This is a genomic window from Janthinobacterium sp. EB271-G4-3-2, from assembly GCF_020858035.1.
GTDB lineage: Bacteria > Pseudomonadota > Gammaproteobacteria > Burkholderiales > Burkholderiaceae_D > Janthinobacterium > Janthinobacterium aestuarii.
Window position 1 is genome coordinate 115,344 of record NZ_JACYMG010000014.1, and the last position, 55,670, is coordinate 171,013.

Annotated in this window: 54 protein-coding genes and 1 tRNA gene (2 of these 55 cut by a window edge); 39 read left to right on the forward strand and 16 right to left on the reverse strand. The window is 63.7% G+C overall.

The annotated features are described in order from the left end of the window. The 7 genes in view from IGS55_RS24240 to IGS55_RS24270 are tightly spaced (at most 57 nt apart) and all read left to right on the forward strand, a layout consistent with a single transcriptional unit that may run on beyond the window. Positions 1-4, forward strand: partial view of a porin gene (locus IGS55_RS24240; protein WP_230518219.1) — the 3' portion only. 1,112 nt of this gene lie to the left of the window's left edge; 4 of the gene's 1,116 nt are visible here — the last part of the coding sequence; its start codon lies off the left edge, out of view; its stop codon occupies positions 2-4. 57 nt (positions 5-61) lie between these two features. Continuing rightward, on the forward strand, positions 62-1,084 hold the full coding sequence (locus IGS55_RS24245; protein ID WP_230518218.1) for an ABC transporter substrate-binding protein: 1,023 nt from the start codon (positions 62-64) through the stop codon (positions 1,082-1,084). A gap of 21 nt (positions 1,085-1,105) precedes the next feature. Continuing rightward, positions 1,106-1,945 carry an ABC transporter permease gene (locus IGS55_RS24250; protein WP_034745679.1) on the forward strand — a complete coding sequence of 280 codons (840 nt, stop codon included), beginning with the start codon at positions 1,106-1,108 and terminating at the stop codon, positions 1,943-1,945. Continuing rightward, positions 1,942-2,721, forward strand: coding sequence for an ABC transporter permease (locus IGS55_RS24255; protein WP_230518217.1), 780 nt, complete (start codon positions 1,942-1,944; stop codon positions 2,719-2,721). Before IGS55_RS24250 ends, IGS55_RS24255 begins: the two co-directional genes overlap by 4 nt. A 13-nt stretch (positions 2,722-2,734) precedes the next feature. Next, a complete protein-coding gene (locus IGS55_RS24260) occupies positions 2,735-3,766 on the forward strand; it encodes an ABC transporter ATP-binding protein (protein ID WP_230518216.1) in 1,032 nt (343 codons plus the stop codon). 18 nt (positions 3,767-3,784) lie between these two features. Further along, complete coding sequence (locus tag IGS55_RS24265) at positions 3,785-4,729, forward strand: nucleoside hydrolase (protein WP_230518215.1); 945 nt, start codon at positions 3,785-3,787, stop codon at positions 4,727-4,729. A gap of 25 nt (positions 4,730-4,754) precedes the next feature. Continuing rightward, on the forward strand, positions 4,755-5,813 hold the full coding sequence (locus IGS55_RS24270; RefSeq protein WP_230518214.1) for an adenosine deaminase family protein: 1,059 nt from the start codon (positions 4,755-4,757) through the stop codon (positions 5,811-5,813). Here IGS55_RS24270 and IGS55_RS24275 read toward each other — a convergent pair. Continuing rightward, complete coding sequence (locus tag IGS55_RS24275; protein WP_230518213.1) at positions 5,810-7,192, reverse strand: short-chain fatty acyl-CoA regulator family protein; 1,383 nt, start codon at positions 7,190-7,192, stop codon at positions 5,810-5,812. The genes IGS55_RS24270 and IGS55_RS24275 overlap by 4 nt on opposite strands. 157 nt (positions 7,193-7,349) lie before the next feature. Between IGS55_RS24275 and IGS55_RS24280 the strand changes: the two genes are divergently transcribed. The 5 genes from IGS55_RS24280 to mmsB are packed head-to-tail and all read left to right on the forward strand — an operon-like array spanning position 7,350 to position 12,841. Further along, positions 7,350-8,858 carry a CoA-acylating methylmalonate-semialdehyde dehydrogenase gene (locus IGS55_RS24280; protein ID WP_152282137.1) on the forward strand — a complete coding sequence of 503 codons (1,509 nt, stop codon included), beginning with the start codon at positions 7,350-7,352 and terminating at the stop codon, positions 8,856-8,858. Positions 8,859-8,867: 9 nt separating this feature from the next. Beyond that, positions 8,868-10,028 carry an acyl-CoA dehydrogenase family protein gene (locus IGS55_RS24285; protein ID WP_230518212.1) on the forward strand — a complete coding sequence of 387 codons (1,161 nt, stop codon included), beginning with the start codon at positions 8,868-8,870 and terminating at the stop codon, positions 10,026-10,028. Further along, positions 10,025-10,810 (forward strand): enoyl-CoA hydratase, encoded by a 786-nt coding sequence (locus IGS55_RS24290; RefSeq protein ID WP_046684480.1) that lies wholly within the window; start codon positions 10,025-10,027, stop codon positions 10,808-10,810. Before IGS55_RS24285 ends, IGS55_RS24290 begins: the two co-directional genes overlap by 4 nt. Then, on the forward strand, positions 10,803-11,918 hold the full coding sequence (locus tag IGS55_RS24295; protein ID WP_230518211.1) for an enoyl-CoA hydratase/isomerase family protein: 1,116 nt from the start codon (positions 10,803-10,805) through the stop codon (positions 11,916-11,918). The genes IGS55_RS24290 and IGS55_RS24295 overlap by 8 nt, the downstream gene beginning before the upstream one ends. A gap of 20 nt (positions 11,919-11,938) precedes the next feature. After that, positions 11,939-12,841 (forward strand): 3-hydroxyisobutyrate dehydrogenase, encoded by a 903-nt coding sequence (gene mmsB, locus IGS55_RS24300; RefSeq protein ID WP_034778800.1) that lies wholly within the window; start codon positions 11,939-11,941, stop codon positions 12,839-12,841. Between the two features lie 187 nt (positions 12,842-13,028). Here mmsB and IGS55_RS24305 read toward each other — a convergent pair whose 3' ends face one another. Both IGS55_RS24305 and IGS55_RS24310 read right to left on the reverse strand, forming a co-directional pair. Continuing rightward, positions 13,029-13,610 carry a hypothetical protein gene (locus IGS55_RS24305; RefSeq protein WP_230518210.1) on the reverse strand — a complete coding sequence of 194 codons (582 nt, stop codon included), beginning with the start codon at positions 13,608-13,610 and terminating at the stop codon, positions 13,029-13,031. 41 nt (positions 13,611-13,651) lie between these two features. Continuing rightward, positions 13,652-14,251, reverse strand: a complete 600-nt coding sequence (locus tag IGS55_RS24310) for a hypothetical protein (RefSeq protein WP_230518209.1) — start codon at positions 14,249-14,251, stop codon at positions 13,652-13,654. 244 nt (positions 14,252-14,495) lie between these two features. Between IGS55_RS24310 and IGS55_RS24315 the strand changes: the two genes are divergently transcribed. Further along, entirely contained in the window at positions 14,496-15,221 is a 726-nt protein-coding gene (locus tag IGS55_RS24315; protein ID WP_230518208.1) for an HAD family hydrolase, read from the forward strand. A gap of 102 nt (positions 15,222-15,323) precedes the next feature. Beyond that, positions 15,324-16,340, forward strand: coding sequence for a heat-inducible transcriptional repressor HrcA (gene hrcA, locus IGS55_RS24320; RefSeq protein ID WP_035822689.1), 1,017 nt, complete (start codon positions 15,324-15,326; stop codon positions 16,338-16,340). Positions 16,341-16,388: 48 nt separating this feature from the next. Here hrcA and fur read toward each other — a convergent pair whose 3' ends face one another. Then, positions 16,389-16,820: a ferric iron uptake transcriptional regulator gene (gene fur, locus IGS55_RS24325; protein WP_034745717.1), complete on the reverse strand. Its 432-nt coding sequence runs from the start codon at positions 16,818-16,820 to the stop codon at positions 16,389-16,391. A 195-nt stretch (positions 16,821-17,015) separates the two neighbouring features. Here fur and IGS55_RS24330 point away from each other — a divergent pair, with 195 nt between their 5' ends. Genes IGS55_RS24330 through IGS55_RS24340 form a run of 3 tightly spaced genes read left to right on the forward strand, consistent with a single transcriptional unit; the run spans position 17,016 to position 18,821 of the window. Next, a complete protein-coding gene (locus IGS55_RS24330; protein ID WP_230518282.1) occupies positions 17,016-17,657 on the forward strand; it encodes an outer membrane protein assembly factor BamE in 642 nt (213 codons plus the stop codon). Positions 17,658-17,676: 19 nt separating this feature from the next. Next, positions 17,677-18,486, forward strand: a complete 810-nt coding sequence (gene dapB, locus IGS55_RS24335) for a 4-hydroxy-tetrahydrodipicolinate reductase (RefSeq protein ID WP_230518207.1) — start codon at positions 17,677-17,679, stop codon at positions 18,484-18,486. Positions 18,487-18,494: 8 nt separating this feature from the next. Next, positions 18,495-18,821, forward strand: a complete 327-nt coding sequence (locus tag IGS55_RS24340) for a barstar family protein (RefSeq protein ID WP_100428423.1) — start codon at positions 18,495-18,497, stop codon at positions 18,819-18,821. Between the two features lie 102 nt (positions 18,822-18,923). Here IGS55_RS24340 and IGS55_RS24345 read toward each other — a convergent pair whose 3' ends face one another. Both IGS55_RS24345 and IGS55_RS24350 read right to left on the reverse strand, forming a co-directional pair. Further along, positions 18,924-20,171, reverse strand: coding sequence for a CaiB/BaiF CoA transferase family protein (locus tag IGS55_RS24345; RefSeq protein ID WP_230518206.1), 1,248 nt, complete (start codon positions 20,169-20,171; stop codon positions 18,924-18,926). Beyond that, entirely contained in the window at positions 20,171-21,349 is a 1,179-nt protein-coding gene (locus IGS55_RS24350) for an acyl-CoA dehydrogenase (RefSeq protein ID WP_230518205.1), read from the reverse strand. The genes IGS55_RS24345 and IGS55_RS24350 overlap by 1 nt, the downstream gene beginning before the upstream one ends. A gap of 161 nt (positions 21,350-21,510) precedes the next feature. Here IGS55_RS24350 and IGS55_RS24355 point away from each other — a divergent pair, with 161 nt between their 5' ends. Continuing rightward, positions 21,511-22,407, forward strand: coding sequence for a LysR substrate-binding domain-containing protein (locus IGS55_RS24355; protein ID WP_230518204.1), 897 nt, complete (start codon positions 21,511-21,513; stop codon positions 22,405-22,407). On the opposite strand, the gene IGS55_RS24360 is transcribed toward IGS55_RS24355, so the two are convergent. Both IGS55_RS24360 and IGS55_RS24365 read right to left on the reverse strand, forming a co-directional pair. Then, complete coding sequence (locus tag IGS55_RS24360; protein ID WP_230518203.1) at positions 22,404-22,769, reverse strand: VOC family protein; 366 nt, start codon at positions 22,767-22,769, stop codon at positions 22,404-22,406. The two genes, IGS55_RS24355 and IGS55_RS24360, sit on opposite strands and share 4 nt — an antisense overlap. Before the next feature lie 77 nt (positions 22,770-22,846). Further along, on the reverse strand, positions 22,847-23,635 hold the full coding sequence (locus IGS55_RS24365; RefSeq protein ID WP_230518202.1) for a DUF6597 domain-containing transcriptional factor: 789 nt from the start codon (positions 23,633-23,635) through the stop codon (positions 22,847-22,849). 150 nt (positions 23,636-23,785) lie between these two features. Between IGS55_RS24365 and leuS the strand changes: the two genes are divergently transcribed. The 15 genes from leuS (at position 23,786) to galE (ending at position 42,545) form a co-directional block, all read left to right on the forward strand. After that, the gene (leuS, locus tag IGS55_RS24370; RefSeq protein ID WP_230518201.1) at positions 23,786-26,425 is read left to right on the forward strand and encodes a leucine--tRNA ligase; all 2,640 of its coding nucleotides are present in this window, start codon (positions 23,786-23,788) and stop codon (positions 26,423-26,425) included. A gap of 2 nt (positions 26,426-26,427) precedes the next feature. Continuing rightward, positions 26,428-27,018: an LPS-assembly lipoprotein LptE gene (locus tag IGS55_RS24375; RefSeq protein ID WP_230518200.1), complete on the forward strand. Its 591-nt coding sequence runs from the start codon at positions 26,428-26,430 to the stop codon at positions 27,016-27,018. 10 nt (positions 27,019-27,028) lie between these two features. Continuing rightward, the gene (gene holA / locus IGS55_RS24380) at positions 27,029-28,045 is read left to right on the forward strand and encodes a DNA polymerase III subunit delta (RefSeq protein WP_058048018.1); all 1,017 of its coding nucleotides are present in this window, start codon (positions 27,029-27,031) and stop codon (positions 28,043-28,045) included. Positions 28,046-28,062: 17 nt separating this feature from the next. After that, positions 28,063-29,334, forward strand: a complete 1,272-nt coding sequence (locus IGS55_RS24385) for a glutamate-5-semialdehyde dehydrogenase (RefSeq protein WP_230518199.1) — start codon at positions 28,063-28,065, stop codon at positions 29,332-29,334. 68 nt (positions 29,335-29,402) lie between these two features. Then, complete coding sequence (locus tag IGS55_RS24390; protein WP_034745744.1) at positions 29,403-29,840, forward strand: CopD family protein; 438 nt, start codon at positions 29,403-29,405, stop codon at positions 29,838-29,840. 10 nt (positions 29,841-29,850) lie between these two features. After that, the gene (locus tag IGS55_RS24395) at positions 29,851-30,468 is read left to right on the forward strand and encodes a 2-hydroxychromene-2-carboxylate isomerase (RefSeq protein ID WP_034745748.1); all 618 of its coding nucleotides are present in this window, start codon (positions 29,851-29,853) and stop codon (positions 30,466-30,468) included. Between the two features lie 409 nt (positions 30,469-30,877). Further along, positions 30,878-32,083, forward strand: a complete 1,206-nt coding sequence (locus tag IGS55_RS24400) for a THUMP domain-containing class I SAM-dependent RNA methyltransferase (RefSeq protein ID WP_442908209.1) — start codon at positions 30,878-30,880, stop codon at positions 32,081-32,083. A gap of 74 nt (positions 32,084-32,157) precedes the next feature. Next, on the forward strand, positions 32,158-33,438 hold the full coding sequence (locus IGS55_RS24405) for a multidrug effflux MFS transporter (protein ID WP_230518198.1): 1,281 nt from the start codon (positions 32,158-32,160) through the stop codon (positions 33,436-33,438). Between the two features lie 203 nt (positions 33,439-33,641). Beyond that, positions 33,642-35,804, forward strand: coding sequence for an HDOD domain-containing protein (locus tag IGS55_RS24410; protein ID WP_230518197.1), 2,163 nt, complete (start codon positions 33,642-33,644; stop codon positions 35,802-35,804). A 5-nt stretch (positions 35,805-35,809) separates the two neighbouring features. After that, a complete protein-coding gene (locus IGS55_RS24415; protein WP_230518196.1) occupies positions 35,810-38,014 on the forward strand; it encodes an EAL domain-containing response regulator in 2,205 nt (734 codons plus the stop codon). Positions 38,015-38,016: 2 nt separating this feature from the next. Continuing rightward, positions 38,017-39,606, forward strand: coding sequence for an SEL1-like repeat protein (locus IGS55_RS24420; protein WP_230518195.1), 1,590 nt, complete (start codon positions 38,017-38,019; stop codon positions 39,604-39,606). 154 nt (positions 39,607-39,760) lie between these two features. Then, positions 39,761-40,465 (forward strand): DUF4197 domain-containing protein, encoded by a 705-nt coding sequence (locus tag IGS55_RS24425; RefSeq protein WP_230518194.1) that lies wholly within the window; start codon positions 39,761-39,763, stop codon positions 40,463-40,465. 58 nt (positions 40,466-40,523) lie between these two features. Further along, positions 40,524-40,597: transfer RNA gene (locus tag IGS55_RS24430), tRNA-Gly, on the forward strand. A 92-nt stretch (positions 40,598-40,689) separates the two neighbouring features. Then, on the forward strand, positions 40,690-41,370 hold the full coding sequence (gene trmB / locus IGS55_RS24435) for a tRNA (guanosine(46)-N7)-methyltransferase TrmB (protein WP_230518193.1): 681 nt from the start codon (positions 40,690-40,692) through the stop codon (positions 41,368-41,370). 155 nt (positions 41,371-41,525) lie between these two features. Further along, the gene (gene galE / locus IGS55_RS24440) at positions 41,526-42,545 is read left to right on the forward strand and encodes a UDP-glucose 4-epimerase GalE (protein WP_230518192.1); all 1,020 of its coding nucleotides are present in this window, start codon (positions 41,526-41,528) and stop codon (positions 42,543-42,545) included. 177 nt (positions 42,546-42,722) lie between these two features. On the opposite strand, the gene IGS55_RS24445 is transcribed toward galE, so the two are convergent. The 8 genes from IGS55_RS24445 to gcvA all read right to left on the reverse strand — a co-directional run bounded on the left by IGS55_RS24445 (position 42,723) and on the right by gcvA (position 51,545). After that, positions 42,723-44,009 (reverse strand): Glu/Leu/Phe/Val family dehydrogenase, encoded by a 1,287-nt coding sequence (locus IGS55_RS24445; protein WP_070220497.1) that lies wholly within the window; start codon positions 44,007-44,009, stop codon positions 42,723-42,725. A gap of 203 nt (positions 44,010-44,212) precedes the next feature. Beyond that, the gene (locus tag IGS55_RS24450; RefSeq protein ID WP_230518191.1) at positions 44,213-45,193 is read right to left on the reverse strand and encodes a LysR family transcriptional regulator; all 981 of its coding nucleotides are present in this window, start codon (positions 45,191-45,193) and stop codon (positions 44,213-44,215) included. A 44-nt stretch (positions 45,194-45,237) separates the two neighbouring features. Next, positions 45,238-45,720 carry a hypothetical protein gene (locus IGS55_RS24455; RefSeq protein ID WP_230518190.1) on the reverse strand — a complete coding sequence of 161 codons (483 nt, stop codon included), beginning with the start codon at positions 45,718-45,720 and terminating at the stop codon, positions 45,238-45,240. Further along, a complete protein-coding gene (recQ, locus tag IGS55_RS24460; RefSeq protein ID WP_070220494.1) occupies positions 45,720-47,543 on the reverse strand; it encodes a DNA helicase RecQ in 1,824 nt (607 codons plus the stop codon). The genes IGS55_RS24455 and recQ overlap by 1 nt, the downstream gene beginning before the upstream one ends. A 6-nt stretch (positions 47,544-47,549) precedes the next feature. After that, positions 47,550-48,395, reverse strand: coding sequence for an undecaprenyl-diphosphate phosphatase (locus tag IGS55_RS24465; RefSeq protein ID WP_128141745.1), 846 nt, complete (start codon positions 48,393-48,395; stop codon positions 47,550-47,552). 168 nt (positions 48,396-48,563) lie between these two features. Beyond that, positions 48,564-49,712 (reverse strand): MFS transporter, encoded by a 1,149-nt coding sequence (locus tag IGS55_RS24470; protein ID WP_230518189.1) that lies wholly within the window; start codon positions 49,710-49,712, stop codon positions 48,564-48,566. Positions 49,713-49,745: 33 nt separating this feature from the next. Continuing rightward, positions 49,746-50,516 (reverse strand): DeoR/GlpR family DNA-binding transcription regulator, encoded by a 771-nt coding sequence (locus IGS55_RS24475; protein WP_230518188.1) that lies wholly within the window; start codon positions 50,514-50,516, stop codon positions 49,746-49,748. Positions 50,517-50,612: 96 nt separating this feature from the next. After that, the gene (gcvA, locus tag IGS55_RS24480; RefSeq protein WP_230518187.1) at positions 50,613-51,545 is read right to left on the reverse strand and encodes a transcriptional regulator GcvA; all 933 of its coding nucleotides are present in this window, start codon (positions 51,543-51,545) and stop codon (positions 50,613-50,615) included. Between the two features lie 224 nt (positions 51,546-51,769). Between gcvA and IGS55_RS24485 the strand changes: the two genes are divergently transcribed. The 6 genes in view from IGS55_RS24485 to IGS55_RS24510 are tightly spaced (at most 60 nt apart) and all read left to right on the forward strand, a layout consistent with a single transcriptional unit that may run on beyond the window. Beyond that, complete coding sequence (locus IGS55_RS24485) at positions 51,770-52,543, forward strand: SDR family NAD(P)-dependent oxidoreductase (RefSeq protein ID WP_230518186.1); 774 nt, start codon at positions 51,770-51,772, stop codon at positions 52,541-52,543. Positions 52,544-52,603: 60 nt separating this feature from the next. After that, positions 52,604-52,885 (forward strand): hypothetical protein, encoded by a 282-nt coding sequence (locus tag IGS55_RS24490; protein WP_070220486.1) that lies wholly within the window; start codon positions 52,604-52,606, stop codon positions 52,883-52,885. Between the two features lie 51 nt (positions 52,886-52,936). Beyond that, positions 52,937-53,281: a carboxymuconolactone decarboxylase family protein gene (locus IGS55_RS24495; RefSeq protein ID WP_070220483.1), complete on the forward strand. Its 345-nt coding sequence runs from the start codon at positions 52,937-52,939 to the stop codon at positions 53,279-53,281. 35 nt (positions 53,282-53,316) lie between these two features. Then, positions 53,317-54,027: a cupin domain-containing protein gene (locus tag IGS55_RS24500; protein WP_230518185.1), complete on the forward strand. Its 711-nt coding sequence runs from the start codon at positions 53,317-53,319 to the stop codon at positions 54,025-54,027. Then, entirely contained in the window at positions 53,988-55,100 is a 1,113-nt protein-coding gene (locus IGS55_RS24505; protein WP_230518184.1) for a flavin monoamine oxidase family protein, read from the forward strand. Before IGS55_RS24500 ends, IGS55_RS24505 begins: the two co-directional genes overlap by 40 nt. A 26-nt stretch (positions 55,101-55,126) precedes the next feature. Further along, positions 55,127-55,670, forward strand: partial view of an alcohol dehydrogenase gene (locus IGS55_RS24510; RefSeq protein WP_230518183.1) — the 5' portion only. The gene runs 485 nt beyond the window's last position; the window shows 544 of its 1,029 coding nt (coding positions 1-544); the start codon lies at positions 55,127-55,129; its stop codon lies beyond the right edge, outside the window.

A 55,670-nucleotide genomic window follows, 5' to 3' on the forward strand; every position in this document is an offset into this window, starting at 1 on the left:
CTGACTCTGATTCATCTTTACAGGCGCTGTCCCGCAGCGCCTTCCCCTGAAAGGAAGCATCTTGAAAAAGCACCTCATGTTGGCGTTGAGCCTAGGCTTGCTGGTCAACGCCGCCCACGCGGAAAAACGCGAGCTGGTCATTTCGGCCTATCCGATTGCCCAGCCCTTGTTCATGAAGTATGTGTACGAGCCGTTCAAGGCCAAATGCGGGTGCGATATCAAGGTGGAAACGGGGAATAACGCGGACCGCATCGCCAAGCTGGTGGTGCACGCCAAGAATCCGGTGATCGACCTGGTGCTGCTGTCCGATTCCGGCATGCTGGAAGCGGCGCAAAAGGGCGTCATCCAGCCCATGGATTACTCCAAGCTGAGCAATTACAAAGCCCTGTACGACGTGGCGAAAAACCCGATCGGCGGCAACTACGCCGTCGGCTACACCCTGTATTCCGTGGGTCTGGTGTACCGCAGCGACAAGATCGCCCCGCTGACGTCCTGGAAGGACCTGTGGCGCCCCGAACTGAAGGGCCGCGTGGCCTTCCCCGACGTGAGCACGACGCAGGGCCCGCTGATGCTGCGCATGGCCGATGCGGCCTGGGGCGGCAAGACGGACGATTACGCGACCGGCTTTGCGAAGATCGTCGGCATGAAGGGCAACGTCGTCACGTTCTCGAAAAACAGCGCGCAGCTGGCGGCATTGTTCGCACAGGATGAAATCTGGGCCGCGCCCGTGGCGCGCTTTACGTGGTCGCAAATGCTCAAGACGGGCCTGCCCCTGAAATGGAGCATCCCTGCCGAAGGCCAGGCGGCCGGCATGAACGTGATGGGCATCGTCGCCGGTTCGAAGAACGCGGACCTGGCCTACCAGCTGATGGATTTCTGGCTGTCCAAGGAAGTGCAGACGCAGCTGGCCACCAATCTGGTCGACTCGCCCGTCAACAAGGACGTGCGCCTGTCGGTGGCGGCCGCGCAATTCAATACCTATGGCGCCGATCAAATCAGTTCGCTGAAATTCGTCAAGCCGGAAACCATCATCAAACAGCGCAGCAACTGGATGACGCAGTGGAACAAGGCCATGAGCAAATAGTGGTGACGAGGAGAGAACACCATGTTTGCTGATCCAAAAAAGCGCCTGGGACTGCTGCTGGTCCTGCCGGCGCTGATCTTTATCGTCGTCTGCTTCCTGCTGCCCGTGCTGGCCTTGCTGGTCGACGCCTTCCGCGTCGGCGACGGCATGCAGTGGGGCGTCGACCGTTTCATCGACTTCTTCTCGCAGGAGTTCAACCGCACCATCTTCTGGCGCACCTTGCGCATCGCCGCGCTAGTGACCCTGGCGGCCATCATCCTCGGCTACCCGGCCGCGCAAGCCGTGGCGCGCGTGTCGCCGAAGTGGCGCGGGCTGGTGGTGGGCATGATGATCTTGCCGCTGATGGTCTCGCCGATCGCGCGCACCTACGCCTGGATCGTGCTGCTGGGGCGCAACGGCGCCGTCAATGCGGCGCTCGTCAACATGGGTTTTACGGAAGAGCCGCTGCGTTTGCTGTTCAGCGAGTTCGCCGTGTTTGTCGGCCTGCTGCAATTGCTGCTGCCGCTGATGCTGATGTCCTTGGCGGGCGCGCTGGAAAACCTGCCGCGCGACGTGGAACCGGCTGCCGCCACCCTGGGCGCCAATCCATGGCAAGTCTTTTGCAAGGTCACCCTGCCGCTGACGCAGGAAGGCCTGGTCGTCGGCGGCACGCTGGTATTTACGGGCTGCGTGACGGCCTATGTGACGCCGGCCCTGCTGGGCGGCACCAAGGTGCTGATGCTCGAAACGCTGCTGTACCAGAAGGTCAGCGTGGAAAGCGATTTCGGCGCCGCGAACGTGATCGCCGTCATCCTCGTCTGCATGACCCTGCTGGTCAACGCCGGCCTTAAACGTATTTCCTCGAGCCGGAGTTCCGTATGAAAGAAAGCCTCTTTTCGCGTGCCGTTTTATGGCTGGTATTCCTGTTCCTGCTGGGGCCTTTCGCCATCGTCGTGCTGGCGGGCTTTTCCGGCGGCGAGACGCTGGCCTTCCCGCCCGAGTCCTACTCGCTGCGCTGGATCATCGAAGTGTGGTCGGCGCCCGAGTTCCGCCGCGCCTTCCAGACCAGCCTGGAAATCGGCCTGATCGCTACAGTCATCGCGCTGCTGCTGGGCATACCCGTCGCGTATGCGTTTTCGCGCATGCCGCCACCGGGCATCGGCGCCATCCGCCAGGTGCTGACGTCGCCGCTGATCATTCCCGCCATCCTCGTGGGCCTGGGCTTGCTGCACCACCTGGTGCTGACCATCAATGCGCCCGTCTACGTGGGACTGCTGATCGGCCATATCGCGCTCTTGATTCCGTATTCGGTGCGTGTCGTGTACGCCAGCCTGGTCAATCTGCGCGTGGATATCGAGGATGCCGCCATCACGCTGGGCGCGTCGCGCCTGCGCGCCTTCTTCATGATCGTGCTGCCGAATATCCGCAACGCCGTGATCGCCGCCTTCTTCCTCGCCTTCGTCACCTCGTTCAACCAGGTGCCCGTGTCGCTGTTCCTCACGGGACCCGGCATCAGCACCTTGCCGATCGAGATGCTGGGCCATATGGAAAACAGCTTCGATCCGTCGATCGCTGCCCTGTCGACCTTGCTGGTCTTGTTCACCATGGCCTTCGTAATGGTGACCGAGAAGTTGCTGGGCATTTCTAAATACATGTAAGAGGCAACACACGATGAGTTATCTGGAACTGCACAAGCTGAACCTCGGCTACGCCAAGAACACGACGTCCGTGAAAGACCTGGACCTGCACGTCGAGCAGGGCGAACTGATCTCCCTGCTGGGCCCCAGCGGCTGCGGCAAGACCACCACCATGCGCGCGATTGCCGGCCTGATGCCGCTGCAGTCGGGCCGCATCGTTCTGGACGGCCGCGAGATCGGCAAGCTGGCGCCGAACAAGCGCAATATCGGCATGGTGTTCCAGTCGTATGCGCTGTTCCCGCACCTGAACGTGTACGACAACATCGCCTTTGGCCTGCGCCTGCGCAAGGTGGCGCCGGCCCTGCTGAAAACCAAAGTGGAAGCCGTGATCGCCGCCGTGGGCCTGGCCGGTTTTGAAACGCGCTTGCCGGCGCAGATGTCCGGCGGCCAGCAGCAGCGCGTGGCGCTGGCGCGCGCCATCGTCGTCGAACCGGCCCTGCTGCTGTTAGACGAACCGCTGTCGAACCTGGACGCCAAGCTGCGCGTGCAGATGCGCGCCGAGCTGCGCCGCATCCAGCGCGAACTGGGCATCACCATGCTGTACGTGACGCATGACCAGGAAGAAGCGCTGGCCCTGTCCGACCGCATCGTCGTCATGAACGGCGGGCGCATCGAGCAGCTGGCCGCGCCGGAAGCCGTCTTCAACACGCCGTCGACGCGCTTCGTCGCCAATTTCATGGGCTTTGAAAACCTGTTCGACTACCGCGACGGCGCGCTGCACCACGCGGGCGCCAGCCTGCCGTACACGTCCCCCGTCGCCGCCGGCACCACGGTGCTGGGCTGGCGTCCGGACAAGGTGCGCGTCTGCGCCGCCGACGACGCGGCGGGCCAATACCCGGGCACCGTGCTGGCGCGGGGCTTCCTGGGCGACACCGTCGAGTACCTGCTGCAAACGCCGCTGGGCCAGGTCAAGGGCATCTGCGCGGCCGGTGGCGCCGCCTGGCGCGAAGGCACGGCCGTCTCGTTCGTGCTGCCGGCCGACAGCGCCCTGTGGCTGGGTGCCTAACTTCGACTGGAAACCATCATGGACAAACCCTTGAAAAAGATCTGGCTCGATACCGATCCCGGTTTCGACGACTGGCTGACGATGCTGCTGTTGGGCAGCAATCCCGACATCGAGTGGCTGGGCGTGAGCGTGGTGGCGGGCAATGCGCCCGTCGACATCACCTACGACAACGCCTTGCGCATCAAGGCCCATGACGGCTTGACGGTGCCCATCTACCGCGGCTGCGACCAGCCGCTGGCCGGCGTCATCGAAACGGCGCAGCGCATCCTCGGCGACAGCGGCATGCCCACGACGGGCGAGATCCTGCCGCCCGGCGCCGCTATGGACGCTGCCGGCCACGCCGTCGACGCGCTGATCGCCGCCGTGCGCGCCCACCCTGGCCGGATCACCATCATGGCGATTGCGCCGATGACGAATATCGCAACCGCGCTGGCCAAGGCGCCCGACCTCGCGGAAAAAATCGTCGAGATCATTTTGATGGGCGGCTCCACCGACCAGGGCAACCACACGGCGGCGGCCGAATTCAATATCTATGCGGACCCGGAAGCGGCCGCCCAGGTGTTCCAGGCCGGCATCCCGCTGCGCATGTTCGGCTTGAACCTGTGCCGCCAGTTGCTGGTGACGAATGGGGAAGTGCGGCAGCTGCGCGCCATCGGCACGCCGCGCGCGCAGCTTTTGTCCGGCTATCTGGAGGCGTATGTGCGCATCCGCAGCGCCGATGGTTCCGTGCCCATGCCCATGTACGACCCCGTGGTGGCCCTGTATCTGGAAGCGCCGCAGCTGTTCCAGTTCCAGAGCGCCCACGTGGCCATCGAATTGACGGGCGAACTGACGCGCGGCATGACGGTGTGCGAGTTCCGCGTACCGCGCCGCGCCCCCATCAACACGCAGGTGGCGATGCTGGCCGACGGCCCGGCCGCCATCGCACTGCTGATGCAGCGCCTGGCCGGCATTCTCGCCTGATCCACTCCATTACGAAACGAGCTTCATGTCTAATTCCCCCCTGAGCATCGAACAGTTTTTACGCGCCATGCCGAAAGTGGAGCTGCATTGCCATTTGTTCGGCACGGTGCGCCAGGCAACCTTCCGCGCGCTGGCCGCCAAGACGCGCAATGTCGTCACGCCCGAGGAAATCGACGCGTTCTACACGCGCGGCGACAAGCCCGTCGGCGTGCTGCGCGTGCTGCGCGCGCTCGACGCGCACCTGATCGTCTCGCCGACGGACCTGTATTGCCTGGCCTACGAATACCTGGAAGACGCGCATGGCCACGGCGTGCGCTATGCGGAGTTCTTCTGGAACCCCACCGGCACCGTGCGCGTGTCGGGCATCCGCTATGAATCGGCGCAAGACGCCATCGTGGCCGCCATCCGCGACGCGCAGCGCGACTTCGGCGTGATCGGCCGTTTGATCCCCAGCATCGACCGTGAAGCGGCTCCCGCGGAAGCTGTGCAGATGGTGGAATGGATGAAGGCTTACCGCGCACCGGAAGTCATCGGCATCGGCATCGACTACCGCGAAAACGACCGCCCGCCAGAGTTGTTCATCGAAGCCTACCGCGCCGCGCGCGCCGCCGGCTTCAAATGCACGGCGCATGCGGGCGAATTCGGCATGCCGTGGATGAACGTGGCGACGGCCATCGAACAGCTGCAGGTGGACCGGGTCGACCATGGCTACACGATTGTCGACAATCCGGAACTGGCGCAGCGCTGCGTGGAGCGGGGACTTGTCTTCACCGTGGTGCCGACCAATTCGTATTATTTGCGCACCCTGGTCCCCGAGCGCTGGGCCCTCGATCACCCGATCCGCGCCATGGCCAAGCTGGGCCTGAAACTGCATCCGAATACGGACGATCCGACCCTGCACCACGTGACGCCGACGGGCGCCTGGATGATGATGCGCGAATTCGGCTTTGGCCTGGATGACATGCGCGGCTTCATGTTGAATGGCCTGGACGCGGCCTGGATAGACGAGTCCACGCGGCGCGACTGGCGCGCGGAATTTACGCGCGAATTCGACGCGCTGCGCGCCCGGGTCGTCGATTCCTAAGCCGACACGGGCGCCACGGCCAGCAGCGATGGAAACGCCCGCTGCGGGCAGCTTTGGCGCTCGCACACCTTGCAGCCCGTGCCGATCGGCGTGGCGCTGGAAGGGTCGTGCAAATCGAGTCCCTTCGAGTAAATCAGCCGGTGCGCCTGCGAGATGTCGCAGCCCAGCGCCACGGCAAACGTCTTGCCGGGAGCACGGAAGCCAGGCGACGCCGTGCTGACCTGGCGCGCGATCCACAGATACGTGCAGCCATCGGGCATGCTGGCTACTTGCGTCAGCACCTGGCCCGGATGGCTGAAGGCGTCGTAGACGATCCACAGCGGGCAGGTGCCACCCACTCTTGAGAAATGAAAGTCCGTGGCCGACTGGCGCTTCGAGACATTGCCCGCGCGGTCGACGCGCACGAAGAAGAAGGGCAATCCAGCTGCCTCGGGGCGCTGCATGGTGCTCAAACGGTGGCAGACGGCTTCGAAACCCACGCCGAACTGGTGCGCCAGGCGCTCGATATCGTAGGCGCGTGTTTCCGCCGCCTGCAGGAAGCGCTGGTAGGGCATCAGCAGGGCGCCCGCGAAATAATTGGAAAACGCCAGGCGCGCGCTCGTTTGCGCGGCCGCGCCGGACAATCCCGCCGCCAGCACGAGAGCGTCGATCAGGTCGCTGTGCTCGAGCAGGCTGATTTGCGCCGCCATCTGGAAGGCGCGCTGGCCGCCCGTCAGGGTGTCGGGCAGCCATAAAATCTGTTGCTGGGCGTCGTAGCGGTGCTTGCGCACCATGCCCGCGTCGCCATCGGACAAGCGCACTTCGATGCCGTGGCGTTCCAGCAGCCGGCCTTGCAGCGCGTCGAGCGTGCGCAGGGCGGGATCGAATTCGCCGGCCACGAGCTCCGCCGCCCGGTCCAGCTCGTCGATGTAATTTTGCCGCCGGTTCAGGTATTCGCGCACTTCCTCGTCCGTGGACGGGGCCGCCGAACTGGCGCCGCGGCTGCCGTCGTCGAGGCGCGCGGCCAGCGTATCGGCCCGCTCCGCCATCACGCGGTAGCGCCGCTGCAGCAGCAAGATCGAGCGGGCCAGCTCCGGCATGTTTTCCACCAGCATCTTGAGTTCCGCCATCGAGGTGGGCGGCGCGTCGGGCAATTCGCCAAACACGTCGCGCACGTCGGCCACGAGGCTGGCGCTGTCGTGTTCGGAAAAGATTTGCGGATCAACTCCCAGCACCGTGCCGATGCGCAGCAAAATCGGCACCGTCAGCGGACGCTGGTTGCGTTCCATCTGGTTCAGGTAGCTGGGCGAAATACCCAGGGACTTGGCCAGCGCCACCTGCGTCATGCGCCGTTCCTCGCGCAGCCGCTGCAGGCGCACGCCCATGAAAACCTTTGCCATCGCGTTTCCTCTTCCCCGGTTTGTGGAATCTGCAAATTTACAATCTTTGCAGATTAACAGATTCAGCTTTGCATTATCTCGCATTTTCACGCCTTGTTCGCGGCGGCGATTGTGCGAATAATGCAAACAGACTTATACCCACACAAGGAGACACCGAGTGACCACGCAAAACGCTATTCCGACCGTTCCCCTCTTGATCAACGGCGAGTGGGTTGAATCCCAAACCACCGTCTGGCGCGACGTCGTCAACCCGGCCACGCAGGAAGTCCTGGCCAAGGTGCCGTTCGCTACCCCGGACGAAGTCAACGCGGCCATCGCCTCGGCCCAGCGCGCCTTCAAAACCTGGCGCAAGACGCCGATCGGCGCCCGCGCCCGTATCTTTTTGAAGCTGCAACAGCTGATCCGTGAAAACATGGCCGATCTGGCCGCCACCTTGACGATGGAACAGGGCAAGACCCTGCTGGACGCGGAAGGCGACGTTTTCCGTGGCCTGGAAGTGGTCGAGCATGCGGCCAATATCGGTACCCTGCAAATGGGTGAATATGCGCAAAACGTGGCCGGCGGCGTCGATACCTACAGCGTGATGCAGCCGCTGGGCGTGTGCGCCGGCATTACCCCGTTCAATTTCCCCGCCATGATCCCCTTGTGGATGTTCCCGATGGCAATTGCCTGCGGCAATACCTTCGTGCTGAAACCATCGGAGCAAGACCCGCTCGTGACGGAAAAGCTCGTGCGCCTGGCCTTGCAGGCGGGCATCCCGGCTGGCGTGCTGAACGTCATCCACGGCGGCGAAGACGTGGTCAACGCCCTGTGCGACCATCCGGACATCAAGGCGATCTCGTTCGTTGGCTCCAGCAAGGTGGGCACGCATGTGTACCAGCGCGCCAGCCTGAACGGCAAGCGCGCGCAATGCATGATGGGCGCCAAGAACCACGCCGTCGTCTTGCCGGATGCAAATAAAGAACAGACCTTGAACCAGTTGCTGGGCGCGGGCTTCGGCGCGGCCGGCCAGCGCTGCATGGCCGCCTCCGTCGCCGTGCTGGTGGGTGAAGCGCGCGAGTGGCTGCCGGAATTGGCCGCCAAGGCGCAAACCCTGACGGTAGGCGCGGGCAAGGACAATCCTGACCTGGGTCCCGTGATTTCCTGCGCGGCAAAAGAGCGCGTCTTCAGTCTGGTCGCCAAGGGCATCGAACAGGGCGCCGTGCTGACCCTTGATGGCCGCGACGTGAAAGTCGATGGCTATCCGAACGGCAACTTCGTCGGCCCGACGATTCTGTCCGGCGTGAAACCCGGCATGGTCGTGTATGACCAGGAAATCTTTGGCCCCGTGCTGATCGTCGTCGAAGTCGACACGCTCGATGAAGCGATCGCCCTGGTCAACGCGAATCCGAACGGCAACGGCACGGCGCTGTTTACGCAAAGCGGCGCGGCCGCGCGTTACTTCCAGGAAGAAATCGACGTGGGCCAGGTCGGCATCAACGTGCCCATTCCCGTGCCCGTTCCCCTGTTCAGCTTTACGGGTTCGCGCGGTTCCAAGCTGGGCGACCTGGGCCCGTTCGGCAAGCAGGTTGTGCTGTTCTACACGCAGACGCAAACGATTACCCAGCGCTGGTTCACGGATGCGGCCTCGGTGGGTAAGGTCAACACGACCATCAGCCTCAAATAAGGAGCTGGCATGGACTTTGAACTGAGCGACGAGCAGCGCGAGTTCCAGCAGGCGGCGCGTGCGTTTGCCGAAGGCGAACTGGCGCCGCACGCGGCCCATTGGGATGCGGAATCGATCTTTCCCGTGGACACCATCGCCAAGGCGGGCGAGATGGGCTTTTGCGGCCTGTACACGCCGCAGCGCTGGGGCGGCCTGGGCCTCACTCGCCAGGATGCGGCCATCGTTTTCGAGGAGCTGGCCGGTGGCTGCACCTCGACCACGGCCTACATCACGATACACAACATGGCAACGTGGATGCTGTCGCGCTGGGGGCAGGAAGCCCTGTGCGACGAGTGGGTGCCTGCCCTGGCCGCCGGCCAGAAGCTGGCCAGCTATTGCCTGACGGAACCGCAATCGGGCTCCGACGCGGCGTCCTTGCGCACGAAAGCCGTGAAGGATGGCGACTTTTATGTGCTCGACGGTACGAAAGCGTTTATCTCGGGCGCAGGCCAGACGGACATGCTGATCGTCATGGCGAGAACCGGCGGCGAGGGCGCAGCCGGTATTTCCGCGTTTGCCGTGCCGGCGAATTTGCCCGGCATCGTGTATGGCAAGAAGGAAGAAAAGATGGGCTGGAACAGCCAGCCCACGCGCATCATCAGTTTTGACCAGGTGAAAGTTCCTGCCGGTAATTTGCTGGGCGCGGAAGGTGAAGGCTTTGCCATTGCCATGAAGGGCATCGACGGCGGGCGCATCAATATCGCCGTATGCTCGGTGGGCACGGCGCAGGCGGCCTTGACGCGGGCGCAAGCGTACATGAAGGAGCGCACGCAGTTCGGCCGCGAGCTGGCGCAATTCCAGGCCTTGCAATTCAAGCTGGCCGACATGCTGACGGAACTGGTGGCGGCGCGCCAGATGGTGCGCCTGGCTGCCTGGAAGCTGGACCAGGAAAGCCCGGACGCCACGGCGTATTGCGCCATGGCAAAGCGTTTCGCCACGGACGTGGGCTTCAATGTGGCCAACGATGCGCTGCAATTGCATGGCGGCTACGGCTACATCCGCGAGTACCCGCTCGAGCGCCACGTGCGCGACACGCGGGTGCACCAGATCCTGGAAGGGACGAATGAAATCATGCGCCTGATCGTCGCGCGAGCGATTTTGAAAGACGGCGCCACGGAGACCTTACGATGAGCAAAGTGTATACAAATTTACTGCTGGAACGCCGTGGCCACACGGCCCTGGTGACCCTCGACAACCCGCCCGCCCACACGTGGACCCTGGCCAGCCTGAACGGGCTGACGCAGCTGGTGGCCGACCTGAACGCCGATCCCGACGTGTACGCGCTCGTGATCACGGGCGGCGGCGCCAAGTTCTTCTCGGCCGGCGCCGACCTGAACGTGTTTGCCGACGGTAACAAGGACACGGCGTTTGCCATGGCCGCCGCGTTTGGCGAGGCGTTCGAGGCATTGTCCGCGTTTCGCGGCGTCAGCATCGCCGCCATCAATGGCTATGCCATGGGCGGCGGGCTCGAATGCGCGCTGGCGTGCGACATCCGCATCGCGGAAGAACACGCGCAGATGGCTTTGCCGGAAGCTTCGGTCGGCCTGCTGCCGTGCGCGGGCGGCACGCAGCACTTGCCATGGCTGGTGGGCGAAGGCTGGGCCAAGCGCATGATTTTATGCGGCGAGCGCGTCGATGCGGCCAAGGCCCTGGCCATCGGCCTCGTCGAGGAAGTCGTGCCAACCGGCAAGGCTGCCGCCACGGCGCTGGCCCTGGCCGCCAAGGTGGCGCGCCAAAGCCCCAGCAGCGTGACGGCGTGCAAGACCCTGATCCAGGGCGCGCGCAGCCATCCGCTCGTCAATTCTCTGCCCGATGAGCGCACCCTGTTCCTCGGCCTGTTCGATACGCAAGACCAGAAAGAGGGCGTGCAAGCGTTCCTGGAAAAACGTCCGGCGGAGTGGAAGAATGGTTGAAACAGTGAAACTGGAAGAGCGCGACTGTCCCGGCGGCATGAAGCTGGGCATCATCACCCTCGATGCGCCGAAGTCGCTGCATGCGCTGACCCTGGACATGATACGCGCCATCGATGGCGCTCTCGTGCGCTGGGCCAGTGACGACGCCATCGCCTGCGTGGTGCTGCACTCGTCGACCGACAAGGCCTTTTGCGCGGGCGGCGACGTGCGCAGCCTGCGCTCGGCAGTTGCCGAGCAGCCAGGTATCGTGCCGAACCCGCAGGCGCTGGCCTTCTTTGCCGAGGAATACCGGCTCGACCACCGCATCCATACGTACGTGAAACCACTGCTGGTGTGGGGCGGCGGCATCGTCATGGGCGGCGGCCTGGGTCTGATGGCGGGCGCCAGCCACCGCGTCGTGACGGAAAGCACGCGCATCGCCATGCCGGAAATCACCATCGGCTTGTTCCCGGACGTGGGCGGCAGCTGGTTCCTGGGCCGCATGCCGGGCCGTAGCGGCCTGTTCCTGGGGCTGACGGGTGCGCCGATGAACGCGGCCGACGCCCTGTTCACAGGTCTCGGTGACTATTTCCTGCGCCAGGAAGAGCGCGCCATGGTGCTCGACTCTCTGGCGCTGGCGCAATGGCAAGCCAGCCCGCAGGAAAACAGCGAGCAGCTGGACCGCTTGCTGCGCGGTTTCTCGGCGCCCGCATCCATGCTGCCCGTCTCGGAAGTGCGCGCCAACTTCGACGCCATCGCTGCGCTGACGCAAGCGCCCACCTTGCCCGAAGTGGTGGCCGCCATTGCCGCATATGACGGCGATTCGGCCTGGCTGCAAAAGGCGGCCCACTCGCTGGCCAAGGGCGCGCCCAGCTCGGCCGCTTTGGTCTGGGCCATGCGCGACCGCACACGCCACATGAGTTTGGCGCAAGTGTTTCAGCTGGAATTGATCGTGGCCGTGCAATGCTGCGCCCATGCGGACTTCAGCGAAGGCGTGCGCGCCTTGCTGATCGACAAGGACAACGCGCCGCAGTGGCAGCCGGCCAGTCTGGCCGACGTCAGCGCAACGCATCTGGACGAATATTTTGCCGCGCCGTGGACACAGCATCCATTGGCCGATTTACATTAAAAGAATTGGGAGACAAGAACATGCAACATATTGCATTTATCGGCCTGGGCAACATGGGCGCGCCGATGGCCCGCAACTTGGTGGCCGCCGGCTTCCACGTGTCCGTGTTCGACCTGGCGCCGGCAGCCGTCGCATCCCTTGTTGAAGCGGGCGCCACGGCGGCTGCTTCCGCCAGCGCGGCCGTGCAGACGGCCGACGCCGTCATCACCATGCTGCCAGCCAACAAGCATGTGCAGGAACTGTACCTGGCGGCCGGCGGCGTGCTCGATTCGGCCAAGCCCGGTGCCCTGTTCATCGATTGCAGCACCATCGCCGCCGATGTGGCGCGCCAGGTGGCGCAGGCGGCCAGTGAACGCGGTTTTGCCATGATCGATGCGCCCGTCTCGGGCGGCACGGCGGGCGCGGCGGCCGGCACACTGACCTTCATCGTCGGCGGCAGCGAAGCGGCCTTGCAGCAGGCACGTCCATTGCTGGAAAAGATGGGCAAGAATATTTTTCATGCGGGCGAGGCGGGGGCAGGCCAGGTAGCGAAGATTTGCAACAACATGCTGCTGGGTATCTTGATGGCCGGTACGGCCGAGGCGCTGAACCTCGGTGTGGCGCATGGCCTGGACCCGAAAGTGTTGTCCGACATCATGGCCAAGAGTTCGGGCCGCAACTGGACCCTGGAAGTGTACAACCCGTGGCCCGGCGTCATGGACGGCACGCCCGCGTCGCGCAATTACACGGGCGGCTTCGGCACGGCGCTGATGCTCAAAGACCTGGGCCTGGCGCAGCAGTCCGCCCTGTCGGCGAACGCGCCCACGCCTTTGGGCGGGCTGGTGCGCCAGTTGTACCAGATGCATGCGCAAGCCGGTTATGCGCAACAGGATTTCTCCAGCATCGTGCAAATGCTGCAGCCGGGCTTGAATAAACCCGCCTGAGGAATTTTGGGCAAAAAAAAGCCCGCTGGTAAAAGCGGGCTAAATCCAATTCTTGGAAGAGTTGGAGGAGACAGATGCATTATGCTGCATCGCCACATATAACTCCAATTTATCTTTGTAATATCAATTATATATTTCAGTGATATCTCTTCCTGGCAGCCGCGTGGCGGCTGCCAGCGTCACAGCGTTAGCCCGGATTGCAGGCGATCTGCACGGTGGTCACGTTCGCTTCGCCCATGGTACCCACGCCGGTGCCCGGCGCTACGGCGCATACCAGGCCGGTCGGCTGGGTGAATACGCTGATGCCATACTTGTCGCCATCGGCGACAGGCGCCGCCAGGGTAAAGGTCGTGCTGCCTTTGGCCACCGTGGTTTGCGCATTGCCGTTGATCAAGACCAATCCATCCGCCGTCAGGCCGCTAACCGTGCCACCCACCGTATACCTGTTTTGCGAACAGGAAACCGATGCCTGGATACTGACGTAGTGGCCAGCCGAACCGGTGCCGCCACTGATGGTGCAATTCATGTGGGCAGGGTTTTGCTTGACCGTGATGTTGTAGTCGGTGCCGTAGTCGATGCGTTTGCCAAAGGTGAACGTGGTGGTGCCGGCGGCAGGTGAGACGCTGTCGCCGCCGTTGACCAGGATCAGGCCGTTGGTGTTCAAATTGCTGATGGTGCCGCTGACATCATACGAGGCCTTGCCGCCGCAAGCGGCCAGTCCCAGGGTCAGCAACAGCGCGGCGAGTGGGCGCAGGCAGGATAACTTCATGTATTTCTCCAATCCAATATAGTGGTGACGAATCGCGTGGCTTACAGCGCCGTGCAGTTCAGTGTGGCGCCGGTCGTGGCGGCGGAACCCATGGTGCCGACGACATCGCGGCCGTCGGCACTGGCCGAACCCACGAACTTGCAGGTCTGGCCCGCTGGGTAGGTCGTTATCACCATGCCGTACTTAATACCGTCATCGACCGTCGCAAACGTATAGGTGGTGCTGCCTGCCAGCGGGCTGGTGCTGTTGTTGCCAATGGACAGGGTCAGGCCGTTCGCGGTCAGGCCCGTGATCGTGCCGCTCAGCGGGTAGCTGTTGGTCTGGCAGGTAACCACGGCCGGCGATGCGGAGTAGCTCGACGCCTTGCCGCTGCCGTTGACCATTTTGCAGACGGCGCCTTTCGGCTGCTGCTTGATGGTAATGTCATAGCGGTCATCATTGTTGAGCAGCTTGGTGAACGTAAAGAAGGTCGCGCCGGCCGCGACGGGCAAGCTTTCGTCGCCATTCTGGAGGATCAGGCCATCTTTTGCCAGGTTGGACACTTGGCCTTGCAGATACAGATTGCCGCCGCTGCCGCCGCAGGCCGCCAGTGTGACGGCGCAAGCCGCCGCCAGCATCGAGCGCAGGTACAAATTTTTCATACATTCTCCAAAACGAATTAGGTTGGGTAGCGCAACGCGGACGCTGGCGCCGCATTGGAATGGCGCCTATTTTAGTCTATCTGGCAAGCTGAATGATCTTGCCTTGTATCACCCTGTAACAATTTTTCGCCGGGAAGCGCTGGCCCGGCCCCATTTCACGGGGGCGCAGCCATGCCGGAGCCGGCGATCGGTGCGACAATAGACGCAGGCTGCGCACCGTGACGCGGCATCCACCGTGAATCCCATGTCCCTTGCTACTGTAAAACCTGCCGTGCCGCCCAAGGCCATCCTGTTCGATCTTGACGATACCTTGTGGCCCATCGCGCCCGTGATTGCCGCCGCCGAAACCCTGCTGCACGACTGGCTGGCCACGCATGCGCCCAAGGTGGCGCAGCAGTTTTCCATCGAGGTGCTGCGCCAGCACCGCCTGGCCATGCTCAATGAACAACCGCATTTTCATGGCAACCTGATCGAGTTGCGCCGCGCGGGCCTGCTGACCGCCTTCGAAGCTGCCGGCGAGGATCCCGCCCTGGTCGACGGCGCCATCGCGCAGTTCCTGGCGGCGCGCCATCGCGTCCAGCCGTATGACGATGTCTTGCCGGGCCTGGCCTGGATGGGCCAGCGCATGCTGGTCGGCTCCATCTCGAACGGCAATGCGGACCTTGACATTATCGGCCTGGCGCAGCATTTCAAGGTATCGATCGCCGCCAGCGACTTTGGCGTCGCCAAGCCCGACGCCAGCATCTTCCTGGCCGCTTGCGCCGCGCTGGGCGTGGCGCCGCATGAGGCCGTGTATGTCGGCGACGATCTGTATTTCGATGTGACGGGGGCGCAAGGGGCGGGCATGCGTGCCGTGTGGATGAACCGCAAGGGTAGCGACGCCCACCTGGCCGCCGGCGTGCAGCCCGACGCCATCTGCGCCAACTTTGATGAATTGCTGCTGTGGCTGCAGGGGCAACTGGAAGATTGATCGCCGCCGGGCGGACGAACGTGCATAATAGGCGCTGTTGATGCACGTTCGGCCGCTTTCGTTGCCGCTTGCCTAACAAAATACTTGCTTAAATAAAACACCATGCAACTCGATACACGTGCCCAAACACTGCTGAAAGCCCTGGTCGAGCGATATATCGCCGACGGCCTGCCGGTCGGTTCGCGCGCCTTGTCGAAAATTTCCGGCCTCGACCTGTCGCCGGCCACGATCCGCAACATCATGGCCGATCTGGAAGAGCTCGGTTATGTGTCCAGTCCGCATACCTCGGCCGGACGCATCCCCACGCCGCGCGGCTACCGCATCTTTGTCGACACCTTGCTGACCGTCCGGCATCTGGACGAGCACATGGTGGAGTCGCGCATGCGCCTGCAGACGCCGCAGCCGCAAAAAACCATCGCCAACGCGGCGCAGATGCTGTCGTCGCTGTCGCAGTTTGCCGGCGTCGTGCTCAGCCCGCGCCGCGAATCCGTGTTCCAGCAAATCGAATTCCTGCGCCTGTCCGAAAAACGCATCCTGCTCGTCATCGTCGCGCCCGGCGGCGACGTGCAGAACCGTTTATTGCTGACGGAGGCCGACTATACGCCGGCGCAACTGGTGCAATCGGCCAATTACATCAACCAGAACTATGGCGGCCTGTCATTCGACGCCGTGCGCGTGCGCCTGCAAGGCGAATTGCGCCAGTTGCGCGACGACATGGGCAGCCTGATGCAGGCGGCCGTGGAGGCGGGCAGCGAAGCGATGGCCGACCATAGCGACGACATGGTGATTTCCGGCGAGCGCAACTTGCTCAGCGTGAGCGACCTGTCATCGAATATGCATTCGCTGCGCCAGATGTTCGACATGTTCGAGCAAAAGACGGGCTTGATGCAGCTGCTCGACGTGTCGAGCAAGGCGACGGGCGTGCAGATTTTCATCGGCGGCGAATCGAACCTGGTGCCGATGGATGAGATGAGCGTGGTGACGGCGCCGTATGAAGTCAACGGCAAGATTGTGGGAACGTTGGGAGTGATCGGACCGACGCGCATGGCTTACGAGCGCGTCATTCCGATTGTCGATATCACGGCCAAGTTGCTGTCAAGCGCGCTCAGCCATCATTGATCGTACTGCCTGACGCGCCAGCCGCTCCATGGGAACGGCCGGAACGAATCAGGCGGTTTTGTGCGGGCAAGCCGTCTTGGTGCAGTTGCCGTAGATGGCCAGCGCGTGTTCGGCGATCTTGAAGCCGCGCTCTTCAGCCACTTTTTGCTGGCGGATTTCGATTTCTTCGTCAAAGAATTCTTCGACCCGGCCACAGTCGAGGCACACCAGGTGGTCGTGGTGGGAGCCTTCGTTGAGTTCGAAAATCGCCTTGCCGGTTTCAAAATGGTTGCGGTTGAGCAAGCCTGCCTGTTCGAATTGGGTCAGGACGCGGTAGACAGTTGCCAAACCGACATCCATATTGTCGGCCAGCAGAATCTTGTAGACGTCTTCCGCGGTCAGGTGGCGTACCGGGCTACTCTGGAAGATATCGAGTATCTTCAGCCGTGGCAGGGTGGCTTTCAGGCCGCTTGCCTTGAGATCACTAGGATTGTTACTCATGTTTGTTGCTCGTATGTGGGTCAGGTGCTTTATCATATAGCGTTTTAGCGGGGAGTGCCAAAATATGCATTTTTTGGCAGGCCGGCCACTCCTGGCGTTTTGTTCATCAAATTGAGGTCATTTATGCGCGTAACACCGGCTGTATTGCCATCTCTCTGGCACCGTATTTCATTCCGAGCACCAGTCGTGGCAGGCATGGTCTGTGTCGCGCTGGCCATGTCCGGCTGCGCCAGCCGTGGCATCCTGGGCGAAAAGCCGGCAGCTGCTCAAAAAGAAGGCAAGGAAGTGGTTCCTGAACAGGGCGCACAAACGACCACCATTACGCCGCTGCAAAAATTCATGTGGTTTTTCTCGCCCTACCGTCCTGACATTCAACAAGGCAACTTTGTCTCCGAAGAGATGCTGGCCCAGCTGAAAGTGGGCATGACGCGCGACCAGGTGCGTTTCGTCCTCGGCACCTCGCTGCTGACCGATATCTTCCATGCCGACCGCTGGGATTATCCATTCCGCCTGGCCCGGGGCAGTGGCGAAACCACCAGCAGCCGCGTGGTCGTGTACTTCGGCAAGGATGGCAAGGTGGAACGTTTCGAAGGCGGCAACTTGCCGACGGAGAAAGAATACATCGACCGTATCGCCGGTCCGTCGCCATTCGCCAAGGTTGCCAAGGCCGACGTGCCTGCCGCCGTCGTGCCATCGCCCGTGGCGCCAAGCGCCGTGCCGGTGCCGGCCGATGCCGCCCCTGCTATTCCTGTGAGCAAGCCTGAAGTTGCCCCTGCACCCGCAACGGCGCCTGCCGCCGAGCCTGCACCTGCACCTGCTGCCGAACCCACCAAATAAGCTGTTGTAAGAGAATAAAATGACTGAACTGAAAATCGCCATCGCTGGCGCCAGCGGCCGCATGGGCCATATCCTGATCGAAGCCGTCAGCAACGCGCCCGACGCCGTGCTCGCTGGCGCGCTCGATCGCGCCGGTTCGCCGTCCGTCGGCCAGGATGCCGCCGCTTTCCTCGGCAAGCCTGCCGGCGTGCCGATCGAGTCCGACCTGGCCACCGGCCTGGCCGGCGCCGATTACCTGATCGACTTCACGCGCCCCGAAGGCACTTTGCAGCATCTGGCGTATTGCGCCGAGCACGGCATCAAGATGATCATCGGCACCACCGGTTTCGATGACGCTGGCAAGGCCGCCATTGCCGCGGCCGCCGAAAAAACTGCCATCATGTTCGCACCGAACATGAGCGTGGGCGTAAACGTCACCATGAAGCTGCTGGAACTGGCCGCGAAAAGCCTGTCCGAAGGCTACGACATTGAAATCATCGAAGCGCATCACCGCCACAAGGTCGATGCGCCCTCGGGCACTGCCCTGCAAATGGGGGAAGTGGTGGCCGGCGCCCTGGGCCGCGACCTGAAGGAATGCGCCGTGTACGGCCGCGAAGGCGTGACGGGCGAACGCGACCCGTCGACCATCGGCTTTGCCACCATCCGCGGCGGCGATATCGTCGGCGACCATACGGTGCTGTTTGCCGGCATCGGCGAGCGCATCGAGATCAGCCACAAGTCGAGCAGCCGCGTCACCTACGCCCACGGCGCCCTGCGCGCCGCGCGTTTCCTGGCCGACAAGCCGACCGGCCTGTTCGACATGCAGGATGTGCTGTCGCTGAAGAACTGAGGAAGACCATGGCCACTGCCATCCTGAATGGAAAAGACATCAGCGACGAAGCGAGCTTTCACGCGCAATGCGTGCAAGCCTTCGGTTTCCCCGAGTTCTACGGCAACAGCATGGATGCCTGGGTCGATTGCCTCAGCTACCTGCGCGACGATGAAAACATGACGCAGTTCCGTTTGAAGCCGAACGAAGTGCTCGAGATTGTTGTGCAGGATGCGGAAAGCATGAAGGCGCAAGTGCCGGACTTGCTGGAAGAAATCACGTTTTGCATCGCCGGCATCAATGAGCGCTATGACGATTACGGTGAAAAACCGGCATTGAAACTGGTACTCAAGTGAATAGCATCGTAGGTCGGATTAGCGGCAGCGCCGCGTAATCCGACACATTGTTGGCTGTGCAAGTCGGATTACGCGCAAGCGCTAACCCGACCTGCCCAACATTTACACCACCTTGCGCTCGCGCAAACCGTCGATCTCGCCGCCATCAAGGCCCAGCCACTGCTGCAGCACCTCGTCCGTATGCTGCCCCAGCAAGGGCGGCGGCAAGCGGTACTGTACCGGCGAGCCGGACAGGCGCACGGGATTGGCCACCAGTGCCACCGTGCCCGCCGTCGGATGCGGCATCTCCACTTTCAAGCCACGTGCCACCACTTGCGGGTCGGCAAACACCTGGTCGATGCGGTTGACGGGGCCGCACGGCACGGCTTGCGCCTCGAAGGCGCTGATCCACTCGGCCGTCGTGCGCATGACCGTGGTCTGGCGCATCAAGGGGATCAGGATCGCCCGGTGCGCCACGCGCTGCGGATTGGTGGCGAAGCGTTCATCCTGCGCCCATTCCGGGTGGCCGGCGACGGCGCAAAAGCGCGAAAACTGCCCATCGTTGCCGATCGCCAGAATCATGTCGCCATCGGCCGTAGGAAAGTCCTGGTAGGGCACGATGTTCGGATGCGCATTGCCCATGCGCTGGGGCACCTTGCCGCCGCACAGGTAATTGGCGGCCTGGTTGCCCAGCGCCGCCACTTGCACGTCGAGCAAGGCCAGGTCGATATGCTGGCCCAGGCCCGAGCGTTCCCGTTCGGCCAGCGCCGCCTGCACGGCGATGGTGGCGTACAGGCCCGTCAGGATGTCGGTCTGCGCCACGCCCACTTTTTGCGGCCCGGCGCCCGGCTGGCCATCGGGCACGCCCGTGATGCTCATCAAGCCGCCCATGCCCTGGATCAGGAAGTCATAGCCGGCGCGCGCCGCGTACGGCCCATCCTGGCCAAAGCCCGTGATGGAGCAGTAGACGAGGCGCGGATTGAGCGCCAGCAAGCTGGCCGCATCGAGGCCGTATTGCTTCAAGCCGTCCAGCTTGAAGTTTTCCAGCAGCACGTCCGATTCGGCAGCCAGCTTGCGCACCAGCGCTTGCCCTTCTGGCGCGGCCAGGTCGATGCACAGGGAGCGCTTGTTGCGGTTGGCGCACTGGAAATAGGCGGCCTCGGCCGTGTCGCGGCCATCCTCGTCTTTCAGATACGGCGGGCCCCAGGAGCGCGTGTCGTCGCCGCGGCCCGGCTGTTCAATCTTGACGACGTCAGCGCCCAGGTCGGCCAGCATTTGCCCGGCCCACGGGCCGGCCAGCACGCGCGACAGGTCGAGCACGCGCAAGCCGGTCAGCGGCGCGGGGCGCAAGGTGGAAGCCAAGGCGTCCATTAGTTGAAGGCGGCGATGCCGGTGATGGCGCGGCCGATGATCAGCGCGTGCACGTCGTGCGTGCCTTCGTAGGTGTTGACCACTTCCAGGTTGACCAAGTGGCGGATGACGCCGAACTCGTCGGAAATGCCGTTGCCACCCATCATGTCGCGCGCCACGCGGGCAATATCGAGCGCCTTGCCGCAGCTGTTGCGTTTCATGATGGACGTGATTTCCACGGCCGGCGAGCCTTCATCCTTCATGCGCCCCAGGCGCAAGCAGCCTTGCAAGCCCATGGTGATTTCCGTCAGCATGTCGGCCAGCTTCTTTTGCACCAGCTGGTTCGCTGCCAATGGGCGGCCGAATTGCTGGCGGTCCATCGTGTACTGGCGGGCCTTCAGGTAGCAGTCTTCGGCCGCGCCCAGCGCGCCCCAGGCAATGCCGTAGCGGGCGCTGTTCAGGCAAGTGAACGGGCCTTTCAGGCCGCGCACGTCGGGGAAGGCGTTTTCTTCCGGGCAGAACACTGCATCCATGACGATTTCACCGGTGATGCTGGTGCGCAAGCCGACTTTGCCGTGGATTTCCGGCGCCGACAGGCCTTTCCAGCCTTTTTCCAGCACGAAGCCGCGGATCGCGCCTTCATCGTCCTTGGCCCAGACGACGAACACGTCGGCGATCGGGCTGTTGGTGATCCACATCTTCGCGCCCGACAAGCTGTAGCCGCCCGGCACTTTACGGGCGCGCGTGACCATGCTGCCAGGGTCGGAGCCATGGTTCGGTTCCGTCAGGCCGAAGCAGCCGATGAATTCGCCCGTCGCCAGTTTCGGCAGATATTTTTGTTTGGTTTCTTCGTTGCCAAAAGCGTTGATCGGTACCATCACCAACGACGATTGCACGCTCATCATCGAGCGGTAGCCCGAATCGACGCGTTCGACTTCGCGCGCGGCCAGGCCGTAGCACACGTAGTTCAGGCCGGCGCCGCCGTATTCTTCGGGAATGGTGGTGCCCAGCAAGCCCAGTTCGCCCATTTCGCGGAAGATGGCCGCGTCCGTGCGGCCATGGCGGAACGATTCGAGTACGCGTGGCACCAGGCTGCCCTGGCAATAGTCGCGGGCCGCTTCCAGCACGGCGCGTTCGTCGCCCGTCAGTTGTTCTTCCAGCAGCAGGGGGGAATTCCAGTCGAATACGGTTTTGCTCATCACAGGCCTCGCAGGTGAGCGCCGGTGATCGGCGCAAGATTGAATATGGCTCATGGTAGGTTTTTGCCTAGCCTTGCGCAAACGATTTTTTTGCACCCAGACATGCGTATGGCGCATATCTTGCGGCATACTAGGAGCCTTTCACCGGCCGGATACTCCCCATGTCACGCAAAATTCCCATGCTGCAAGCCCTGAACTGCTTCGAAGCTGCTGCGCGGCACCAGAGCTACACGCATGCGGCGCGCGAACTGTCGCTGACGCAAAGTGCCGTGTCGCGCCAGATATCGTCCCTGGAAAGCTTTCTTGGCGTGCAACTGTTCCAGCGCACGCGCCATGGCGTGCTGCTGACCAGCGCCGGCGCCGCGTATGCGCGGCAGATCGCGGCCCGTCTCGATGGCCTCGAGCGCGACACGCTCGACACCATGGCGCGCCAGGGCGGTGGCGGGGCCTTGCAGCTGGCTTCGGTACCCACGTTCGCCACGCGCTGGCTGATGCCACGGCTGTCGTCACTGGCGGGCTTGCACCAGGACATCGTCGTGCACATCGACGCCTACACGAAACCGTTCATGTTTGCCGATACGGAATACGACGGCGCGCTGTACGCGGGCACGCCCGAGCAGCTGGCGCGCTGGCCCGGCACGCGCGCCACCTTGCTCATGCATGAAGAAATCGTGCCCGTCGCCAGCCCCCGTCTGCTGGCCACGCGCAGCGCCTGGCAGCCGCAGGATTTGCTGGAGCTGACCTTGTTGCAACAAAGTACGCGCCCGGGCGCCTGGCGCCAGTGGTTTGACGCCATGCAGGTCGATGGGGAAGGGGCGCGCTACGGCGCCCGCTATGAGCTGTTTTCCATGCTGGCCATGGCGGCCGTGCAGGGGCAGGGCGTGGTCTTGCTGCCACGCATGCTGGTCGAGGCGGAACTGGCGCGCGGCGAGCTGCGCATCGCATGCGAGCGCCCACTGCGCGGCCAGCGCGCGTATTACCTGATCACGCCCGAGGCGGCGCATGAAAAACTGGCCTTGCAGCAGTTCCGGCGATGGTTGCAGGACGAGGCGGCTTAGGCGACCTTGGCGGTATCGAAATGGGGATTGTCGATCAGGCCGATCTGGTTGCCGAACGGGTCGAGCAATTCCACCGTGCGGATGCCGTCGCCCACGTCCGTGAGCGGGTGGTGCAGGGTGCCGCCCAGCGCAACGATGCGCTCGGCCTCTGCCTCGATGCCGTCCACGCCCCAGTACGTCACGCTGCCCTGCGTGCCAGGCTGGCCGTCCGGCAGCAAGCCCAGCTCGAAGCCGCCGATGGCAAAGCCGACATAGAACGGCTGGTCGAAGTAGGGGGCCGTGCCGAATACCTGGCTGTACCAGGCCTTGGCCTTGTCCAGGTCGGGGACGGGATAGGTGACGGTGCGTAAACCCTTGATCATGTTCTGCTCCTGATGAATGAAGAATAAGGCCATCATGCCACCGGTGCGCGGCGCATGATTGTAAAAATGGAAGGTATTCAAGTGCGCCGGCCCGCCAGCCACGCCTCGGGCGAACTGCGGGCGAAATCCTGGAAGTCGTGGATCAGGTGCGACTGGTCGAAATAACCATATTGCAAGGCCACTTGCGCCCAGTCCTGTTGTCCGTTCAGGCTTCGCATGCCCTGGCTGGCCGCGCGGAAGCGGCAGATGCGGGCAAACAGCTTCGGGCTGATGCCCACTTGCTGGCGAAATTGCAGCGCCAGGTGCTGGCGTGACACGCCCAGCTGCCGCGCCAGGCCATCCACGCGCACCTGGCCCGATGCCGCCTCGATGGCCGCGATCGCATGCTCGGCCGCACCGGCCTGGTGCCGTGGCGGCGCGGTGCGCAGGCGCAGCAGCAGATAATCTTGCAGGATGGCGATGCGCTGCGTGTTGCTCAAAGGCTCGCTCCATAGCGCATCACCGAGACGCGCCGCCAGCTCGCGGCCCCACAGCTGCTGCAATCCCGTGCGGCCATCGTTGAGTTCGCACAAGGGCAGCTGGAAGAAGCGTGCCGCCGCGCCCGGCTTGAAGCGGGCCGCCACCGTCTGCACGAGGCCCTGGCTGACGACGGCAATCGGCGCCGTCATCATGCCGACGGCAAAGCTGGCGTCCTGCTGGTCCTGGCACAGGATGTCGATGCAATTGTCGGGCAAGACCTGGTGCGTGAAGGGCGTGGCCCCCGTCTGCACGCGGCACGTCCAGACGCACTCCAGCCAGGGCCGCAGGGCGGGGAGGGGCGGATATTCCTGGTAGACGATCATGACCGGCTTTGATGCAAAGAACAAGATTGCGTATATCTTACACAGCATAATCGTGCGCCGGCCAAAATATGCGCGCCCGGGCCGCCAGCGCGCCGCGCTATCGGGCGGCGACAACCAGTATAATGCTCGGTTCATATCCACTATTGGCCGGGCCACGCTGGTCGCACATCCATTATGCAAGACAAATATAGTCCCGCCGACGTCGAACAAGCCGCCCAATCGCACTGGAAGGCGATCGACGCCTATAAAGCCGTCGAACACGACCCGCGTTTCCCAAAAGGCAAGTATTTTGCCTGCTCGATGCTGCCTTACCCTTCGGGCAAGCTGCACATGGGTCACGTGCGCAACTATACGATCAATGACGTGATGTACCGCTACCTGCGCATGAACGGCTACAACGTGCTCATGCCGATGGGCTGGGATGCGTTCGGCATGCCGGCGGAAAACGCGGCCATGGCCAACAACGTGCCGCCCGCGCAATGGACGTATTCGAACATCGCCCACATGAAGCAGCAGATGGAATCGATGGGTCTTGCCATCGACTGGTCGCGCGAAATGACGGCCTGCAAGCCCGAATACTACAAATGGAACCAGTGGATGTTCCTCAAGATGCTGGAAAAAGGCATCATCTACAAGAAGACCGGTACCGTGAACTGGGACCCGATCGACCAGACCGTGCTGGCCAACGAACAAGTCGTCGATGGCAAGGGCTGGCGTTCGGGCGCGCTGATCGAAAAGCGCGAAATCCCGATGTACTACGCGCGCATCACCGATTACGCGGAAGAATTGCTGGCCTATGTGGACGACAAGTTGCCGGGCTGGCCCGAGCGCGTGCGCACCATGCAGACCAACTGGATCGGCAAGTCGACGGGCGTGCGCTTCGCCTTCCCGCACACAATCGCGGATGCCGGAGGTAGCCTGATCGGCGACGGCAAGCTGTATGTGTTTACCACGCGCCCGGACACCGTAATGGGCGTAACCTTCTGCGCCGTGGCCGCCGAGCACCCGCTGGCCATCCACGCCGCGCAAAGCAATCCCGCGCTGGCGGCCTTCAACGCCGAATGCAAGCTCGGTTCCGTGATCGAAGCGGACATGGCAACGATGGAGAAGAAGGGCATGCCGACCGGCCTGTTCGTCACCCATCCGTTGACGGGCGCGCAAGTGGAAGTCTGGGTCGGCAACTACGTGCTGATTACCTACGGCGACGGTGCCGTGATGGGCGTGCCGGCGCACGACGAACGCGATTTCGGCTTTGCCAAGAAATACAATCTGCCGATCAAGCAAGTGATCGAAATCAAGGGCCAGGAATTTTCGACGGATGCCTGGCAGGAATCGTATGGCAGCAAGGATGGCGTCTGCGTCGCCTCCGGCAAGTACGACGGCCTGCATTTCGCGTCCGCCGTCGATGCGGTGGCCGCCGACCTGGCGGAGCTGGGCCTGGGCGAAAAGAAAACCACGTTCCGCCTGCGCGACTGGGGCATTTCGCGCCAGCGCTACTGGGGTACGCCGATCCCGATGATCCATTGCGCCGATTGCGGCGTGGTGCCGGTGCCGGAAAAAGATTTGCCGGTGGTGCTGCCGGAAGACTGCGTGCCGGACGGCACGGGCAATCCGCTGAACAAATATGAAGCCTTCTTGCAGTGCGACTGCCCGCAGTGCGGCAAGCCGGCGCGCCGCGAGACGGACACCATGGATACCTTCGTCGATTCGTCGTGGTACTACATGCGCTATACCTCGCCAGGCTCGAACGACGCCATGGTCGACGCGCGCAACGATTACTGGATGCCGATGGACCAGTACATCGGCGGCATCGAGCACGCCGTCATGCACTTGCTGTACGCGCGCTTCTGGACCAAGATCATGCGCGACTTCGGCCTGGTCAAGTTCGACGAGCCGTTCGTCAACCTGCTGACGCAAGGTATGGTGCTCAACGAAACCTACTTCCGCAAGGATGCGGCGGGCAAGACCACCTGGTTCAACCCGGACGACGTGCGTCTGTCCCTCGATGACAAGGGCCGTCCGCAAAGCGCCGTCCTGGTGGCCGACGGCCAGCCGGTGGAAATCGGCGGCACGGAAAAAATGTCGAAGTCGAAGAACAACGGCATCGACCCGCAAGCGCAGATCGAGCAGTATGGCGCCGATACGGCCCGCCTGTTCACCATGTTCGCCTCGCCGCCGGAACAGACGCTGGAATGGTCGGGCAGCGGCGTCGAAGGCGCGAACCGCTTCCTGCGCCGCGTGTGGAACTTCGGCTATGCGCAGTCGGCGACGATCCAGGCCGCACTGGCTGGCGGCGCCGCACCGGCCACGGGCGACGCGCAGAAAAACCTGCGCCGCGAATTGCACAAGCTGCTGCAGCAAGCCGATTACGACTTGAAGCGCATCCAGTACAACACCGTCGTGTCGGCCTGCATGAAGATGCTCAACACCCTGGAATCGGCCAAGCTCGATGACAGCGCGCAGTCGAAGGCGCTGATCGCCGAAGGCTTCTCCATCTTCCTGCGCCTGCTCAACCCTGTCGCGCCGCACATCACCCACGTGCTGTGGCAGGAATTGGGCTACGCTGGCGTGCACGGCGACCTGTTGAACGTGGCATGGCCGCAGGTCGACCCGGCCGCATTGGAACAGTCCGAGATCGAGATGATGATCCAGGTGAACGGCAAGCTGCGCGGCTCGATCACGGTTGCCAAGGATGCGGACAAGGCCAGTATCGAAGCGGCCGCGCTGGCGTGCGAAAGTGTGCAGAAGTACGTCGAGACCACGCCGAAGAAGATCATCGTCGTGCCAGGCAAGTTAATCAGCATCGTGGTGTAATCATGACGACTTCCTCTCAAGTATCGCTGTTGGGCCGCCGCGCCGTACTGGCGTTGGGCCTGACCGTCCTGCTGTCGGCCTGCGGCTTTCATTTGCGCGGTTCGAACGGCAGTTTCATGCTGCCGTTCGCGACGATGTACATCGGCTTGCCCGACTCGTCGCCGCTGGCGATCGGTCTGAAACGCTATATCCGCGCCATTGGCAGCACGGAGGTGGTCAATACCAAGGATGGCGCCGACGCCGTCCTTGAGGTGCTCACCGATCCGGAGAGGAATCGTACCAAGACCATTTTGTCCCTGAACACCAGCGGCCGCGTACAAGAGTACCAACTTGGCTATGCGATCAATTTCCGCGTATTGGACAAGGCCGGCAACCAGCTGCTGGCGCCGACGACCATCAGCCTGGTGCGTCCTATCACCTTCGACGACAGGCAGGTGCTGGCCAAGGAAACCGAGGAAGCGGCGCTGTACCGCGACATGCGCAACGACCTGGTGCAGCAGATCATGCGCCGCCTGGCCGCCATCAAGCCGGTGCTGCCGGCCATGTCGGTGGCGCCCGTGACGCCGGTCGCGCCGGCAGCCCCGCAGCAGTAACGGGGACGCCATGCAATTGCGGATAGACGCGCTCGATGGGCATGTGGCCAAGCCGCTGGCGCAGCTGTATGTGATCACCAGCGACGAACACTTGCTGGCGCTGGAAGCGGCCGACAAGATCCGCCGCGCGGCACGCGCGCAAGGGTATTCCGAGCGCGACGTGCTGACGGTGGAGCGCAGCTTCAAGTGGGGCGAACTGCTGGCGGCGAATCAGGAGCTGTCGCTGTTCGGCGATAAAAAACTGATCGAGCTGCGCATCCCCACCGGCAAGCCGGGCAAGGATGGCGGCGCGGCGCTGCAAAGCTACGCCAAAAACCTCAGTCCCGATAATCTCACCCTGATCACCTTGCCCAAGCTGGACTGGGCCACGCAGAAGGCGGCCTGGGTCGCCAGCCTGCAGCAGGCGGCCGTGTATATCGACATTCCGAATGTGGAACGGGCGCAGTTGCCGGCATGGATATCGCAGCGCCTGGCCGCGCAGGGACAAAGCGCCGAACGGGCCAGCATCGACTTCATCGCCGAACGGGTGGAAGGCAACTTGCTGGCGGCGCACCAGGAAATCCAGAAACTGGGCTTGTTGCATGCCGCGGGCAAGCTGACGTACGAACAAGTGCAGGACGCGGTGCTGAACGTGGCCCGCTACGATGTCTTCAAGCTGTCCGAAGCCATGCTGGCCGGCGACCCGGCGCGCCTGGTGCGCATGCTCGAAGGCTTGAAAGGCGAGGGCGAGGCACTGCCGCTGGTATTGTGGGCCGTCTCCGAGGAAATCCGTACGCTGTTAAAATTGAAGGCCGGCATGGCGCAAGGGCGTCCATTGGGCGCGCTGCTGAAGGAATACCGCATCTGGGGTCCGCGCGAGCGGATGATGGAACCGGCCCTGCGGCGCATTTCGCTGCCTGTGCTGGAAGCGGCGCTGCAGCAGGCGGCGCAGGTGGACAAGATGATCAAGGGCTTGCGCGCCAAGGGCTACGCGGGCGATGCCTGGGACGCCATGCTGCAGCTGGGCCTGAAGATCGCCCGAGGTTAACTTTTATGGATACGAGCATGGACATCACAGAATATATGCAGGACGTGGGCACGCGCGCGCGCGCCGCTTCGCGCGCCATGGCGCGTGCCGACAGCGCCACGCGCAACCGCGCCTTGAGCCTGATCGCCGCCGCCATCGTGCGCGATGCCGATCTGCTGCGCGCCGCCAACCAGCGCGACCTCGATGCGGCCGCTGCCGCCGGCCTGGCGCCGGCCATGCTCGACCGCCTGACCCTGTCCGACGCCGCCATCGCCACCATGGTCGAAGGCTTGACGCAGATCGTCTCGCTGGCCGATCCGATCGGCGAAATCTCGAACATGAAATTCCGCCCGACGGGCATCCAGGTGGGCCAGATGCGCGTGCCGCTGGGCGTCATCGGCATCATCTATGAAGCGCGTCCGAACGTGACGGTGGACGCGGCCGGCCTGTGCATCAAGAGCGGCAACGCGACGATCTTGCGCGGCGGCTCGGAAGCGATACACTGCAACCGCGCGCTGGCCAAGCTGGTGGCCGAAGGCTTGCAGGGAGCAGGCCTGCCGGCCGATGCCGTGCAAGTCATCGACACCACCGACCGCGCCGCCGTCGGTGCCTTGATCACCATGCCGCAGTACGTGGACGTCATCGTGCCGCGCGGCGGCAAGGGCCTGATCGCGCGCCTGATGGAAGAAGCTACGGTACCCATGATCAAGCACCTCGACGGCATCTGCCACGTCTACATCGACGCCAAGGCCGATATCAGGAAGGCGATCGATATCGGCTTCAACGCGAAGTGCCACCGCTACGGCACCTGCAACACCATGGAAACCCTGCTGGTGTCGCGCGCCATCGCCGCCACCGTACTGCCGCAGCTGGCCGAGCTGTACCTGACCAAGCAGGTGGAACTGCGCGCCGATCCGGAAAGCCATGCGATCCTGGCCGCCGCTGCGTATCCGCACCTGGTACACGTCACCGAGGAAGACTGGTCCACCGAATACCTGGCGGCCATCCTGTCGGTGAAGGTCGTCGACGGCATCGATGAGGCGATGGACCACATCAACCAATATTCATCGAAGCACACGGAATCGATCATTACGGAAGACTACAGCGATGCGCTGCGCTTCCTGCGCGAAGTCGATTCCGCCTCGGTGATGGTGAACGCGTCGACGCGTTTCGCCGACGGCTTCGAATATGGCCTGGGCGCCGAAATCGGCATCTCGAACGACAAGCTGCACGCGCGCGGTCCGGTGGGACTGGAAGGCCTGACCTCGCTCAAGTACGTGGTATTCGGCCACGGCGAAATCCGCAAGTAGTCTCCTCGCGGGCGGCCCACAAGGCGGCCCGCGCTCTGTTTTTCTCCACCTCCGACACTGGGAACCCCATGCTCTTTCTCTGGACCAAAGCCTTCCACATCATCTTCGTCATGTCCTGGTTCGCCGGCCTGTTTTACCTGCCGCGCATCTTCGTGAACCTGGCGATGGAGACGGAAACGGTGGCCACCGAGCGCCTGCTGCTGATGGCGCGCAAGCTGTACCGCTTCATGTCGTTGCTGGCGCTGCCGGCGATGGTGCTGGGGCTGGCCCTGATGTGGATGCTGTACGGCGGGGGCGAAGGCCGCATGAAGATGCCGGGCTGGATGCACGCCAAGCTGACGTTCGTGGTGCTGCTGCTCGGCTATCACCACGCCTGCGGTTCCATCCTGCGCAAGTTTGAAAAAGGTCTCAACAAGCGCAGCCACACCTGGTTCCGCTGGTTTAATGAAGTGCCGGTGGTGATGCTGCTGGCCGTCGTCGTGCTGGTCGTGGTCAAGCCTTTCTAAGGGAGTCGAGATGAGTGCAAGTCAGAACAAAGTCGTGCAGTATTTCTTCGCCCCCCACTCGCCATGGACCTACCTGGGCCACGCGCGCCTGATGGCCATCGCCGCGAAGACGGGCGCACAGATCGACGTGCGTCCCTTCGACCTGGGCAAGGTCTTCAGCGTCTCGGGCGGCCTGCCGCTGGCCAAGCGCGCGCCGCAGCGCCAGGCCTACCGCCTGGCCGAACTGGCGCGCTGGTCTGCCTTTCTGCAAGTGCCATTGACCTTGCAGCCGAAGTTCTTCCCCGTGTCGCCGGAAGCGTCGGCCAAGCTGATCATCGCCACGCGCCTGGCGCACGGCGTGGAAGCGTCGCTGAACCTGGCGCACGCCATCATGCGCGGCCTGTGGGCCGAAGAGCGCAACATCGGTGACGAAGAAACGCTGGTGCAGATCGCCGTTGACGCCGGTTTCGATGGCCGCCAGTTGCTGAAAACGTCGGAGACGGCCAGCGTGCAGGCGGAATACGACGCCAACACGGAGGCAGCTACCGCCGCTTCCGTCTTCGGCTCGCCGTGGTACATCGTCGATGGCGAAGGGTACTGGGGCCAGGACCGCCTCGATTTCGTCGAGCGCGCGCTGGACGCAAAATAAATAAAGAATGTAGGTCGGATTGGCGCCCCGCGCGTAATCCGACAAGCTCGGTCGGCAGCGCACGTCGGCTTACGCCCTGGCGGGCTAAGCCGACCTACGGGACAGGCGCGGTTTTGCCGCGTGGTATGAGGATGTAGGTCGGATTAGCGGGGCAAGGCCGCGCATAATCCGACCAGCACAGTCAGCGGCACATGTCGGCTGGCGAAGTAGCAAGTTAAAAGCAGTGTTAACAAAGTGGTTTTTTAATGCAGTAAAAGCAACGATACCCGCAGGCACCGTCGCGAGCGGATCGCCGCTTGTCTGGGAAGCGCAGCCGTACGAAGGTACGGCGAGCATCGCCGGGCGAGCGCCGTACCGCGCAGCAGGTGCCTGCGGGTGTTCACTACAACGGATAAAAGGTATCCTAATTATGGCTTCATATTTTTGCCCATGCCCGCGCGGCATGGAAGCGGCGCTGGCCGAGGAACTGGGCGAGATCGCCCAGGATAGTGCGACCATGAAGGTCCACAACCAGGTACCGGGCGGCGTACACTGCTCGGGCGACCTGCTCGATTCCTACCGCATCAACCTGCATTCGCGCATCGCTTCGCGCGTGCTGATGCGCATGGCCCATTCCGGCTACAAGACGGAAAACGACATCTATGACCTGACCCTGGCGCAATCCTGGGAAGACTGGTTCGGCGTGCACCACACGATCCGCGTCGACGTCACGGCCGTCAAATCGCCGCTGCGCAGCCTGGAATTCACGACACTGAAAATCAAGGATGCGATCTGCGACCGCTTCCGCGACCAGTTCAACGAACGTCCATCGGTCAACACCAAGACGCCGGACATGCGCATCGTCGGCTTCCTCGACGCGCACACGTTCACCGTCTACCTCGACACCTCGGGCGAAGCCCTGTTCAAGCGCGGCTGGCGCGAAGAGACGGGCGACGCGCCGCTGCGCGAAAACCTGGCCGCCGGCCTGCTGCGCGTGTCGGGCTGGAAGCCTGGCATGGTGCTGTTCGACCCGATGTGCGGTTCCGGCACCATCCTGGCCGAAGCGGCGCAGATGCTGCAGGGGATTCCGCCGGGCGCCTCGCGCCAGTTCGCGTTTGAAAACTTCCACGACTTCGATCCGGCGCCGTGGGATGCCATGAAAAACGCCATCAAGGTCAATCCGCTGCCGGCCGAACCGACGATTTTTGGCAGCGACATCTCGGGCGACATGGTCGCCATGACGCGCCACAACCTGCGTTGCGCCGGTGTGCGCTTTGACGTGCCCTTGAAACAGATCGAGGCGCAGGAAGTCAAGCCGCCAAGCGACGTGCCGGGCATCATGCTGACCAACCCGCCGTACGGCGAGCGTATCGGCGTGCGCGGTGACAGCACCATCCCGGAAGATGAACTGTCGACGTCCTTCTACTCGGCCATGGGCACGACCCTGAAGCAGCGTTTCGCCGGCTGGACCGTGTTCCTGTTTACGGCCGACCTGGGCTTGCCCAAGCTGCTGCGTTTGAAGGAAGCGCGCAAGACGCCATTCTTCAACGGTGCGCTGGAATGCCGTCTGTTCCGCTTTGATATGGTCGCAGGCTATAACCGCCGCGAAGAAGCCAAGCCCAAGCCACAGCAGTAAGCGTTCACCGTAATACACCCGCAGTAACCCCGCGCGCGGACCAATGCAGGTCCGCGCGTCACTTTGGATCCGCCATGTTTCCCACCCCACCGGCCGATGTGCCGCCCGACCCGGTTACCCCCGTTCCGCCCCCCACGCCGAGCCACATGGCGCCGCTGAGCCGCGGTGCGCTGGCGATGATGCTGGCCGGGCTGTCGATGCTGGGCCCTCTGTCGATCGACACCTATCTGCCCGCGTTTGGCGCGATCCAGGGTTCGCTGCAGGCGTCGCCGCTGGAAGTGCAGCAGTCGCTGACGTTCTACATGCTGGCCTTTGCCGGCATGGTGCTGTGGCATGGCGCGATCTCGGACACCTTTGGCCGGCGCAACGTCATTCTCGTGTCCCTGCTGATGTTTGCCATCGGCTCGCTCGGTTGCGCTTCGGCGCACACGGTGCACTATCTGTGGTTCTTCCGCATCATGCAGGGCGTCTCGGCCGGCGCCGGCGTGGTGATCAGCCGCGCCATCATCCGCGACCTGTATGCCGATGCGGCGGCGGCGCGGCTGCTGTCGCTGGTGACGATGATCTTTTCCATCGCCCCGGCCGTGGCGCCGATTCTCGGCGGCTGGATCGTCATCTGGTTCGACTGGCGCTCGATCTTCCTGTTCCTCGCCTTTTACACGGTGGTGCTGCTGGCGTTCTGTTACTGGCGCCTGCCCGAAACCCTGCCGATGGAAAAGCGCCAGCCCTTCAATCCGCGTTTCCTCGCGTCGAGCTATGGCCAGATCCTGCGCTCGCCCCTGTTCCACATCAAGGCCGGTATCGTCGCCCTCAATTTCGCGGGCCTGTTCCTGTTCATCACGGCCGCGCCGGAAATGCTGCCCAAGCAGCTGGGCCTGGGACCATCGCAATTCGCCTGGCTGTTCATTCCCTGCGTGAGCGGCATCTTCATGGGCGCCGCGGCGGCCAACCGCATCGCCGGCAAGGTCACGTTCGCGCGCCAGATCGGCATCGGCTTTGCCTTCCTGCTGTGCGCCGCCAGCGTCAATGTCGTGTATCACCTGTTCCTGCCGCCATCGCTGCCCTGGTCGGTGCTGCCGCTGTTCTTCTACACCTTCGGCATGTCGCTGGTGGGGCCGGGCGCGACCCTGCTGGCGCTCGATTTGTTCCCGCATATCCGCGGCACGGTGGCTTCGTGCCAGTCGTTTGCCAGTACCCTGCTGGGCGCCGTGGTGGCCGGCGTGATCTCGCCGCTGCTGTCCGGTTCCGTGCTGTGGCTGGCCTCGGGCCAGCTGGCGTTTACGGGCCTGGCGCTGGCGCTGTGGCTGATATCGCGGCGCTTCCGCCACCGTTTGCTGGGTTCCTCCAGGGCATAAGTTTCCATGGCAGAACGCTGGATTTATTTCAACTTAATTTTCTATATTGCAAGTAATATCCGGCGCTTATGATAAGATGACTGCTTTCCCGGCATCCTCTCAGGCAACACATTTTTTGCTTACAGGAGTGGAGGATTCCTCTGAACGTGGCCGCGCTTCGCTGCTGAGCGCTCATCCTTTTCGAACCGGCAATGCCTGATACGATGCATCAATCTGATCAAGATATACGCAATCGCCTGCTGATTGCCCGCCTGCCGGCCATGCCGCAGATCCTCCTCAAGCTGATCGCCCACCTGCAGGCCGACGATGCCGGCATGCCGGAGCTGGCCGCCCTGATCGCCAAGGATGCGGGCATGACCAGCAAGATCCTCGGTGTGGCCAACAGCTCGGCCTACCATCGCCAGAGCAAGGTCGTCAGCCTGGAGCAATCGCTCGTCTCGCTCGGCACGGACATGATCAAGACCCTGGTCATCAGCGAATCCGTATTCCAGACCTTCAACAGCTTTCCCCATTCCGGCAGCACGGATTTGCGCGCCTTCTGGAAGAGTTCGCTGTCGGCCGCCGTCATGGCGCGCGCGCTGGCCAAAGCCATGGCCTATCCGCACGCCGAGGAAGCATATCTGGCGGGATTGCTGCACAACGTGGGCCGACTGGCCTTGCTGGCCACGGCGCCGAAGGAATATGCCTTCAATTTCACGGCGCGCGACGATGCCGCCCTGTGCGCGGTGGAGCAGCGCACCTTGCAGATCACGCATGCCGAAGCGGGCGCCTGGCTGATCGAGCGCTGGCATCTCGATTCCTTCCTGGCCGACAGCGTGCTGTATCACCATGAACCGCTGGCGCGCCTGGAAGCGAGCCATCCCCTGATCCGCATCGTGCGCCTGGCGCACCTGCTGTGCTGCCATGCCGACGATGCGGATGAGGCCGAGTCCATCACGCAGGCGGCAAGCCTGTGCGCGCTGGATGTCGAGACACTGGACGACCTGGCCGGCAGCGTCGCGCGCCAGGTGGAGCAGGCCGCGCAGCATCTGGGCATCGACCTGGCCGGCGCGGACGATATCGCCACGCCGCCCGCGTATGCGCCGCCAGCCGTCGATCCGGTGCAGCGGCGCCTGTCCGACGAAGTGCGCAACATGGTGCTGGTGTCCGAAGTGGGGCAGACCTTCGCCCGGCAGCAGGGCGAGAGCAGCCTGCTCGAGGCCATCACGCGCTCGGCGCGCATCCTGTTCGATTTCGACACCGCCGTCATCCTGCTGCAAAACGCCACCGGCCATGCGCTCGTCGGCGTGGCGGCGGGCGAACATCAGCAGCGCCTGGCCGGCTTCTCGATCCCGCTGGCCAAGGGGGGGCCTTTGGCCGCCTCCGCGCTCGAGTGCCAGCCGGCGTTCCTGAAACGCGACATGCCGGCGCTGGGCATCGTCGAGGAGCAGCTGTTCCGCATCCTCGGTACCGACAGCCTGGTCTGCGTGCCGTTGGCGTCGGGCCAGCGCAGCCTCGGCGTGCTCATTGGCGGTGTGGCGGCATGGCAGATTCCCGCTTGCCAGAAGCGCGAAGGTTTCCTGCGCGCCTATGCCAATCAGGCCGCCACGGCGCTGGAAACGGCCATCAGCGCGCGCGGCCTGGCGCGGCGCCAGCTCGATCACGTGGCCGAGGAATACCGCGCCGCGTCGCGCCGCGTCGTGCATGAAGTGAATAACCCGCTATCCATCATCAAGAACTACCTGAGCGTGCTCGATCACAAGCTCGAGAAGCAGGAGCCGGTGTCGGGCGAAATGGCGATCCTGAACGAGGAAATCGACCGGGTCGGGCAGCTGATCGGCGGCCTGGCCGATCTGCAGCCGACAGCGGCCAGCGGCGTGACCGATTGCGCGCGCGTCGTCGACGATGTGCTGCGCCTGTTCCGCGCCACCGACTTCCTGCCGCCGAAGATCGAGGTGGTCACGCGCATGCAGGATGCGCCATGCGAGGTGGAGGCCGATGCCGACATGCTCAAGCAAATCCTGCTCAACCTGCTGAAAAACGCCGTCGAAGCCTTGCCCGATGGCGGGCGCATCGAAGTGGCGAACCGTGGCCACGTGAACCGCGACCGCCGCCTGTACCTGGAACTGTGCGTCAGCGACAATGGCGCCGGCCTGGCGCCGGAAGTGCTGGCCAATCTGTTCTCGCCTGTGCGCAGCAGCAAGGAAGGCGCGCATCACGGATTAGGCCTGTCCATCGTGCATGACCTGGTCACGCGTTCGCATGGCGTGATTGGCTGCCGCAGCAGCAAGTCCGGCACCTCGTTTGAAATCTTGCTGCCCATTCCCTTGCCGGCGAGTGCTGCAGCCGCGCTGCCCGCGCCCGGCAATACTGCCTTGTCTTCGTAACGTCCATGAACTCCTCCGCCATTCCGTTTGACCTGGAAAACAGCCCGCGCATCCTGCTGGTCGACGACGAGCCCCGTTTGCTCGCCTCCCTCCACGAATTGCTGAAGGACCGCGGCTACCAGCTGCACACGGCCACCTGCGGCAGCGAAGCGCTGGCGCAGTTGTCGAAACTGCGCTTCGACCTGATCCTGCTCGACTTGCGCCTGCCCGACATGAGCGGCCATGAAATCATGGACCACATCAACCGGCGCGGCATCGAGGGCGACGTGATCGTCATGAGCGGCGACGTCGGCATCGAGGCGGCCATCGGCGCCCTGAAGCGCGGCGCCTACGATTATCTGCGCAAGCCCTACAGCCGCGAGGAGCTGCTCAAGACGGTGGAGAACGCGCTGCAAAAGCGCAAACTGGCGCTGGAAAACGAGCGCATCGCGCTGCAGCTGGAAAACTCGGAAAAGATGTACCGCTATCTGGTCGACAGCTCGCCCGACATCATCTATACCTTGAACCACGAAGGCCGCATCACCTTCATCAACGACAGGGTGCACCAGTTGCTGGGCTTTAGCCGCGAAGAGCTGATCGGCAGCCATTACTCGATCCTCGTGCACGATGAAGACCAGGAGCGGGCGCGCTATGCTTTCAATGAGCGCCGCCTTGACGAGCGCGCCTCGCGCAATGTGGAACTGCGCCTGAAGTGCCATAGCGGCACTGGCAGCGACCGCACCTTCAACAACACCTTGATGACGATTCCGCTCAATTCGATCGGCATGCACGGCCACGATCAGGAAGCGAAAAAGCAGGAATACTTCGGCACCTACGGCGTGGCGCGCGACATCACCGACCGCAAGCGCGCCGAGGAAGTCATCTCCTACCAGGCCTATCACGACATCCTGACCGATCTGCCGAACCGCATGCTGTTCAAGGACCGCCTGGGGCTGGCCGTGATCCAGGCGCGGCGCAAGCTGACGGAGCTGGCCGTGATGTTCATCGACCTCGACCGCTTCAAGCTGGTCAACGATACCCTGGGCCACGTGAAGGGCGACGAATTGCTGCAGCAGGTGGCGCTGCGCCTGAAGGATTGTCTGCGCCGCGGCGATACGCTGGCGCGCCAGGGCGGGGATGAATTTACCATCGTGCTGCCGGAACTGCGCGACCGCCAGGATGCGCGCCTGATCGCCGACAAATTCCTCGAATGCCTGCACCAGCCGTTCGACCTCGATGGCAACCAGGTGCATATCTCGGCCTCGATCGGCATCGCCATCTACCCGGGCGACGGCGAGACCATCGACGAGCTGCTGCGCCATGCCGACATCGCCATGTACCAGGTCAAGGCGCTGGGCAAGAACGGCCACAGTTTTTATCACGAGTCCATGCTCGATGTGTCGCATCAGAAGATCGCGCTCGAGCAAAGCTTGCGCAAGGCGCTGGAGCTGAACCAGCTGGAGATGTATTACCAGCCGCAGGTGGACGTGATGACGGGCCGCATCGTCGGCGCCGAAGGCCTGATGCGCTGGAACCACCCGCAGCGGGGCTTGCTGACGGCCGGCGAATTCCTGCCATTCGCGGAGGAAAACGGCTTGATGCTGCCGATCTCGGACTGGATGCTGGGCGCGCTGTGCCGCGACCTGCTGCAATGGGATGCGGCTGGCGGCGAAGCTGTGCGCCTGTCGCTCAATTTGTCGCCGCAATATCTGGACCGGGGCGACTTTTTCGAGAAGATGCGCGGCGCGCTGACGCGCTACGGCATCGCGCCGGAGAAGATCGAAGTGGAGATCACGGAAAACATCTGCATCCGCAATCCGCAGTATGCGATCGAGCAGTTGAACACGCTGTGCCAGCTGGGCGTCTCGGTGGCCATCGACGATTTCGGCACCGGCTATTCCTCGTTGTCGTACCTGCACCGCTTCCCCATCCACACGATCAAGATCGACCAGTCGTTTGTGAAGGAAATCCACGACGAGCACGGACACTATCCCGTCATCCTGGCCATCATCTCGATCGCGCGCGGCCTGGGCCTGCACCTGATCGCCGAAGGCGTGGAGACGGAAGGGCAGGCGCGCTACCTGCAGGACAAGGGTTGCACCACGATGCAGGGCTATCTGTACCACCGGCCCATTTCGCTGGGCAGCTTCATCGGCGTGCTGCAGGAGCAGGACCGCCTGATCGCCGAAGCCGCGCCCGCGCCGTCCCGGACGCTGACCATCGAGGCTTGACCGTGTCGCTTGCCGATCCCCGCAACACGGCCGCTCATTGCACGGCTGCTCATTACACGGCTGATTACCTGCGCCTGAAAGGTCTGGCCGAGAAGGGCAATGCGAATGCCCAGCACAGCCTGGGCTTCATGTATTTCAATGGCCAGGGCATCGAACAAAGCTATGCGCAGGCGCTGCACTGGTATGGCCTGGCTGCCGCGCAGGGACTCGAGCACGCGCAATACAACCTGGGCGTGATGTGCCAGAAGGGGCAGGGCGTGCCGCAGGATTTTGCCCAGGCGGCGCACTGGTACCAGCAGGCGGCCGAGCAGGGCTACGCGGCGGCGCAGTACAACCTGGGCTGGCTGTACGCCAAGGGCCAGGGACTTGCGCAAGATAGCGGGCAAGCCATGCTGTGGTTCAGCCGCGCGGCCGAGCAGGGCGACGCGGGTGCGCAAAACAATCTGGGCATGATGTATGACAATGGCAAGGGCGTGCCGCAGGACTTCGTGCAAGCGATCGCCTGGTACCGCAAGGCGGCCGAACAGGGCTATGCGCGCGCGCAGTTCAACCTGGGCCTGCGCTACGACAATGGCCAGGGCGTGCGCCAGGATCGCCAGCAGGCGACGGCCTGGATGCGCAAGGCGGCCGAGCAAGGCTATGCGCCGGCCCAGTTCAACCTGGCGCTGCGCTATGAAAATGGCGACGTGCTGCCGCAGGACAGCCGGCAGGCGATCGCCTGGTACCGGCGCGCGGCCGAGCAGGGCCACGCCAGTTCGCAGTTCAATCTGGGCCTGATCTACGACAATGGCCAGGGCGTGCCCTGCGATAAACAGGCTGCGCTGGAGTGGTATGTCAAGGCGGCGGGACTGGGCCATGCGGCGGCCCAGCACAACCTGGGCCTGCACCATGAACATGGCGCCCACGATTACGCGCAGGCGCAAGCGTTCTACCGCCAGGCCGCCGAGCAGGGCTTCCCCGCCGCCCAGTATCAGCTGGGACTGTTGTACGAGCATGGACAGGGCATGCCCGCCGATGCGCAGGAAGCTATCTTCTGGTACCGCAAGGCGGCCGACCAGGGGCATGTGCGGGCGCAGTTCGACCTGGGCCTGCGTTACGAACATGGCCAGGGCGTGCCGCAGGATCTGTCGCTGGCGCTGGAGTGGTACCGCCGCGCGGCCGAGCAGGATTACGCGCCCGCGCAATACATGCAGGGCGTCTTGCACGACCGCGACGATGGCCCGGCCCCCGACAGCCAGCAGGCCTGCGCCTGTTACTGCCGCGCCGCCGCCCAAGGCCACAGCCTGGCCCAGTTCGCGCTGGGCCTGCGCCATGACAATGGCCAGGACGTGCCGCAGGATTATGCCGCCGCCTGGGACTGGTATGCGCTGGCCGCGCGCCAGGGCCATGCGCGGGCGCAGATGAATCTGGGCTTGATGGCGGCCACCGGCCAGGGCGGCCCGCTCGATTTGCAGCAGGCGTATATCTGGCTGTCGATGGCCGTGGCGGCTGGCGTGGCGGGCGCGGAAAAATCCTTGCGCCAGACGGCGGCGCGCATGCGCGAGACGGATCTGAACCAGGTGCGCCAGCGTCTGGCGGCGCTGGCCGACTGATTGAGGGGCACCTTCAGCTGCATCGCGGCGACAGTGTCTGCCGTGCCGCGCTGCCCGCGCCGGTGTTCCTGTTGCGCATAAAAAATGCGGGCATCGCTGCGATTTTGCTATGCTGAGGCTTCAAGAACCATTGGCTTTCAAACAAAGGATGAATATGCGCCTGACCTCTTTCCCCGTCCGCCCCGCCGCCATGTTGTGCGCGCTGGCGCTGTGCTCGTCCACGGCAGGCGCCGCCAGCCCGCTGGCCGCTCTCAGCAATCAGGATGCCAGCAATGGCTTGAAAGCGGCGCTGGAAGCCGGCTCCGCTGCCGCCGTATCGAAACTGGGTGTCGAGAATGGATTCCTGAACAACGACAAGGTCAAAATCAAGCTGCCCGGCATCCTCGAGCAAGCCAAGCCCCTGTTGAAAATGACGGGACGTGGACAGCAGCTGGACGACCTGGTGGTGTCGATGAACCGGGCCGCCGAGTCGGCCGTGCCGATGGCCAAGCCCTTGCTGCTCGATGCGGTCAAGTCAATGAGCGTGACGGATGCGAAAAACATCCTGTCCGGCGGCGACACGTCGGTGACGGATTTCTTCCGCCAGAAAACATCGGCGCCCCTGGCCGTCAAATTCCTGCCCATCGTGAAATCCGTCACCGACCGTTCCGGCCTGGCCAGCAAATACAACAGCACCATGAGCCAGATCGGCAAGACGGGCCTCGTGCCGCAGCAGCAATCGACGGTGGAGGGCTACGTCACGGACCGCGCCCTCGACGGCCTGTACCTGATGATCGCCGAAGAAGAAAAAGCCATCCGCAGCAACCCGCTCGAATATGGCAGCAAAATCATCGGCAAGGTCTTCGGCAGCCTGAAGTAAGCCCCGCCACCGCGAAGATTTGCTTGCCGCATTCCATTCGGCGTAAAATGCAGGCTTCGCGGGTGTAGCTCAATGGTAGAGCAGAAGCTTCCCAAGCTTACGACGAGGGTTCGATTCCCTTCACCCGCTCCATTTTTCGCTGGCGCCTGGTTTTGTGCGGCGCGGCTACTTATTTCTTCACTTCCATGTCTTCTGATACCCCAGCAAACGGCCCGGCGCGGCCGATGATGTACGATCCGACCGAACACCGCATCCGCAGTTTCGTGACCCGCGCGGGGCGGCTGTCTGTCGCGCAGGCGCGCGCGCTTGAGACCTTGGGGCCGCAGTTCCTATTGCCTTTCGCCAAGGAGTCCATGGATTTCGAGCAAGTGTTTGGCCGCAAGGCGCCGGTCATCCTGGAAATCGGTTTTGGCATGGGGGCGACGACCGCGCATATCGCCAAGGCCATGCCGGAGAAGGATTTCATCGGCGTGGAAGTGCATACGCCCGGCGTCGGCAGCCTGTTGAAGCTGATCGGCGAAGAGTCGCTGACGAATCTGCGCCTGCTGCAGCACGATGCCGTGGAAGTGCTCACGCACATGATTCCAGCCAATTCGCTGGCCGGCATCCACGTTTTCTTCCCCGATCCATGGCACAAGGCGCGCCACAACAAGCGCCGCCTGATCCAGTCGCCGTTCGTCAAGCAATTGACCGATCGCCTGGCGCCGGGTGGCTATCTGCATTGCGCTACCGATTGGGAAGATTACGCGGTGCAAATGCTGGAAGTGCTGGGCGCCGAGCCGCAGTTGCACAATAGCGCTGAGGGTTATGCGCCGCAACCCGCATATCGTCCGCTGACCAAGTTTGAAAATCGTGGCTTGAAGCTGGGCCATGGCGTGTGGGACTTGGTGTTCATCAAGAAGTAAGCGCCTGGTCACGGCTTGCTTGCCGGTATTGATTGCACGAGGATGAGCCTGCTGCGGTGACGCAGCGGGCTTTTTTATTGTTCGCGTTTTCGTGTGCAGGCTAGTCAAGGCGCAAAAATTCCGTTAGTCTTATCTTTTTTGCACTGATTGACATTATGACCAAGAAAATACTCGTGACAGGGGCATCCGGCTTTATCGGTTCGCATACCTGCGTCGAATTGCTGACCGCTGGCTTTGATGTGGTCGCAGTGGACAATCTGTGCAACAGCGCGCGCGAAGCGATGGCGCGGGTCGAGCGTATTGCCGGCAAGAGCATCCCGTTTTACGAAGCCGACGTGCGCGACCGCGCCGCCATGGCCGCCGTCTTGCGCGAGCACGCCATCGATGCGGTGATCCATTTCGCAGGCTTGAAAGCCGTGGGCGAATCCGTGGCGCAGCCACTGATGTATATGGATAACAATGTGTCGGGCACGGTAGCTCTGCTGGAAGTGCTGGCGGCGGCGAACGTGAAGCGTTTTGTGTTCAGCTCGTCAGCCACCGTATATGGCGATCCGGAAGCCTTGCCGATTGTGGAATCGTCGCGTCTGTCCGTGACCAACCCCTACGGCCGTTCGAAGCTGATGGTCGAGCAGATACTGGGTGATCTCGTGCATGCCGATCCTCAATGGCAAGTGGGCGTGCTGCGCTACTTTAATCCGGTCGGCGCGCATGCCAGCGGCCTGATCGGCGAAGATCCAGCCGGTATTCCGAACAACCTGATGCCCTTCATCGCGCAGGTGGCCGTGGGCCGCCGCGAACGTCTGGCCGTCTTCGGCAACGACTACGATACGCCGGACGGCACGGGCGTGCGCGACTATATCCACGTGGTCGACCTGGCGCAGGGCCATGTGGCCGCGTTGAACCGTTTGTTCTCCACCGAGGGCGGCTTTACCGTCAACCTGGGCACGGGCCACGGCTACAGCGTGCTCGAGACCGTACGCGCCTTCGAGGCCGCCAGCGGCCGCAAGGTCCCCTATGACATCGTGCCGCGCCGCCCCGGCGACATCGCCAGCTGCTACGCCTCGGCCGACAAGGCAAAGCAATTGCTGGGCTGGCAAGCGCAGAAAAACATCGACGACATGTGCAGTGACCACTGGCGCTGGCAGCACCAGAATCCGCAAGGCTACGCAGCGTAAAAAAGTCCGCCAGATACAAAAAATCCCGCTCACACGCAAGTGTGGCGGGATTTTTTTAACAGCGCCAGTAACTCAATGGCGCCTGAAAAATGTCTGGGGCTAGGCGCAAAGCCGAAGACAGTACGCTAGTACGGCGAGGCGAAGCAACAACGCCCCAGGCATTTTCTCAGGCAGCCATTATGGATACAGGCCGCGTACTTCGCGCGCTTGCAGCACGCGCGTGCACGCCAGGATGAAGGTCGCCGTACGCATCGACACTTTCTTCTCTTGCGACACTTGCCATACCGCGTCGAACGCTTCGCGCATGATGCGGGTCAGGCGGCTGTTGATTTCTTCTTCCGTCCAGAAGAAGCTCGAAAAGTTCTGCGCCCACTCGAAGTAGCTGACGGTCACGCCGCCGGCGTTGGCCAGCACGTCCGGCACGATCAGCACGCCGCGGTCAGTCAGGATGTCGTCCGCTGCCGGCAGGGTCGGGCCGTTGGCGCCTTCCAGGATGATCTTGGCGCGGATGACTTGTGCGCGTTCGGCCGTGATCTGCTGTTCCAGCGCGGCCGGGATCAGGATGTCGCAATCGATGCCCCAGAAATCTTCGCGCGGCACGAATGCCTCGGCGCCCGGGAATCCTTCGACGCTGCCCACTTCGGCCACGTGTGCCAGCAATTGCGGGATGTTCAAGCCGCCGGAATGCACGACGGTGGTCTTGTGGTCTTGTACCGCGACCACTTTCGAGCCGGCTTCAGCGAACATGCGTGCGGCGACGCCGCCCACGTTGCCGAAACCTTGCACGATGACTTTTGCGCCTTCGAGCGACATGCCGACCTTGGCGGCCGCATCGCAACCGACGACGAATACGCCGCGGCCCGTCGCATCGCGGCGGCCCAGGCTGCCGCCCAGCGAGATGGGTTTGCCCGTCACCACGCCGGTCGACATATTGCCACCGATCATGGCGTAGCTGTCCATCATCCACGCCATGACTTGTTCATTCGTGTTGACGTCCGGCGCCGGGATATCCTTGTTCGGTCCGATGATCATGCTGATCTCGCTCGTGTAGCGGCGGGTCAGGCGTTGCAGTTCGTTGCGCGACAGGGTCTTCGGATCGACACGGATACCGCCCTTGGCGCCGCCGTATGGCACGTTGACCGCTGCATTCTTGACCGTCATCCAGGCCGACAGGGCCATCACTTCCGACAGGGTCACGTCCTGGTGGAAGCGCACGCCGCCTTTGCCCGGGCCGCGTGACAGATTGTGCTGCACGCGGTAGCCTTCGTAGTGGGCAATGGTGCCGTCATCGCGCTCGATAGGCACGTCGACCGTCAGGATGCGCTTTGGACGCTTCAGCGTTTCCACCCAGCGCGACAGGTTGCCCAGGTACGGCGTAACGCGGTCGATCTGCTCGAGGTAGACGCCCCATGGGCCCAGGTCTTCAGGATTGAGGTAGGAAGGAAGTGCGTGCTTGCTGGTCATGCTTGATAAGCTCCTGGACAAAACGGTGGTGTAACGCCGAAAAATCCGCAGAGAATCGCGATGATTTTTTCTGGCGTTCAAAAATGCTGTGGTAGGCGCATCTTGCGGCTGCGCGCAGCGGAACCGCATCGTAGGCGATAGCCTTATGCCCCGGCCAATGCTTTGTACGCATCCGGTTATGCATTTATTGCATAGTTAGGAGATCAGGCGGGAATTGTGGTGACAGCTGCGCGCCGGCGTTTTTTTCCGCCGCGCGCCTTGTCATCCTGCGCCTGCACCAAGTGCTGCCACAGGCTTTCGACGATTTGTTTGCCGGGACGCAGGCTGGACGGGCGTTCGCGGTACAAGCGGATTTCCAGCTCGATTTCCCAGCCTGGCGCGCCGCCATCGGCGCGTGCCAGGTGCTTGTATTTGACGTCGCGCATGACGGCCGATTCGGGCAGGAAGGCGATGCCGCGGCCTTCCAAGGCCATCATTTTGAGGCCTTCGGCCATGTCCGTTTCGTAGCAGGTTTCCAGGAACAGGGGCGCTTTGGCATCGGCCAGCAGCAATTCCACCATGCGTCCCAGGTAGGCGTTGCTGGTGTAGGAAAGGAAGGGCAGCGGCTCCTTGGCGCTGCCGGGCAGGACGAAGTCCGGCACCTTGTCCTGGCCGCAGCGCGCATACGCGCGCAGGGTTTCGCGGCCCATCACCAGCATGTCGTAGCGGCCCGGGTCCAGCTGCACCGGCTGGCGCGGATGGTGATAGCACAGCAGCAGGTCGCAGCCGCCATCGACCAGTTGCAGCACGGCGTCGTGCACGTTCAGGGCCATCAAACGGCTGTTGATCGGCGCGAAACCGTCTTCCAGTGCCGTCAGCCACTTCGGCATGAAGGTCAGCGACAGGGTGTGCGGCACGGCGAAATCGACGCTCGTTTGCGTGGCCGCCCGCTTGCCGCGCAACAGGGCGCGCACACCGTTGATCTGTCCCAGCATTTCCAGCGCTTGCTCGTAGAACACGGCACCGGCCGGCGTCAAGCGCGTCGGGTAGGAGGTGCGATCGACCAGGTCGATGCCGAGCCAGTTTTCCAGCGACTGGATGCGCCGTGAAAAGGCGGGCTGGGTGACGTGGCGCAGGGCCGCGGAACGGCTGAAATTATGCGTCTCAGCGAGCGAGATGAAGTCTTCCAGCCATTTGGTTTCCATCGCGGGACCGTTCCGTTATCAAGGGCAAAGGCAAGGTAAAGTGGTCAGGGCGTCTCGGGCGATGCCGCCGGCTGGTACAGCGCGGCGGGCAGGCCAAAGAAAGACGGCGGGCCCAGGGTCGTGCCATCGAGCGAGCCGCCCGCGTTCAGGGCCTTGTTGATGGCCGACAGCAAAGAGCTGCGGTCGGCCAGATTTTGTATCAGCGCGCGGGGGCCGTTGTGGAAGGTGTGCTGGGCGATATCCGCGGCGACGACAAAGATCGGCTCGCGGCGCAAGGGGAACTCCACCCATTCGCCGTCTTCGTCCTGGGCGCAGAACGTGTCGGGCAGGGTCATGTTTTCGGCGCCGGGAAGGTGCGACGCCAGCACCAGGCCGAAAGCTTCCGGCACCACGTCGGCCAGGCGGCGCACGGTGAGCTCGTCCTGCACCAGGGCGCGTACTTGCGCCTCCACCGCATCGTCGGCGTCAGGCTGGGCGCCCAGAATTTTTACGGCCTGATAGATCAGGTCCGGCGAGAGTGCTTCCATTAAATCATCTCCAGAATCATGGCGACGATTTCGTCGCCGTACGAGGCCAGTTTTTTCTCGCCCACGCCGCTCACGCCGCGCATCTGCTCGAGCGACGTAGGCTTGGCCTTGGCGATTTCGCGCAAGGTGGCGTCGACGAAAATCACGTACGCCGGCACATTGTGCGTGCGCGCCGTCTCAACGCGCCACCAGCGCAGCTTGTCGAAGATCGCCTGCTCGCTGGTGGACAGGTCCGTCTCGACATAGCCCTTCGCCACGCTGGTGCTGCGCTTGCTGGTTTTCACCGGTTTCTGGTACTGGCGCAGCTGTACCTTCTGGCCGCCCTTGAGCACGGGGCGCGAAGCGTCCGTCAGTTTCAGCGAGCTGTATTGTTCATGGTCGACCGAGACGAGACCGAGCGCGATGGCCTGGCGCAAAATCGATTTCCATTCCGCTTCGCCCAGGTCCGAGCCGATGCCGAACACCGACAAGGAATCGTGGTGCCAGGTCTTGATGCGTTCCGATTCCACGCCGCGCAGCACGTCGATCACGTGGCCGCCGGCAAAGCGCTGGTCGACGCGGTAGATGGCCGACAGCAGTTTTTGCACGGGCACCGTGCCGTCGAACGACACGGGCGGCACCAAACAGGTATCGCAATTGCCGCACGGCGAAGCCGGTTCGCCGAAGTATTCGAGCAATCGCATGCGGCGGCAGCTGAGCGTTTCGCACAGGCCCAGCATGGCGTCGAGTTTGACGCCCAGCACGCGCTTGAAGGTATCGTCCGCTTCCGACTCGTCGATCATGCGCCGCTGCAGCACCACGTCCTGCAAGCCGTACGCCATCCAGGCGTTGGCGGCCATGCCGTCGCGGCCCGCGCGCCCCGTTTCCTGGTAATAGCCCTCGATGCTTTTCGGCAGATCGAGGTGGGCCACGAAGCGCACGTCGGGCTTGTCGATGCCCATGCCGAAGGCGATGGTGGCGACCATGACGATGTTTTCTTCGCGCAGGAAGCGCGCCTGGTTGGCGCTGCGCTTGGCGTACTCCATGCCGGCGTGATACGGCAGGGCGCGGATGCCGCTCTGGTTCAGAAATTCCGCCGTCTCTTCGACTTTTTTGCGCGACAGGCAGTACACGATGCCGCAGTCGCCCGCGTGTTCCGTGTTGATGAAGTCGAGCAGCTGCTTGCGGCCATTCGCCTTTTCCACGATCTGGTAGCGGATGTTCGGACGGTCGAAGGACGAGACGAACTGGCGCGCGTCTTCCAGCTGCAGGCGCAGCGCGATTTCGGCGCGCGTCTGCGGGTCGGCCGTGGCGGTGAGCGCGATGCGCGGCACGTCCGGGAACTGCTCGTGCAGCACCGACAGCTTGATGTATTCGGGACGGAAGTCGTGGCCCCACTGGGCCACGCAATGCGCCTCGTCGATGGCGAACAGGGAGATTTTCGACGCCTGGAACAGGTCCAGGCAGCGCTGCGTCATCAGGCGCTCGGGCGCCACGTAGACGACATCGATGCCGCCCGTGCGCACCAGGCGCTCGATGCGGCTCGCTTCTTCGTAGGTTTGCGTGGAATTGAGGAAGGCGGCGCGCACGCCGACTTCCTCCAGCGCGTCCACCTGGTCCTGCATCAGCGCGATCAAAGGCGAGACGACGACGCCGACGCCATCGCGCAGCAGCGCGGGAATCTGATAGCACAGCGACTTGCCGCCGCCCGTGGGCATCAGTACCAGCGCGTCGCCGCCATGGCTGACGTGGTCGACGATGTCGGCTTGCTGGCCGCGGAAGGCCGGGTAGCCGAAAACGGTTTGCAGCAGGTGCAGCGCGCGCTGGTTAAGATCTTGATTCATAGTGCCTTATTCTGCCCAAACAACCCAGCCGTAGTGGGCGCTGGCCAACACCAGCAAGCCGAACACGATGCGGTACCAGGCGAAAAACGTGAAGTCGTGCGAGCTGATATAGCGCAGCAGCCAGCGCACGCACAGGAAGGCGGAGATGAAGGCGGACACGGTGCCCAGGCCGAACAGGGGCACGTCGGTGGCCGACAGGATATCGCGCGCCTTGTACAGCGAGTAAAAGGTGGCCGCCAGCAGGGTGGGGATGGCCAGGAAGAACGAGAATTCGGTGGCCGTCTTGCGCGACAGGCCCAGCAGCATGCCGCCGATGATGGTCGAGCCGGAGCGGCTGGTGCCGGGAATCAGCGCGAACGCTTGCGCGCAGCCCACTTTCAAGGCGTCGAACGGCGTCATCTCATCGACCGAGTTGACGCGCACGGTGACGGGATTGGTGCGCGCGCGGCGCTCCACCAGCAAAATCACGATGCCGCCGATGATGAAGGCCATGGCCACGGGTACTGGCTTGAACAGCGCATGCTTGATCATCTTGCCAATCGCCAGGCCGATGACGGCCAGCGGCAGGAAGGCGATGGCCACGTTCAGCACGAACTTGCGCGACTTCGCTTCGCTGCCAAAGGTGGTAAGCACGCTGCCGATGCGCTGGCGGTATTCCCAGCACACGGCCAGGATGGCGCCGGCCTGGATGGCGATCTCGAAGACCCCCATGACTTCTTTCGATACATCCTGTGTAAAGTCGAGCAGGCTGCCGGCCAGGATCAGATGACCCGTGGATGAAATCGGCAAGAATTCGGTAAAACCTTCGACCAGCCCCATGATGATGGCTTTTAACGCAAGAATGAGATCCATAGATGTATAAAAGGGTATAAGTACGGGTATAAGTGGCAGGATGGGGTGAGTGTGCGGCGCCCGCAATGTGTGCGGGGTCGAAGCTTACCATGCCGCAGGCCCGGCTAGCCGATTTGGGCGCTGGCGGACAGCGGTTTTTTGCCGCTGCCAGCCAGGCAAGGGGAGGGTTCAGGAAGCCTGTTTTGCCGGCGCCACCAGGCGCGCGCTGGCCGCCACCAGCAGCAGGGCGGCGCCCAGCATGGCGAAGGCGATGTTCAGGCTGGTGGCGTGCGCCACGAAGCCGATCACGGCCGGCCCGGCCAGGATGCCCGCATAGCCGATGGTCGTGATGGCTGCCACCGCCAGACTGGCCGGCATCGCATGTTGCTGGCCAGCTGCCGTAAACAGGATGGGCACGATGTTGGCCGCGCCCAGGCCGATCAGCACGAAGCCAAGCATGGCCAGGCTGGCATGCGGCGCCAGCACGGCCAGGAAGAAGCCTGCCGCCGCGCACAAGCCGCCAAAAGTAAGCACCCGCTTGCCGCCAAAGCGGCTGACCACCTTGTCGCCCGTGAAGCGGCCCACGGTCATGGCGATGGCGAAGGCGGCGTAGCCGAGGCCCCCCTTGGCTTCTTCCACGCCGCGCGTGGTGGTGAGGAACAGGGCGCTCCAGTCGAGGATCGCGCCTTCGGCCAGGAAGACGATAAAACACAGCAAGCCGATGAAAATGACGGCGCCGTGCGGCATGACGAACAGCGGCGTCTTTTCGCCGGAGGCGGACGCCGTCGGCAGCAGATGGCCTTGCGCCGCGCCCAGCACGCCGCACAGCAGCAGCATCACCACGACGCAGGACCAGGCCGGCGTCAGGCCCAGCCATAGCAGCAGGGCCATGCAGGCCGCGCCGGCGAAGCCGCCCACGCTGAACAGCGCATGAAAGCCCGACATCATGGCGCCGCCGTTGGCTTTTTCGATGATCACGGCCTGGATGTTGATGGCCACGTCAAACGTGCCCATGGCCGCGCCGAACACCAGCAGCACCAGGCCCAGCTGCAGCGGCGTGGCCGCCAGCGCCAGGCCGGGCAGCACGGCGGTCAGCAGCAGGCCGGCGCAGACGATGACCTTGCGGCAGCCGAAGCGTGCCGTGAGCATGCCCGTAAACGGCATCGCGCACAGCGAGCCGGCGCCCAGGCACAGCAGCAAAATGCCCAGGGTGGCTTCATCGAGGCCCAGGCGCGACTTGGCGTAGGGGACCAGCGGGGCCCAGGCGGCCATGCCGAGGCCGGCGGCAAAGAAAACCAGGCGCGTGGCGCGTTGTTGCAGAGTGCCGGTGAGATGCATGGGGGGAGCTTTTCAATAGTCGGGTGGATAAAGTCAGGCGCGGGCGCGCAACACTTGCACGCCCAGCCGTTCAAAGGCGGCCACATGGGCAGGGTCGGCATCGGCTTCCAGCACCAGGTGCTGCAGCAAACCCGTGGCCAGCACGCCGAATGGTGCGGCCGTGCCCAGCTTGTCGCTGGTGACGGCCACGACCACTGCCTTGCTGGCGCCGGCGATGCTGCGCTTGAACTCGGCCTCGTCGTAGTTGAACGCCGTCACGCCCGTGTCCGCATCGGCGCCGCAGGCACCGAGGAAACACAGGTCGGGATGCATGCGCTCGACCGTGCGCAAGGCTTGCGGACCCAGGCTGGCGCCGGCGCGGCGGTCGACCCGGCCACCCGCCATGATCAGCTCGATTTCCGGGCGTTCCATCAGCGCCATGGCGATTGCGGGGGCATTGGTGATGACAGTGAGCGCCAGCTCCGGCAAAGCGCTGGCGATGGCCAGGTTGGTCGAGCCGGCGTCGAGAAACAGCACCTGGCCGGCACGCACGAGCGAGACGGCGGCCTGCGCCAGGCGCGCCTTGCGCTCGGGCGCCTCCTGCTTGCGCTGCGTCAAGGTACCGCCGTCCGGCGCCAGCGGCAGGGCGCCGCCATACACGCGCTGGCACAGGCCGGCCGCCGCCATCTCGCGCAGGTCGCGCCGTATCGTGTCTTCGGACACGTCGAGCTGGCGTGCCAGGTCCAGCGCCAGCACGCGGCCGTCGGCGTGCAATTGTTGCTGGATCAGCGCGTGGCGTTGTTTGAGGAGCAGGGTGGCGGACATGTGGATTTTATAAACGTGCAGGAATGCGCATAAATATACGCAAACGTGCAAACGCGGTCAATGCTTATCTGCGCGTCACGGCGGCCAACGGCTGGCTTACCGTGCAACCGCGGCGGCCTGCTTGCCTGCCTCTTCCAGCAGCCAGCCGCGAAAGGTCGCCAGGCGCGGCAGGCCTGCGGACTCCGGCCGGTAGACCACGTAGTAGGCCAGCGGCGAAAGAAAAGTCATCGCGCCGCACAGGCGTACCAGCCGCCCGGAGGCGATATCGTCATGCGCCATCACGCTGCGCGCCAGCGCCACGCCATGGCCCTCGGCCGCCGCCTGCAGCACCGCCGCCGAATTGTTGATCTTCATGCCGCGCGAGGCGGCGCTATCGCGCACGCCCGCCTTCTGCAGCCACGCTTCCCACGTTGGAAAATCGCCATGGCCATCCATCGACAGGTCGTGAATCAGCGTTTGCCGCGCCAGGTCGGCCGGCTGCCGCAATGGCGCATGCTGTTGCAGAAACGCGGGCGAACACACGGGATAGACTTCTTCATCCATCAATTTGTCGGCGCTCAGTCCCGGCCAGTTGCCGGTGCCGTAGCGCACGCCGATATCGATGCGTTGCGAGACGAAATCGACGGGCTTCAGACTGGTATCGAGCCGCACGTCGGTTTCCGGGCAGACCGATTGAAAGCGTTCAATCCGTGGCAACAGCCACTTGGCGGCGAAGGCGGGACTGACGGTCACCGTCAGCACCCCGTTGAGCGAACCTTCCTTGAGCCTTTCCAGACCCAGCAGCAAGCGGTCAAAGCCGGCGCGCAAATCCGGCAGCGCGCGCTCTGCGGCCTGCGTCGCCACCAGCCGCGTCTTGCCCGCCGTGTGCCGATGGAACAGCGGCGCGCCCAGCCAGTCTTCCAGGGTGCGCACCAACTGGCCCACGGCAGCGGGGCTGACGTTGAGTTCAGCGGCGGCGGCTGAAAAGCTCTGGTGGCGGGCGCTGGCTTCGAATGCCCGCAAGGCGTTCAGATGGATCGGTGTCTTCATGATTTTCTTCCATGGTGTCGCGTGATTGTGCGTCTCTGCGTGCCTATTTTAGTCACTCCGCAGCCGTACCACTAAAGTTTTTCTTTCAATGACTGACATTTAATCTGGTTTGTTCCCGTTCGCCGCCAAGCGCAGAATGCATTGCATCGCGGCAGTACACAACTGCCCGGAAGTTTTTCTTCAACAGCGCCTGCCTGGACGGCGGGCATAGGAAAGGAATGAAAATGAGCAAGCAATTCGAAGGCAAGAAACTGCTGGTCGTGGGTGGCACCAGCGGCATGGGTCTGGCGACGGCACGCGTGGTGCTGGAGCAAAGCGGCAGCGCCGTGATCGTCGGCCACCGCGCAGAGAAAACCGAAGAGGCGCGCAAGGCATTGTCGGCGCTCGGCACGGTGTGGGCGGTGACCGCCGACCTGTCGAGCGACGCGGGCCTGGCCGCGCTGCTCAAAACGCTGGACGAACAGCATGCGGACATCGATCTGCTGGTCAACGCGGCCGGCGTGTTCTTCCCCAAACCGTTCCTCGAACACGGCGCCGGCGACTACGACCAGTATATGAATCTCAACAAGGCCTTGTTCTTCATCACGCAAAAGGTGGCCGCGCACCTGGTCGCCGGCGGACGCCCTGGGTCTATCGTCAACATCGGCTCGATGTGGGGCAAGCAGGCGATCGCCGCCACGCCATCGTCGGCGTATTCGATGGCCAAGGCCGGCCTGCACTCGCTGACCCAGCATCTGGCGATGGAACTGGCATCGAAGCAGATTCGCGTCAACGCCGTCTCGCCAGCCGTCGTGCAGACGCCGATCTACGAAGGTTTTATTCCGAAGGCGGAGGTCCATGAGGCGCTGCAGGGCTTCAACGGTTTCCACCCGATCGGCCGCGTGGGCACGCCGCTGGACGTGGCGGAAGTGGTGGCGTTTCTGCTGTCCGACAAGGCCGCCTGGGTGACCGGCGCGGTGTGGGACGTCGATGGCGGCGTGATGGCCGGCCGCAACTAAATACCTGGGGCAAGCCCGCCTTGCCCGCCTTTTCTTCACCTGATCATCAAGGAGCATCGCATGGCTTATCTGCAAATCACCCTCAAGATCGCCAACGCCAACCGCGCCGCGGCGGCTGGCGTCTATCAGCAGTACAAGGCGCCGTTCCTGGCCGGCATCGCGGGCGCGCAGTCGAAGCAATTGCTGATCCGCGAGGAAGACGTGCAAGTGCTGCATGGCTTCGACAGCGTGGGCAACGCCAATGCCTATCTGCAAAGCGCGCTGTTCAACAGCGACGTGGTGGTGGCGCTCACGCCGCTGCTGGACGCGGCGCCCGACGTGCGCATTTATACCGTGGCGTAAGCGGGCACCCGCCCGCTGCTACCTACTATTCCCTTTTTTGGAGCAAAAATCATGATGCAAGACTGGAACACCTACCGCGACTCCCTGCTGGAAAAAGTCGGCGATTACGCCGCGCAGAGCCCCGACGTCATGCGCGGCGTGATGGCCATCGACGGCGCCGCCGCCAAGACCGGCCACCTGGCGCCGAAGATCCACGAACTGATCGCGCTGGCGGTGGCCATCACCACGCGTTGCGACGGCTGCATCTCGGTGCACACGAAGAAAGCGGTGGAAGCCGGTGCGACCCTGGAAGAAATTTCCGAAGCGCTCGGCGTGGCGATCGCGCTCAATACGGGCGCCGCGCTGACGTATTCGGCGCGCGTGATGGAAGCCTACCAACAGCTGCCGAAGCAGTAAGCGCTGGCCGTTTTTTTCAAATCTGGAAGTTTGTCATGCTGATCAATGCCGATTTTTCGCGCCCCGTCATCCTGGCGCCGCACCAGTACCGCTGGGTCGCGTCGCCGCAGGGCGGCGTCGAGCGCATCATGCTCGATCGCATCGGCGGCGAGCAAGCGCGCGCAACGAGCATCGTGCGCTATGCGCCCGAATCCTTCTTCCCGCCGCATCGGCATCCGGGCGGCGAGGAAATCCTGGTCCTCGACGGCACGTTTTCCGAAGACGGCGTGGATTATCCCGCCGGCTGGTATTTGCGCAATCCGCCCGGCTCCAGCCACCGGCCGTCGAGCGGCGCGGGGGCGGTGATCTTCGTCAAGTTGCAGCAGATGCAGCCGCGCGAACAGCGCCACGTCCGCATCGACACCCGCGACCCCGCCAACTGGCGCGAGCAGCGGGGGCGGGCCGTCTGTCCGCTGTTCGACGATGCTGCCGAGCAGGTCAGCCTGCAGCGGCTGATGCCGCATGAAGCCTTGCTGGCCGAGGCAGGCGGCGGCCAGGAACTGCTGGTGCTCGAGGGCGAGGTGCGCGCACGCCAGCATGTCTGCGCGCCGCGCAGCTGGATGCGCCTGCCTGCCGGCACCTTGCCCGCCATCGTTGCCGGTGCGCAGGGAGCCACCGTTTACCTGAAAGTCCGGCATGTGGCGGACACGACTTTGAAAGGATCAGCATGCAACACGCACGCATCATCATTATCGGCGCCGGCCTGAGCGGCCTGTACGCGGCCCACTTGCTGGAGCGGCTGGGCGTGGCCAATGTCGTCGTGCTCGAAGCGCGCGATTTCATCGGCGGGCGTATCGCCGGCATGCAGGCAGCTGGCGGCAGCGACCGCTTCGACCTGGGCCCGGCCTGGTTCTGGCCCGAGCAGCAGTGCGCGCTGCACCAGCTGGTCGACGGGCTGGGGCTGCAGCGCTTCGCCCAGTACGACCAGGGCGACATGCTGTACCAGCGCGCCGCGGGGGAGGCGCCGGTGCGCATGCGCACGTACGCGAGCGCGCCGCCATCGATGCGCCTGATTGGCGGCATGAATGCGCTGACCGATGCCTTGCACGGCACCTTGCGCAGCACGCGCATCGTCACCGGACAACAGGTGCTGCGCCTGCGCCATGCGGCCGAGCACGTCGAAGTGGCGAGCGCGGATGCGGCGGGCGCCGTCACCGCGTGGCGCGCCGGCCACGTGCTGCTGGCATTGCCGCCGCGCCTGGCTGCCGCCGGTATCGCGTACGAGCCGGCCCTGCCTGCGGCGCTGGCGCGCGAGTGGACCGCCACCGCCACCTGGATGGCGCCCCATGCGAAGTACGTCGCCGTCTACGAGCGGCCGTTCTGGCGCGAACAGGGCTTGTCCGGTTCGGCGCGCAGCCAGAGCGGGCCGCTGGGCGAGATCCATGATGCCTCGATGCCGGGCGGCAGCGCTGCCCTGTTTGGTTTCCTGGCCGTGCCGGCACGCACGCGCCAGCGCCTGGACGATGGGGTCTTGCTGGCGCATTGCCGGGCCCAGCTGGTACGGCTGTTCGGCCCGCAAGCGGCCGCGCCGCGCACCGATGCCATCAAGGACTGGTCGCAGGATGCGCTGACCGCCACCGCCGCCGACCTCGACGCCGGCGGCGAGCACGGTCACGCCCCGGCAGCGGCGCCTGCGGCCGGTCCCTGGCAGGGCCGCCTGATGGCCATCGCCAGCGAATGGTCGCCGCGCTTTCCCGGCTATCTGGCCGGCGCGGTCGAGGCGGCCGCTCTGGGCGTGCAAGCCTGGCAAGCGGCGCAGCAGCGCCCAGCGATTCCGTGACTTAACTCAACGAAGGAAAACTGAAGATGAAAACAACTTACCGCGCCATGCAAGTGAGCCGCCCCGGCGTGCTGGAACTGGTCGAGCGCGCCACGCCGCTGCCCGGCGTGGGCGAAGTCTTGATTGCCGTCGAAGCCTGCGGCATCTGCGGCGCCGACAGCGCCGATATCGACGGTGCCGACCCGGCGCTGCAGCCGCCGCGCGTGCCCGGTCACGAGGTGGTCGGGCGCATCGTCGCGCTGGGCGAACACACGCCGGGCATCTGGCAAATCGGCCAGCGCGTCGGCGTCGGCCGTCTGGGCGGCCACTGCAACGCCTGCCCGCCCTGCCGCCAAGGCCGTTTCCAGTTATGTCAGGACCAGCCGTTCGTGGGCGCCAGCCGCGACGGCGGCTATGCCGAGATGATGCTGGCGCGCGTCACCGGCCTGGTATCGATTCCCGGGCAGCTCGATGCGGAAGAGGCGGCGCCCATCCTGTGCGCGGGCCTTGCCACCTTCAATGCGCTCAAGAAGAGCGGGGCGCAGGCGGGCGATACGGTCGCCATCCTGGGCATCGGCGGCCTGGGGCATA

Bases quoted from the DNA above. Each gene is read 5' to 3' on its own strand.
- IGS55_RS24250 (WP_034745679.1), top strand. From the start codon at position 1,106: ATGTTTGCTGATCCAAAAAAGCGCCTGGGACTGCTGCTGGTCCTGCCG.
- IGS55_RS24255 (WP_230518217.1), top strand. From the start codon at position 1,942: ATGAAAGAAAGCCTCTTTTCGCGTGCCGTTTTATGGCTGGTATTCCTG.
- IGS55_RS24260 (WP_230518216.1), top strand. From the start codon at position 2,735: ATGAGTTATCTGGAACTGCACAAGCTGAACCTCGGCTACGCCAAGAAC.
- IGS55_RS24265 (WP_230518215.1), top strand. From the start codon at position 3,785: ATGGACAAACCCTTGAAAAAGATCTGGCTCGATACCGATCCCGGTTTC.
- IGS55_RS24270 (WP_230518214.1), top strand. From the start codon at position 4,755: ATGTCTAATTCCCCCCTGAGCATCGAACAGTTTTTACGCGCCATGCCG.
- IGS55_RS24275 (WP_230518213.1), bottom strand. From the start codon at position 7,192: ATGGCAAAGGTTTTCATGGGCGTGCGCCTGCAGCGGCTGCGCGAGGAA.
- IGS55_RS24285 (WP_230518212.1), top strand. From the start codon at position 8,868: ATGGACTTTGAACTGAGCGACGAGCAGCGCGAGTTCCAGCAGGCGGCG.
- IGS55_RS24290 (WP_046684480.1), top strand. From the start codon at position 10,025: ATGAGCAAAGTGTATACAAATTTACTGCTGGAACGCCGTGGCCACACG.
- IGS55_RS24295 (WP_230518211.1), top strand. From the start codon at position 10,803: ATGGTTGAAACAGTGAAACTGGAAGAGCGCGACTGTCCCGGCGGCATG.
- mmsB (WP_034778800.1), top strand. From the start codon at position 11,939: ATGCAACATATTGCATTTATCGGCCTGGGCAACATGGGCGCGCCGATG.
- IGS55_RS24305 (WP_230518210.1), bottom strand. From the start codon at position 13,610: ATGAAGTTATCCTGCCTGCGCCCACTCGCCGCGCTGTTGCTGACCCTG.
- IGS55_RS24310 (WP_230518209.1), bottom strand. From the start codon at position 14,251: ATGAAAAATTTGTACCTGCGCTCGATGCTGGCGGCGGCTTGCGCCGTC.
- IGS55_RS24315 (WP_230518208.1), top strand. From the start codon at position 14,496: ATGTCCCTTGCTACTGTAAAACCTGCCGTGCCGCCCAAGGCCATCCTG.
- hrcA (WP_035822689.1), top strand. From the start codon at position 15,324: ATGCAACTCGATACACGTGCCCAAACACTGCTGAAAGCCCTGGTCGAG.
- fur (WP_034745717.1), bottom strand. From the start codon at position 16,820: ATGAGTAACAATCCTAGTGATCTCAAGGCAAGCGGCCTGAAAGCCACC.
- IGS55_RS24330 (WP_230518282.1), top strand. From the start codon at position 17,016: ATGGTCTGTGTCGCGCTGGCCATGTCCGGCTGCGCCAGCCGTGGCATC.
- dapB (WP_230518207.1), top strand. From the start codon at position 17,677: ATGACTGAACTGAAAATCGCCATCGCTGGCGCCAGCGGCCGCATGGGC.
- IGS55_RS24340 (WP_100428423.1), top strand. From the start codon at position 18,495: ATGGCCACTGCCATCCTGAATGGAAAAGACATCAGCGACGAAGCGAGC.
- IGS55_RS24345 (WP_230518206.1), bottom strand. From the start codon at position 20,171: ATGGACGCCTTGGCTTCCACCTTGCGCCCCGCGCCGCTGACCGGCTTG.
- IGS55_RS24350 (WP_230518205.1), bottom strand. From the start codon at position 21,349: ATGAGCAAAACCGTATTCGACTGGAATTCCCCCCTGCTGCTGGAAGAA.
- IGS55_RS24355 (WP_230518204.1), top strand. From the start codon at position 21,511: ATGTCACGCAAAATTCCCATGCTGCAAGCCCTGAACTGCTTCGAAGCT.
- IGS55_RS24360 (WP_230518203.1), bottom strand. From the start codon at position 22,769: ATGATCAAGGGTTTACGCACCGTCACCTATCCCGTCCCCGACCTGGAC.
- leuS (WP_230518201.1), top strand. From the start codon at position 23,786: ATGCAAGACAAATATAGTCCCGCCGACGTCGAACAAGCCGCCCAATCG.
- IGS55_RS24375 (WP_230518200.1), top strand. From the start codon at position 26,428: ATGACGACTTCCTCTCAAGTATCGCTGTTGGGCCGCCGCGCCGTACTG.
- holA (WP_058048018.1), top strand. From the start codon at position 27,029: ATGCAATTGCGGATAGACGCGCTCGATGGGCATGTGGCCAAGCCGCTG.
- IGS55_RS24385 (WP_230518199.1), top strand. From the start codon at position 28,063: ATGGACATCACAGAATATATGCAGGACGTGGGCACGCGCGCGCGCGCC.
- IGS55_RS24390 (WP_034745744.1), top strand. From the start codon at position 29,403: ATGCTCTTTCTCTGGACCAAAGCCTTCCACATCATCTTCGTCATGTCC.
- IGS55_RS24395 (WP_034745748.1), top strand. From the start codon at position 29,851: ATGAGTGCAAGTCAGAACAAAGTCGTGCAGTATTTCTTCGCCCCCCAC.
- IGS55_RS24400 (WP_442908209.1), top strand. From the start codon at position 30,878: ATGGCTTCATATTTTTGCCCATGCCCGCGCGGCATGGAAGCGGCGCTG.
- IGS55_RS24405 (WP_230518198.1), top strand. From the start codon at position 32,158: ATGTTTCCCACCCCACCGGCCGATGTGCCGCCCGACCCGGTTACCCCC.
- IGS55_RS24410 (WP_230518197.1), top strand. From the start codon at position 33,642: ATGCATCAATCTGATCAAGATATACGCAATCGCCTGCTGATTGCCCGC.
- IGS55_RS24415 (WP_230518196.1), top strand. From the start codon at position 35,810: ATGAACTCCTCCGCCATTCCGTTTGACCTGGAAAACAGCCCGCGCATC.
- IGS55_RS24425 (WP_230518194.1), top strand. From the start codon at position 39,761: ATGCGCCTGACCTCTTTCCCCGTCCGCCCCGCCGCCATGTTGTGCGCG.
- trmB (WP_230518193.1), top strand. From the start codon at position 40,690: ATGATGTACGATCCGACCGAACACCGCATCCGCAGTTTCGTGACCCGC.
- galE (WP_230518192.1), top strand. From the start codon at position 41,526: ATGACCAAGAAAATACTCGTGACAGGGGCATCCGGCTTTATCGGTTCG.
- IGS55_RS24445 (WP_070220497.1), bottom strand. From the start codon at position 44,009: ATGACCAGCAAGCACGCACTTCCTTCCTACCTCAATCCTGAAGACCTG.
- IGS55_RS24450 (WP_230518191.1), bottom strand. From the start codon at position 45,193: ATGGAAACCAAATGGCTGGAAGACTTCATCTCGCTCGCTGAGACGCAT.
- IGS55_RS24455 (WP_230518190.1), bottom strand. From the start codon at position 45,720: ATGGAAGCACTCTCGCCGGACCTGATCTATCAGGCCGTAAAAATTCTG.
- recQ (WP_070220494.1), bottom strand. From the start codon at position 47,543: ATGAATCAAGATCTTAACCAGCGCGCGCTGCACCTGCTGCAAACCGTT.
- IGS55_RS24465 (WP_128141745.1), bottom strand. From the start codon at position 48,395: ATGGATCTCATTCTTGCGTTAAAAGCCATCATCATGGGGCTGGTCGAA.
- IGS55_RS24470 (WP_230518189.1), bottom strand. From the start codon at position 49,712: ATGCATCTCACCGGCACTCTGCAACAACGCGCCACGCGCCTGGTTTTC.
- IGS55_RS24475 (WP_230518188.1), bottom strand. From the start codon at position 50,516: ATGTCCGCCACCCTGCTCCTCAAACAACGCCACGCGCTGATCCAGCAA.
- gcvA (WP_230518187.1), bottom strand. From the start codon at position 51,545: ATGAAGACACCGATCCATCTGAACGCCTTGCGGGCATTCGAAGCCAGC.
- IGS55_RS24485 (WP_230518186.1), top strand. From the start codon at position 51,770: ATGAGCAAGCAATTCGAAGGCAAGAAACTGCTGGTCGTGGGTGGCACC.
- IGS55_RS24490 (WP_070220486.1), top strand. From the start codon at position 52,604: ATGGCTTATCTGCAAATCACCCTCAAGATCGCCAACGCCAACCGCGCC.
- IGS55_RS24495 (WP_070220483.1), top strand. From the start codon at position 52,937: ATGATGCAAGACTGGAACACCTACCGCGACTCCCTGCTGGAAAAAGTC.
- IGS55_RS24500 (WP_230518185.1), top strand. From the start codon at position 53,317: ATGCTGATCAATGCCGATTTTTCGCGCCCCGTCATCCTGGCGCCGCAC.
- IGS55_RS24505 (WP_230518184.1), top strand. From the start codon at position 53,988: ATGCAACACGCACGCATCATCATTATCGGCGCCGGCCTGAGCGGCCTG.